Raw genomic sequence first — 57,671 nt, 5'->3', positions numbered from 1 at the left:
TTTTGTCCTGGCGCGCATTATATCTACACCACGTGGCGGGTCCAATACAAACGTTTGTTTGAAATTGCCGCAGGCCAGTAAAATCACAGGAAGGCGGCTGGAGGGTGACCGATTTGCCGTATTGACCGGATGGGGTGTTACGGTCAAGATACGAGCGGTTTTACGCTCGCCGTAGGCTGATCGTCGGGCGCAGGTGTACCCCTAAAGACCAGGCGTGGAGCAGGCTGTCTGGGCCAGAACGTGTTTTGTAGTGGAGTCTACACGCCACGACAGAAAATGACCCGCGGGTTTTTGCCGCGGCGGTCGAACAGAGACTGTTCGGTCACGTGAAGGTCGCTCCGTCCGGTTCGTTTTTAGAGGTGCCCTTGTACCCACGCGCATCGCCAGGGCATGGCCCCAGGCGACATTCTATTCACCGGAGAGTAACGAGGAATCCATGAAGGTTCTTGTAGCTGTCAAACGAGTGGTCGACTACAACGTCAAGGTTCGCGTCAAGGCGGATAACTCCGGCGTCGACCTTGCAAACGTCAAGATGTCCATGAACCCCTTCTGCGAAATCGCCGTGGAAGAAGCCGTACGCCTGAAAGAGAAGGGCGTGGCCAGCGAGATCGTCGTCGTTACCATCGGCCCGACCGCTGCCCAGGAGCAACTGCGTACCGCCCTGGCTCTGGGTGCTGACCGGGCCATTCTGGTCGAAGCTGCCGAAGAGCTGAATTCCCTGGCCGTGGCCAAGGCACTGAAAGCCGTTGTCGACAAGGAACAGCCGCAGTTGGTGATCCTCGGCAAGCAGGCCATCGACAGTGACAACAACCAGACCGGCCAGATGCTGGCTGCGCTGACCGGCTTCGCCCAGGGCACTTTCGCCTCCAAGGTGGAAGTGGCTGGCGACAAGCTCAATGTCACCCGTGAAATCGATGGCGGCCTGCAGACCGTTGCACTGAACCTGCCAGCCATCGTCACCACCGACCTGCGCCTGAACGAGCCACGCTACGCGTCGCTGCCGAACATCATGAAGGCCAAGAAGAAGCCGCTGGAGACCGTGACTCCAGACGCGCTGGGCGTATCGCTGACCTCCACCAACAAGACCGTGAAGGTTGAAGCCCCGGCTGCCCGCAGCGCTGGCATCAAGGTCAAATCGGTGGCCGAACTGGTCGAGAAGCTGAAGAACGAAGCGAAGGTAATCTAAATGACTATCCTGGTTGTCGCTGAATACGAAGCCGGTGCCGTAGCCCCGGCCACCCTGAACACTGTCGCCGCTGCCGCCAAGATCGGTGGTGATATCCACGTTCTGGTCGCTGGCCAGAACGTGGGCGGCGTCGCCGAATCCGCGGCCAAGATCGCTGGCGTGGCCAAGGTGTTGGTCGCTGATAACGCGGCCTACGCCCATGTGCTGCCGGAAAACGTCGCGCCGCTCATCAAAGAGCTGGCCAGCGGTTACAGCCACGTGCTGGCCCCGGCCACCACCAATGGCAAGAACATCCTGCCGCGCGTTGCTGCGCTGCTGGACGTCGACCAGATCTCCGAGATCATCTCGGTCGAGTCCGCCGACACCTTCAAGCGCCCGATCTACGCCGGTAACGCCATTGCCACCGTGCAATCGAGCGCTGCGATCAAGGTCATCACCGTGCGTACCACCGGCTTCGACGCCGTGGCCGCCGAAGGTGGTTCGGCTGCCGTCGAGGCCGTCGGTGCCGCCCATGACGCCGGTATCTCGAGCTTTGTCGGCGAAGAGCTGGCCAAGTCCGATCGCCCAGAGCTGACCGCTGCCAAGATCGTCGTCTCCGGCGGTCGCGGCATGGGCAATGGTGACAACTTCAGCCACCTGTACAGCCTGGCCGACAAGCTCGGCGCTGCTGTCGGTGCCTCGCGCGCCGCGGTCGACGCGGGCTTCGTGCCCAACGACATGCAGGTCGGCCAGACCGGCAAGATCGTCGCCCCGCAGCTGTACATCGCCGTCGGTATCTCCGGCGCGATCCAGCACCTGGCAGGCATGAAGGACTCCAAGGTGATCGTGGCGATCAACAAGGACGAAGAGGCGCCGATCTTCCAGGTGGCCGACTACGGGCTGGTCGCCGACCTGTTCGAAGCCGTTCCGGAGCTGGAAAAGCTGGTCTGATCCGGCTGCTTCACTTATAAAGAAGCCCGGCCCTCGTCATGAGGGCCGGGTTTTTTTTGCGGTATCGGCACGGGCCTCATCGCCGATGAATACGAACGAGGAGTGAAGGATGGTGTTATCCAAAGCGGGCAGGGTGCTGGCATGCATGACTGCGCTGCTGTCTCCCCTGGCGCTGGCGGCAGGCAAGTGCGAGCGCCTGGTGGTCACCGGCAGCCCGGATGCGCCGCCGTACTCCTGGCAGGACCCGAAGGACCCGCGCCATCTGATCGGGGCCAATGTCGACCTGTTGCGCCAGGTGGCCAGCGAGCTCGGTATCAAGGTCGAGGTGCTGCACGCCGGCAAGCGCGACCAGGCCCTGGAGGAAGTGCGCAGCGGGCGCATCGATCTGTTGCTCGATACGCCCATGCAGGTCGAGCAACTCACCGCGCTCGACTACATTCATCCACCGTTGCTGCTCAACGAATACCTGGTATGGACCCGCCATGATGGGCAGGTGGTGTTCGACGGTCCTGCAGACCTGGCCCGTTACCAGGGCAGCCTCTCCGAACGGGCGCGGTTGACGCCGGCGTTCGACGCGTTCGCCAAGGCCCAGCTGCATCTGGTGGTCGCGCAGAACCTGACCCAGGCGTTCCAGAAGCTGGTGTTGGGACAGGTCGATTATGTGCTGGCTGGTCGCTATGCGGGCATGGCGATGACCCAGGGCCTCGGTATGAGCAATGACCTGATCGCCCGTGGTCTACCGGTGGACCGTCCAGGCTTGTATCTGGCGGTTTCGCATAATTCGGCCTGCAACGACAGCTGGCTGCGTGGGCAGTTGGCGAAAAAACTGACAGAATTGCCGATCTCCGGTACGTCCGACGCCGTGTTGCAGCGCAACGTCGAGCGCTGGAAAGCGCAGATGCAGCTTTCCCCGGACGCCCCCAAACAGTAGGAAGTGTGTGTGAGAACCCAATCACTGATCCTTGCCGCGGCCATGTTCGGCCTGGCCGGCTGCGCCAACGACCCGGCGCCCAACGAACAGATGCGCATTGCCGAGCAGGCGCTGGAGCAGGCCAAGGCGGTCGGCGCCACCGAGGACAACCCGGCATTCAAGATGGCCAGCGACAAGCTCGATCGGGCCAGGAGCAACATGCTCGGAGAAAGCTATCGCGACGCACGCATGCGTGCCGAGCAAGCCGAACTGGACGCTCGCCTGGCCGAGGCCCAGGTCCTCAATCAGAAGAGCGATGAGCAGCTCGCAGTGTTGCAGTCGCGGATCAAGCGTTTGCGCAAGCAGTTGGAGGTGCAGCCATGATGGGTGCCAAACCAATGGCCGCGCTGGCCCTTGTGGTGCTGACGGCGGGCTTGCAAGGCTGTGCCAGTCAGCGCAGCGAGGCGGCTCTGGACGAGGCTGCGGCCAGCTTCCAGAAGGTCAAGGACGATGCCGATGTGCTGCGCAGTGCGCCGCGTGACGTCATCCGCGCGGGTGAGTCGTTGTCCCGCGCCGAGCGCTTGTCGAGCTATGTGGGCACGGGCAGTGATGTGCGCCACTACGCCTATCTGAGCCAGCGCTACAGCGAGATCGCCAGCGAGCATGCCAAGTTGGCCCTGAATCAGGAGCGCCGGGCCAAGCTCGACCTTGAGCGTCAGCGCCTGCAGTTGGCGCTGCGCGAGGCCAAGCTGGCCAGCGTGCAACAGCAGGGTAAATGGGTCGAGTCGCAAATCGCCGCACTGGCTTCCGAGCAGGCTGATCGTGGTCTGGTCATGACCCTGAGCGATGTGCTGTTCGACACCGGGCGTGCCGATCTGAAGAACTCGGCCAGCCGTACCGTGCTCAAGCTGGTTCAGTTCCTTCAATTGAACCCGCGTCGTGTGGTGCGTATCGAGGGCTACACCGACAGCACCGGTGCGCCGGAGGACAATCTCAAGCTGTCCCGTGACCGCGCCCAGGCCGTGGCCGACATGCTGGTGGATCTGGGTATAGACGAGAAGCGCCTGCAGGTCGAAGGCTACGGCGACCAATATCCTATCGAGGCCAACGCTTCGGAGCGGGGCAGAGCACAGAACCGTCGTGTGGAAATCGTCTTCTCCGATGACAAAGGTAGACTCGCGCCGGCGCGCTGAAGTCGTCAGGGTGTCTCGGCGTGTCATTCGTCTCGTTCGTTAGTGGTTGACTGTACGGTTGGCTATTCTGCAATCTGTGCCAGTACACTTTGCAACTGTTACGGTATCCTCTACCGTCAGTGAGCCACACAAGAACAACGAGCCTGTCTGCGCGCCGAGATCTCGCCATGACCAACCTGCTGCTCTACCAGCGTATTGCCCAGCAACTTGCCGATGATATCCGTCGGGGTGTCTATCAGCCCGGCGAGCGAGTGCCTTCGGTACGCAAGATGAGTGCCCAGCTCAACGTCAGCCACGCCACGGTCTTGCAGGCTTACGCCAATCTGGAAGATCAGGGGCTGATCCGGGCACGCCCGCAGTCGGGCTACTACGTGCACCAGACGCCGGCCCTGACCGCGCAGACGCCCGACATCGCGCGCGTCGAGCGGCCCGGCCTGGTCACCCGTGCCAGTATCATCCAGCAGGTGCTCACCGAAGCTCGTCGAGATGGCGTGTTCCCGTTCGGCGCGGCGGTGCCCCACGTCGACTATCTGCCGGTGCGTGCCCTGCACCAGCAGATCGCCAAGGTCACTCGTTTCCACAGTCCGCGCGCGTTCAGCTATATGTTCAGCCCGGGATTCGAGCCGTTGCGCCGGCAGATCGCGATCCGCATGCGCGATGCTGGCGTGTTGGTCGATCCGCGGGAAGTAGTGGTCACCCATGGTTGCGTCGATGCCTTGCAGATGTCGTTGCGTGTGCTCACCCGGCCTGGCGATCTGATCGCTGCCGAATCGCCAACCTACTATGGCTTGCTGCAGTTGGCTGACCTGCTCGGCCTCAAAGTGATCGAGATTCCCAGCGACCCGTCCACGGGCATCAGTCTGGAGGCGCTGCAACTGGCGGCCAACCAGTGGTCGATCAAGGCGTTGGTGCTGACCACGCGCTTGAGTAACCCGCTGGGCGGCACCATGCCGGAGGAACGACAGAAACAGTTGTTGCGGCTGGCCTCGGACTACGACATCCAGGTGGTCGAGGACGATATCTACGGCGAGCTGATGTTCGAGCAGGGCAAGACCAAGGCGCTCAAGGCCTTCGACCGGCTGGATCGGGTCATCTACTGCTCGAGCTTCTCCAAGACCTTGTCGCCCGGCGTGCGGGTGGGTTGGATGATTGCCGGGCGCTATCAGGAAGAGATCCAGCGCCTGCAGACCTTCACCACTCACTCGGCGTGCAGCGTGACGCAAATGGGTGTAGCGGCTTACCTGGAGAACGGCGGCTACGACCGGCATCTGCGCTACATCCGCCAGGAATACCGCAAGAACCTCAGTGCCTATCAGTTGGCAGTGCAACAACATTTCCCTGAAGGCACGCAGATGACCCGGCCCACGGGCGGCTTCATCCTTTGGGTGAGCCTGCCGGGGCGGGTCAACACTCAGGAGTTGCATGTGCGTGCGTTGGAACAGGGCATCAGCATCGCGCCGGGGCTGATCTTCAGCAATACCGAGCAGTTCAACCACTGTATCCGCCTCAATTGCGGGATTCCCTGGAATAAGGAGGCCGAGCGTGCGGTGATCACCTTGGGCCTGTTGGCTCAGCAATTGTGCAGGGAGTCGACAGGTTCGCCGTTGTAGGCTTGCCAGCGGGCCGCGGAACGGAGAGCATACGCACTTTTCCAGTCTGCCCATCGGTAACCATGAATCTGTTGCGCGCTTTTGCTTTTGCCGTATGCCTCGTGCCAGTCTGCCTGTCGGGTGGTATGGCGGTGGCTGCGCAACCAGCGGCGCAGGCGGCTCCATCCAAGGTCAAGCCTGCGCAGAAAACGGTGCAGAAGAAGAGCCAGGCGGTGCCCAGAAAAGCGGCGAAACCTGCCAGCGCCAAGCGCAAGACTGCCAAGCCCGTCAGCAAGGCGGTCGCCAAGCCGCTGCCCAAGCCCAAGCTCGACCTCAGTCTGCCGGTGGAAATGGTCAATGATCTCGAGCCCAGCCTCGGCAGCAAGACCGGGCGTCGCAAACCTTTGCTGCCATCGATGTTTCCCAGTAAGCCGGTAGAAGACGACAGCCCCTTCCAGCTCAATGGCCGGCTCATCAGCAACGAAATGCAGCTTCAACTGCGCAACGACAGCCGCCGTGATGTGGAAGGGGCGGCGATCGAGTTCGAGTACCGCCAATAGTCTGGGGCAACTGACTGCCGGGTCATGGCAGATTTCATCCGTGTGGCAATTTCAAACGTATGTTTGAGCGGTTACTATCCAGGGACGTTCGTCCCGTTCTGTTCCAGGGAGTCCTGATCTTGGTGAATCACCATGAATTGCCGTGAAGGTTGCGGCGCCTGCTGCATCGCGCCGTCCATCACCTCTGCCATGCCCCGTATGCCCCAGGGCAAGCCGGCGGGTATGCGCTGCCTGCATCTGACGGCGACAAACCTCTGCGACCTGTTCGGTAAGCCTGAGCGCCCGGCGGTATGCGGTGGTTTCAAGGCAGATGTCGAGGTGTGTGGCAGCGACCGCGACGAGGCGATCAGGATTCTTGGTTGGCTGGAGCAAGTGACGGCGGCGTAACGGTTGGCTCTTCGACAACAAGGATAAAGATGATGAGATCGATCAAGCGTATTGCACTGCTGTGTGGCATCGGCGTTCTTCTGGCGCCGGTGGCCTGGGCCGAGGACTGGCAGGTGGCCAAGGACGAGGAGGGTATCAAGGTGTCCCTCAGTGAAGTGGCAGGCTCCAAGTACAAAGCTTATCGCGGCGTGACGCTGATCAAGGCGCCGCTGGCCAAGGTCCTGGCGCTGCAGGAAGACGTGGTGGGGGCCTGTGCCTGGATTCACGAGTGCAAGTCGCAGAAGCTGCTCAAGCACGAGGGTGATCAGAGCTGGACCTACACCCAGTTCAATACACCATGGCCGGTGACCCCGCGTGACTCGGTGCTGCAGGTGAGTACGGTCAAAGAGGCTGATGGCAGCGTGGTGCGCAATCTCAAGGAGCTGCCGACCTATATCCCGGAAGAGAAAGGATTCGTGCGCGTGGCCCAGGTCGAAGGTTTCTGGAAGCTGGTACCCAGGGGCGATAGCACCGAGGTGACCTACCAGGTCCACACCGAACCGGGAGGGAGTGTGCCGTCGTGGTTGGCCAACAAGTTCGTCGTCGATGCGCCGTTCAATACCCTCAAGGCGTTGCGCGAGCGGGCCGAGAAGAACTGAGATTCATTGGGGGCTTTGCTGGCTTCTTCGCGGGCTTGCCCGCGAAGAGGTCCGTATAGGCAAATAAACAAGGTTCTTCCCGGATTGGTTTAGCGGCAGCTCGGTGGGAGGCACTAGGTGCTTGTCTTGGGTGCTGAGGTGGCGCTCGATCTCAAAGGCGCCAAATACCTTACAGGCATTAAAAAGGCTGCCCGAGGGCAGCCTTTTTGCTTTCGGCGTCAAGCGCTTACTTGCGGTCTTTCAGTTCGACGATGTCGCGATGCAGTTCGCCGGTGTACAGCTGGCGCGGGCGGCCAATCTTGTACGGACTGGAGAGCATTTCTTTCCAGTGCGAGATCCAGCCGACGGTACGCGCCAGGGCGAAGATCACGGTGAACATGCTGGTCGGAATGCCGATCGCCTTGAGGATGATCCCCGAGTAGAAGTCGACGTTCGGGTACAGCGAGCGCTCGATGAAGTAAGGATCGGTGAGGGCGATCTCTTCCAGGCGCATGGCCAGTTCCAGCTGCGGATCGTTCTTGATGCCCAGCTCGCCCAGGACTTCGTCGCAGGTCTGCTTCATCACGGTGGCGCGCGGGTCGCGGTTCTTGTACACGCGGTGACCGAAGCCCATCAGCTTGAACGGGTCGTTCTTGTCCTTGGCCTTGGCGATGTACTTGTCGATGTTCGAGACATCGCCAATTTCATCGAGCATGGTCAGCACGGCTTCGTTCGCGCCGCCGTGGGCCGGGCCCCACAGTGCAGCGATGCCGGCAGCGATACAGGCGAACGGGTTGGCGCCCGAGGAGCCTGCCAGGCGCACGGTGGAGGTGGAGGCGTTCTGCTCGTGGTCGGCGTGGAGGATGAAGATCCGGTCCATTGCCTTGGCCAGCACCGGGCTGATCGGTTTGATCTCGCACGGGGTGTTGAACATCATGTGCAGGAAGTTTTCCGCGTACGACAGGTCGTTGCGCGGATACATCATCGGCTGGCCCATGGAGTACTTGTAGACCATCGCGGCCAGGGTCGGCATCTTGGCGACCAGGCGCACCGCGGAGATTTCGCGGTGTTGCGGGTTATTGATGTCCAGGGAGTCGTGATAGAACGCCGACAGGGCGCCGACCACGCCGCACATCACCGCCATCGGGTGAGCGTCGCGACGGAAGCCGTTGAAGAAGGACTTCAGCTGCTCGTGAACCATGGTGTGGTTCTTCACGGTGCTGACGAACTGGGCCTTCTGCTCGGCATTCGGCAGTTCGCCGTTGAGCAGCAGGTAGCAGGTTTCGAGGTAGTCCGATTTCTCGGCGAGTTGTTCGATCGGGTAGCCGCGGTGCAGCAGCACGCCCTTGTCGCCGTCGATGTAGGTGATCTTCGACTCGCACGAGGCGGTCGCCATGAAACCTGGGTCGAAGGTGAAGTGACCAGTGGCCCCCAACCCGCGGACGTCGATTACATCAGGACCAACGGTGCCGGTTAAAATGGGCAGCTCGACGGGGGCAGCGCCCTCGATGACCAACTGCGCTTTTTTGTCAGCCATGTGGCCTCCTATTAATGCTTGAAATCATCAGACAGACCCCCCACGCAGGGCCCGCACCACTATAGAGGGATAAATTCGAATGTCAATTTGCCTAAAGGCTGGTTGAAACCGCCTCGCAGCCTTGATTTTTCGCGAATTTCTCGCCCGTTTACGCCTTTTGTTCATTAAAGGCAATGCGCTATTTGGGCTAGCCCCTCACGTTGTCATGAGCAGCCTAACTGTCTATACTCGGCAGCCGACCGCCAAGGGCTTGCAAGCCCGAACTGCTGGGGGTCGCCGTTCTCTGGGTGGTGGGTACCTGACCAGTACACTTACCAACAACTTTGCCCTGATTCGCTAGGGGCTCTTCAGTGTGAAAAAAGCCGTGAAAAGCCAACGACCTGTAAACCTAGACCTAAGGACCATCAAGCTTCCTGTCACTGCGTACACGTCCATTCTGCACCGTATCTCCGGCGTCATCCTGTTCCTGGGCCTTGCCATCATGCTTTATGCATTGGGCAAGTCGCTGGGTTCCGAGGAAGGCTTCGGTGAGGTGAAGGCGTGTCTGACCAGCCCGCTGGCCAAGTTCGTGACCTGGGGCCTGCTGTCCGCCCTGCTTTATCACCTCGTGGCAGGTGTACGCCACCTGATCATGGACATGGGTATCGGTGAGACGCTGGAAGGCGGCAAGCTGGGCTCGAAAATCGTGATCGTCATCTCCGTGGTGCTGATCGTTCTGGTGGGAGTTTGGGTATGGTAACCAATGTCACGAACCTGTCGCGTTCGGGCCTCTATGACTGGATGGCGCAGCGCGTATCGGCGGTCGTTCTCGCGGCTTACTTCATTTTCCTGATCGGCTACGTGGTCTGCCACCCAGGCATCGACTACACCCAGTGGCATGGTCTGTTCTCCAACAACGCGATGCGGATCTTCAGTCTGCTGGCCCTCGTTGCCCTGGGCGCTCACGCCTGGGTCGGCATGTGGACCATCGCCACCGACTACCTGACGCCGATGTCGTTCGGCAAGTCGGCGACTGCGATTCGTTTCCTGTTCCAGGCGGTATGCGGCGTTGCGATGTTCGCTTACTTCGTCTGGGGTGTGCAGATTCTCTGGGGTATCTGATCCATGGCTAGCATTCCTACTATTTCCTTCGACGCCATCATCATCGGTGGCGGCGGTGCCGGCATGCGCGCAGCGCTGCAGCTGGCTCAAGGCGGTCACAAGACAGCCGTTGTCACCAAGGTCTTCCCGACCCGTTCGCACACCGTATCCGCCCAGGGCGGCATCACCTGCGCCATCGCTTCGGCCGACCCGAACGACGATTGGCGCTGGCACATGTACGATACCGTCAAGGGTTCCGACTACATCGGTGACCAGGACGCTATCGAATACATGTGTCAGGAAGGCCCGGCTGCGGTCTTCGAGCTGGACCACATGGGTCTGCCGTTCTCGCGTACCGAAACCGGTCGTATCTACCAGCGTCCGTTCGGTGGCCAGTCCAAGGACTTCGGCAAGGGTGGCCAGGCTGCCCGTACCTGCGCAGCCTCCGACCGTACCGGTCACGCGCTCCTGCACACCCTGTACCAGGGCAACCTGAAGGCCGGCACCACCTTCCTCAACGAGTACTACGCCGTTGACCTGGTGAAGAACCAGGACGGCGCGTTCGTCGGTGTGATCGCGATCTGCATCGAAACCGGCGAAACCCTGTACATCAAGTCCAAGGCCACCGTGCTGGCCACCGGCGGTGCGGGCCGTATCTACGCCTCGACCACCAACGCTCTTATCAACACCGGTGACGGTATCGGCATGGCCCTGCGTGCAGGCGTCCCGGTCCAGGACATCGAGATGTGGCAGTTCCACCCGACCGGTATCGCCGGCGCCGGCGTTCTCGTGACCGAGGGCTGCCGTGGTGAGGGTGGCTACCTGATCAACGCCCACGGCGAGCGCTTCATGGAGCGTTACGCGCCGAACGCGAAAGACCTGGCTGGCCGCGACGTGGTCGCCCGTTCCATGGTCAAGGAAATCATCGCCGGCAACGGTGTGGGCCCGAACAAGGACCACGTACTGCTGAAGCTGGACCACCTGGGCGAGGAGGTGCTGCACAGCCGCCTGCCAGGTATCTGCGAGCTGTCCAAGACCTTTGCCCACGTCGACCCGGTGGTCGCACCGGTACCGGTCGTACCGACCTGCCACTACATGATGGGCGGCGTTGCCACCAACATTCATGGCCAGGCCATCACCATGGACGCCGAAGGCAAGGATCAGATCATCCCAGGCCTGTTCGCCGTAGGTGAAGTGGCGTGCGTATCGGTTCACGGTGCCAACCGCCTGGGCGGCAACTCGCTGCTCGACCTGGTGGTCTTCGGTCGTGCTGCCGGTCTGCATCTGGAAAAAGCGCTGAGCGAAGGCGTGGAGTACCGCGATGCCAGCGACACCGACGTCGACGTTGCCCTGAACCGCCTGAACAAGCTCAACGAGCGTACCACTGGCGAAGACGTCGCCAGCCTCAAGCGTGAACTGCAGAGCTGCATGCAGAACTACTTCGGTGTATTCCGTACCGGCGCATACATGCAGAAGGGTATCGAGCAGCTGGCTGGCCTGCGCGAGCGCATCGCCAACGTCAAGATCAACGACAAGTCCCAGGCCTTCAACACCGCGCGTATCGAAGCGCTGGAGCTGCAGAACCTGCTGGAAGTCGCCGAAGCTACCGCCATCGCGGCCGAAGCCCGTAAAGAGTCCCGCGGCGCGCACGCCCGTGAAGACTACGAAGACCGTGACGACGAAAACTGGCTGTGCCACACCCTGTACTACCCGGGTGAGAAGCGCGTGGCCAAGCGTGGCGTCAACTTTGCGCCGAAGACTGTTCCAGCCTTCGAACCAAAAGTCCGGACTTACTAAGGGTGGCTGCTATGTTGAAAGTCGAAGTTTATCGTTACAACCCGGACACCGACGCGGCGCCCAAGATGGAGTCGTTCGACGTCGATACCGGCGGCAAGGACCTGATGGTGCTGGACGTACTGGCACTGATCAAAGAAAAGGACGAAGGTTTCTCGTACCGTCGCTCCTGCCGTGAAGGCGTTTGCGGTTCCGACGGCATGAACATGAACGGCAAGAACGGCCTGGCCTGCATCACCCCGCTGTCGGGCGTGGTCAAGGGCAACAAGCTGGTTCTGCGTCCGCTGCCAGGCCTGCCGGTCATTCGTGACCTGGTGGTCGACATGAGCATCTTCTACAAGCAGTACGAGAAGGTGAAGCCGTTCCTGCAGAATGACACGCCGGCCCCGGCCATCGAGCGCCTGCAGTCGCCTGAAGATCGCGACAAGCTGGACGGTCTGTACGAGTGCATCCTGTGCGCCTGCTGCTCGACTTCCTGCCCATCGTTCTGGTGGAACCCGGACAAGTTCCTGGGCCCCGCCGCACTGCTGCAGGCCTATCGCTTCCTGGCCGACAGCCGTGACACCAAGACCCAGGAGCGCCTGGCGTCCCTGGATGACCCGTTCAGCGTATTCCGCTGCCGCGGGATCATGAACTGCGTGAACGTTTGCCCGAAGGGTCTGAACCCGACCAAGGCGATCGGCCACGTACGTAACATGCTGCTGCAGAGCGGCACCTGATTCAAAGCGTTGTACCTGCAAGATGCCAAGGTGCGGGTGGTGAGCCCGCACTGAGGTAAAACCCGAGCAAGGGCCCACAAAGCCCGCGCTCATTACCTATGAAGATGAGACCAGCAGGGGCTTCCGGGCTGGTACCCGGAAAATCAGCAGGATCCAGGTGGCGTGGTTCAGTCGCTTTGCTCGGACTTATCCAGGTTTGCTGTGGCTCTCGCCGATCAGTCCCCTAACCGAGGGTGACCAAGCATGCAAGAAAGCGTGATGCAGCGCATGTGGGATAGCGCCCACCTTTCAGGTGGTAACGCTGCATATGTGGAAGAACTCTACGAGCTCTACCTGCACGACCCTAACGCTGTGCCAGAAGAGTGGCGCACCTACTTCCAGAAGTTGCCCGCCGACGGCAGCACCGCTACCGATGTATCGCACTCGACAATCCGCGACCATTTCGTACTGCTGGCAAAGAACCAGCGCCGCGCCCAACCGGTATCTGCCGGGAGCGTGAGCAGTGAACACGAGAAGAAGCAGGTTGAAGTTCTGCGACTGATCCAGGCCTATCGTATGCGCGGCCATCAGGCTGCCAAGCTCGACCCGTTGGGGTTGTGGCAGCGCCCTGCGCCCGTAGACCTGTCGATCAATCACTACGGCTTGACCAATGCCGATCTTGATTCGACTTTCCGTGCCGGCGACCTGTTCATCGGCAAAGAGGAAGCGAGCCTACGTGAGATTTTCGAGGCGCTCCAGAAGACATATTGTCGCACCATTGGCGCCGAGTTCACCCACATCACCGATTCCGAGCAGCGCAGCTGGTTCCAGCAGCGCCTGGAAAGCGTGCGCGGTCGTCCGGAGTTTTCCGCCGACGTGCAGACCCACCTGCTCGAGCGCGTGACCGCTGGCGAAGGCCTTGAGAAATACCTGGGCACCAAGTACCCAGGCACCAAGCGTTTCGGCCTCGAGGGTGGCGAAAGCCTGATCCCGATGCTGGACGAAATGATCCAGCGCTCCGGTTCGTATGGCACCAAGGAAGTTGTGATCGGCATGGCCCACCGTGGCCGTCTCAACGTCCTGGTCAACACCTTCGGCAAGAACCCGCGCGAGCTGTTCGACGAGTTCGAAGGCAAGAAGATGAACGAGCTGGGCTCCGGTGACGTGAAGTATCACCAGGGCTTCTCCTCCAACGTGATGACCCCAGGCGGCGAAGTCCACCTGGCCATGGCGTTCAACCCGTCCCACCTGGAAATCGTTTCGCCAGTGGTGGAGGGTTCGGTACGTGCTCGCCAGGACCGTCGCAACGACACCGTCGGCGACAAGGTGCTGCCGATCTCGATCCACGGCGATGCTGCATTCGCCGGCCAGGGCGTGGTCATGGAAACCTTCCAGATGTCGCAGACCCGCGGTTTCAAGACCGGCGGTACCGTGCACATCGTGATCAACAACCAGGTTGGTTTCACCATCAGCAACCCGCTGGACTCGCGTTCCACCGAGTACGCCACCGACGTTGCCAAGATGATCCAGGCGCCGATCCTGCACGTGAACGGCGATGACCCGGAAGCGGTCCTGTTCGTGACCCAGCTGGCCATCGACTACCGCATGCAGTTCAAGCGTGACGTGGTCATCGACCTGGTCTGCTACCGCCGTCGCGGCCACAACGAGGCCGACGAGCCGAACGGCACCCAGCCGTTGATGTACCAGCAGATCAGCAAGCAGCGCACCACCCGTGAGCTGTACGCCGAGGCACTGATCCAGGCCGGCCGCATCGACGCCGAGCGCGCCCAGGCGAAGATCGACGAGTACCGCAACGCCTTGGACAACGGTTTGCACGTGGTCAAGAGCCTGGTCAAGGAGCCGAACCGTGAGCTGTTCGTGGACTGGCGTCCGTACCTGGGCCACGCCTGGACCGCGCGCCACGACACGCGTTTCGACCTCAAGACCCTGCAGGAGCTGTCGGCCAAGCTGCTCGAGCTGCCGGAAGGCTTCGTCGTCCAGCGTCAGGTCGCCAAGATCTACGAAGACCGTCAGAAGATGCAGGCCGGTGGCTTGCCGATCAACTGGGGTTACGCCGAGACCATGGCGTACGCCACGCTGCAGTTCGAAGGGCACCCGATCCGCATGACCGGCCAGGACATCGGTCGTGGCACCTTCTCGCACCGTCACGCGGTGCTGCACAACCAGAAGGACGCCAGCACCTACGTGCCGCTGCAGAACCTGTTCCCGGGCCAGCCGAAGTTCGAGCTGTACGACTCCTTCCTTTCGGAAGAAGCCGTTCTGGCATTCGAATACGGTTACTCGACCACCACGCCGAACGCGCTGGTGATCTGGGAAGCCCAGTTCGGCGACTTCGCCAACGGTGCCCAGGTGGTGATCGACCAGTTCATCACCAGCGGCGAGCACAAGTGGGGCCGTCTGTGCGGTCTGACCATGCTGCTGCCTCACGGCTATGAAGGCCAGGGTCCGGAGCACTCCTCCGCGCGTCTGGAGCGTTACCTGCAGCTGTGCGCCGAGCACAACATCCAGGTCTGCGTACCGACCACGCCGGCACAGATCTACCACCTGCTGCGTCGCCAAGTCATCCGTCCGCTGCGCAAGCCGCTGATCGTACTGACGCCGAAGTCGCTGCTGCGCCACAAGCTGGCCATCTCGACCTTGGAAGAATTGGCCGAAGGCTCGTTCCAGACCGTCATTCCGGAAATCGACGCGATCGATCCGGCCAAGGTCGAACGCCTGGTCATGTGCAGTGGCAAGGTGTACTACGACCTGTTGGAAAAACGCCGTGCCGAAGGCCGCGAAGACATCGCGATCCTGCGTATCGAGCAGCTGTATCCGTTCCCTGAGGACGATCTGGTCGAAATCCTGGCGCAGTACACCAACCTCAAGCATGCGGTCTGGTGCCAGGAAGAACCGATGAACCAGGGTGCCTGGTACAGCAGCCAGCACCACATGCGCCGAATCCTGGGCCGCCACGACAAGGCGCTGGTCCTGGAATACGCCGGCCGCGACGCTTCTGCCGCGCCTGCATGTGGTTACGCATCGAAGAGCGCCGAACAGCAGGAAAAACTGCTGCAAGACGCCTTTACTGTCTAACGCCTTCGCGCACCTGAAACCGAATTTAAGGAAACACTGATAATGGCTATCGAGATCAAAGCCCCAACCTTCCCGGAATCGGTTGCCGACGGCACCGTTGCCACCTGGCACAAGCAGCCGGGCGATGCCGTCAAGCGTGACGAGCTGATCGTCGACATCGAGACCGACAAAGTCGTCCTGGAAGTGCTGGCCACCGCCGATGGCGTGCTGGGCGCAATCGTCAAGGGCGAGGGCGACACCGTCCTGTCCGACGAAGTGCTGGGTTCGATCGTTGAAGGCGGCGCCGCTGCCGCCGCTCCTGCTGCTGCCCCGGCCGCTGCTGCCCCGGCTGCCGCTGCTGCTGCCGACGCGGGTGAAGACGACCCGGTCGCCGCTCCAGCTGCGCGCAAGCTGGCTGAAGAGAACGGCATCGACCTGGCTACCGTTGCCGGTACCGGCAAAGGCGGTCGTGTGACCAAGGAAGACGTGGTGGCTGCCGTCGCCAACAAGAAAGCCGCGCCGGCCCCGGCTGCCAAGCCAGCTGCCGCTCCTGCCGCTGCAGTCGTCGCCGCTGCCGGCGATCGCACCGAGAAGCGTGTGCCGATGACCCGCCTGCGTGCCAAGATCGCCGAGCGTCTGGTCGAAGCCCAGTCGAGCATGGCCATGCTGACTACCTTCAACGAAGTCGACATGACCGAAGTCATGGCCCTGCGTTCGAAGTACAAGGACCTGTTCGAGAAGACCCACAACGGCGTACGCCTGGGCTTCATGTCGTTCTTCGTCAAGGCCGCCACCGAAGCACTGAAGCGCTTCCCGGCTGTCAACGCCTCGATCGACGGCAACGACATCGTCTACCACGGTTATGCCGACGTCGGCGTTGCCGTGTCCAGCGATCGTGGCCTGGTGGTACCGGTCCTGCGTAACGCCGAGTCGATGAGCCTGGCCGAAATCGAGAACGGCATCGCCACCTTCGGCAAGAAGGCCCGTGACGGCAAGCTGGCCATCGAAGAAATGACGGGTGGTACCTTCACCATCACCAACGGTGGTACATTCGGCTCGATGATGTCGACCCCGATCGTCAACCCGCCACAGGCTGCCATCCTGGGTATGCACAACATCATCCAGCGCCCGATGGCGATCAATGGCCAAGTGGTCATTCGCCCGATGATGTACCTGGCGCTGTCCTACGACCACCGTCTGATCGATGGCAAGGAAGCCGTGACCTTCCTCGTCACCATCAAGAACCTGCTGGAAGATCCGTCCCGCCTGCTGCTGGACATCTAAACGCGCAGCTGCAAGCTGCAAGCGGCACGCTTCGAGTGAAGGCGTGCCGGCCTTGCGGCTTGCAGCTTGCCGCTTGAAGCTAAAAAGGAATCTTTTATGACCCAGAAATTCGATGTAGTGGTGATTGGTGCAGGTCCCGGCGGCTATGTTGCCGCTATCAAGGCCGCACAACTTGGTCTGAAGACTGCCTGTATCGAGAAGTACACCGACGCCGAGGGCAAGCTGGCCCTGGGCGGTACCTGCCTGAACGTGGGTTGCATTCCTTCCAAGGCGCTGCTGGACAGCTCCTGGAAATACAAGGAAGCCAAAGAGAGCTTCAACGTCCACGGCATCTCCACTGGTGAAGTGAAGATGGACGTCGCCGCGATGGTGGGCCGCAAGGCCGGCATCGTGAAGAACCTGACCGGTGGCGTCGCCACTCTGTTCAAGGCCAACGGCGTCACCTCGATCCAGGGCCACGGCAAACTGCTGGCTGGCAAGAAAGTCGAAGTCACCAAGGCTGACGGCACCACCGAAGTCATCGAAGCCGAGAACGTGATCCTGGCTTCGGGCTCGCGTCCGATCGACATTCCACCGGCTCCGGTCGACCAGAACGTCATCGTCGACTCCACCGGCGCTCTGGAATTCCAATCGGTACCCAAGCGCCTGGGCGTGATCGGTGCTGGCGTCATCGGTCTGGAGCTGGGTTCGGTCTGGTCCCGCCTGGGTGCCGAAGTGACCGTTCTGGAAGCCCTGGACACCTTCCTGATGGCCGCCGACACCGCGGTCTCCAAGGAAGCCCAGAAGACCCTGACCAAGCAGGGCCTGGACATCAAACTGGGCGCTCGTGTGACCGGTTCCAAGGTCAACGGTGAAGAAGTCGAAGTCACCTACACCGACGCCAATGGCGAGCAGAAGATCGTCTTCGACAAGCTGATCGTCGCGGTCGGCCGTCGTCCGGTCACCACTGACCTGCTGGCTGCCGACAGCGGTGTGAACATCGACGAGCGTGGCTACATCTACGTCGACGATCACTGCGCCACCAGCGTTCCAGGCGTCTATGCCATCGGCGACGTGGTCCGTGGTCTGATGCTGGCACACAAGGCCTCGGAAGAGGGCATCATGGTCGTCGAGCGCATCAAGGGCCATAAAGCCCAGATGAACTACGATCTGATCCCATCGGTCATCTACACCCACCCGGAAATCGCGTGGGTCGGCAAGACCGAACAGGCCTTGAAGGCAGAGGGCGTTGAGGTTAACGTGGGCACCTTCCCGTTCGCGGCCAGCGGCCGTGCGATGGCAGCCAACGACACCGGTGGTTTCGTCAAGGTCATCGCCGATGCCAAGACCGACCGCGTCCTGGGTGTTCACGTGATTGGCCCATCGGCTGCCGAACTGGTGCAGCAGGGTGCGATCGCGATGGAATTCGGCACCAGTGCCGAGGATCTGGGCATGATGGTCTTCAGCCATCCGACCCTGTCCGAAGCGCTGCACGAAGCAGCGCTGGCTGTGAATGGCGGCGCCATTCACGTAGCCAACCGTAAGAAGCGTTAATTATAAAAACCACGGCGGATCGCCCGTCGTGAGTCTTGCGTGCATGGCTCACCGCGGAACGTCCGCCGGACCGGATCACAAGGGATAACCCAGGGTCAACGGTCACAGGTGGTGCGGCGCCAAACTTGGCGCAGCACCGAAGCGCAGTACCTAACGAAGACGGTAAAAAGCATGAATCTTCACGAGTATCAGGGTAAGCAGCTGTTCGCTGAGTACGGCCTGCCAGTTTCCAAGGGTTTCGCTGTCGACACCCCTGAGCAAGCGGCAGAAGCCTGCGACAAGATCGGCGGTTCGGAGTGGGTGGTAAAAGCCCAGGTCCACGCCGGTGGTCGCGGTAAAGCGGGCGGCGTCAAGCTGGTTCGCAGCAAAGAAGACGCCAAGGCGTTCGCTGCGCAGTGGTTGGGCAAGAATCTGGTCACCTACCAGACCGATGCCAACGGTCAACCAGTTTCCAAGATCCTGGTCGAGTCCTGCACTGACATCGCCAAAGAGCTGTACCTGGGCGCTGTAGTGGATCGTTCGAGCCGCCGTATCGTGTTCATGGCCTCCACCGAAGGTGGCGTGGACATCGAGAAAGTCGCTCACGAAACCCCCGAGAAGATCCTCAAGGCTACCATCGACCCGCTGGTCGGCGCTCAGCCGTTCCAAGGTCGTGAGCTGGCGTTCCAGCTGGGTCTGGAAGGCAAGCAAGTTCAACAGTTCGCCAAGATCTTCGTCGGTCTGGCCAAGCTGTTCAAGGATCACGATCTGGCCCTGCTGGAAGTGAACCCGCTGGTGATCAAGGCCGATGGCGACCTGCACTGCCTCGATGCCAAGATCAACATCGACGCCAACGCCATGTACCGTCAGCCTAAGCTGAAGACCTTCCACGATCCGTCGCAGGACGACGCCCGTGAAGCCCACGCTGCCAAGTTCGAACTGAACTACGTTGCCCTCGAAGGCAACATCGGCTGCATGGTCAACGGTGCCGGCCTGGCCATGGGTACCATGGACATCGTCAACCTGCACGGCGGCAAGCCAGCCAACTTCCTCGACGTTGGCGGCGGCGCTACCAAAGAACGCGTTACCGAAGCGTTCAAGATCATTCTGTCCGACAGCAATGTCGCGGCCGTACTGGTCAACATCTTCGGCGGCATCGTTCGCTGCGACATGATTGCCGAAGGCATCATCGGTGCAGTGAAAGAAGTCGGCGTCAAGGTTCCGGTGGTCGTTCGCCTCGAAGGCAACAACGCCGAACTGGGCGCTAAAGTACTGGCAGAAAGCGGTTTGAACATCATTGCGGCCACCAGCCTGACCGACGCTGCTCAACAAGTTGTCAAAGCTGCGGAGGGCAAGTAATGAGCGTCCTGATCAATAAAGACACCAAAGTCATCTGCCAGGGCTTCACCGGCTCGCAGGGTACTTTCCACTCCGAACAAGCCATCGCCTACGGCACCAAGATGGTTGGCGGCGTGACTCCGGGCAAGGGCGGCACCACTCACCTGGGTCTGCCAGTGTTCAACACCGTGAAAGAAGCGGTAGAAGCCACCGGCGCCGACGCTTCGGTCATCTACGTTCCGGCTCCTTTCTGCAAGGACTCGATCCTGGAAGCGGCCTTCGGCGGCATCAAGCTGATCGTCTGCATCACTGAAGGCATTCCTACCCTGGACATGCTGGATGCCAAGGTCAAGTGCGACGAACTGGGCGTGACCCTGATCGGCCCGAACTGCCCCGGCGTGATCACCCCAGGCGAGTGCAAGATCGGCATCATGCCAGGTCACATTCACCTGCCAGGCAAGGTCGGTATCGTCTCGCGTTCCGGCACCCTGACCTATGAAGCAGTCAAGCAGACCACCGACGCCGGCTTCGGCCAGTCGACCTGCGTCGGTATCGGTGGCGACCCGATCCCAGGCTCGAACTTCATCGACATCCTGAAGCTGTTCCAGGAAGATCCGAAGACCGAAGCGATCGTCATGATCGGTGAGATCGGCGGTTCGGCCGAGGAAGAAGCTGCAGCCTACATCAAGGCCAATGTCACCAAGCCTGTCGTTTCGTACATCGCCGGTGTTACGGCACCTGCGGGCAAGCGCATGGGCCACGCTGGCGCCATCATCTCCGGCGGCAAGGGCACTGCGGACGAGAAATTCGCCGCCCTGCAGGACGCTGGTGTGAAGACCGTGCGTTCCCTGGCTGACATCGGCAAGGCTCTGGCTGAGCTGACTGGCTGGGAAGTCAAGAAGTAACACTGCAATACCCCCCACGCGCACAGAGGCCACCTTCGGGTGGCCTTTGTCGTTTCTGGGGGGGGAGGTTGGCCTAGCTTTTTTCGATGGGCTTAATAGGAATTTTCTGAGAGACGGAGCTGCTGAGTCCTTCAATAATGACGCTCGTCTTCGGTTGCACAGACGACAAACATAGTCATACATCGGACAAGCGGGTCCGTTGCAGTGCGTTTGTCCAGTAAAACGGTTAATCTACGCGTTCACTCTGTGCCCGTGCCCCAAAAGGGAACGACACGCTAAACGGGTCTGGCTCACCAAGCCGGGCAGCATTTCCCCCACCCATGGGGAAATCCCCTCTCGAATCCCGATTTCAGCAGTGTGGTACTACCCTAAATGAAAGTTCTGAAAGGCCAGGATATCCTGGCGCTTGGCTTTATGACGTTTGCGCTTTTCGTCGGTGCAGGCAATATCATCTTTCCGCCCATCGTCGGCCTGCAGTCCGGTCCCCACGTGTGGATGGCCGCACTCGGCTTCCTGGTGACCGCGGTCGGCTTGCCGGTCATCACAGTGGTCGCCCTGGCCAAGGTCGGTGGCGGTATGGATGCCTTGAGCAGCCCGATTGGCAAGTTCTTCGGTGGCTTGCTGGCAGCAGTGTGCTACCTGTCGGTCGGTCCGCTGTTCGCTACCCCGCGCACCGCGACCGTGTCCTTCGAGGTGGGTGTCGCGCCGTTGACCGGCGAAAGCCCGACCGCGCTGTTCATCTACAGCCTGGTGTACTTCGCCGTGGTACTGGCGGTGTCCATGTATCCTGGCAAGTTGCTCGACACCGTGGGGCGCTTCCTCGCGCCATTGAAGATCATCGCCCTGGCGGTGCTCGGCATCGCGGCCTTCATGCTGCCGGCTGGGACCGTCGGCGAGGCGCAGCCGGCCTATGCCGCCGCCGCGTTCTCCAAGGGCTTCGCCGATGGTTACCTGACCATGGATACCTTGGGTGCCCTGGTATTCGGTATCGTCATCGTCAACGCCATCCGTTCGCGGGGCGTGGAGTCGCCGAAGCTGATCACCCGCTATGCCATCATCGCCGGCCTGATCGCCGGTGTCGGCCTGGCGCTGGTGTACATCAGCCTGTTCCGCCTGGGGTCGAGCAGCCATGAAATCGCAGCCGGTGCCACCAACGGCGCGGCGGTATTGCATGCCTACGTGCAGCACACCTTCGGCTCGCTGGGCAGCGGCTTCCTGGCCGTGTTGATCGCTCTGGCCTGCCTGGTGACGGCCGTTGGCCTGACCTGTGCCTGCGCCGAATATTTCAGCCAGATGCTGCCGCTGTCGTACCGGACACTGGTGGTGATTCTGGCCGGCTTCTCGCTGTTGATCTCCAACCTGGGTCTGACCAAGCTGATCATGTTCTCGATTCCGGTCCTCACCGCGATCTATCCGCCGTGCATCGTGGTCGTCGGGCTGAGTTTCGTCAAAGACCTGTGGAACTCACCATCGCGCATCCTTGCACCGGTGATGCTGGTCTCCTTGCTGTTCGGTATCGTCGATGCCATCAAGGGCAGCGACATCGCCCACGTGCTGCCGGACTTCATGGCGCACTTGCCGCTGAGTGACCAAGGCCTGGCCTGGCTGGTGCCTTCGGTGGTGACCCTGGTTGGCGCTGTGGCGTGCGACCGTATGCTTGGCAAGCCACGCGAAGCGTTGGCCTGATGTGTTGAAGCCAACGCTAGCTGTCGGCCACAAGCCGTAGGGCAGCTAGCGAGGGTCTCGATGCGAAAAACCCCGTATCCGCAAGGATACGGGGTTTTTTTTGGTTCTTCACGGATGAGCGGAGGGGCTGTGGGGACATCCGAGGCGCCCTTGGAAATTTCTCGCCAGGTCTGTGCCTTTTGCTTTCATCAAACGTCGAAAGGCGGTCACTCGTCGATATGTGCGCCTGACCCTCGAGGATCCTGCATGAACTTCATCCAAAGCAACCTCCACAATTTCCTGGCCGTCTGCTGGTTCGCCCTGTGTTGGGGCGGGTATACCCGTTACGCCATCTGGAAAGGCCGCGACACGGCATGCCTGGCCAGCGTCCTGCATCTGTATCGAGAGGACTGGATGCGCCGCATGCTGCTGCGTGACAACCGTATCGCCGACGCCAGCGTGATAGGCAACCTCGAACGTAACGCTTCGTTCTTCGCCTCCAGCACCCTGATCATCCTGGCGGGTATCCTTACGGTGCTGGGCGCATCCGACCGGGCGCTGTCGTTGCTGGCGGACCTGCCTTTGGTGCAGCAGGCTTCGCAGGGTATGTCGGAGATCAAGTTGCTGTGCCTGGCCATGGTATTCGTCTATGCCTTCTTCACCTTCAGCTGGTGTATGCGTCAATACAATTTCGCTGCAGTGCTGGTGGGGTCTGCACCGATGATTGGCGAGCGTTTGGTCAATGAGCTGGAGCGCAAGGCATTCGCCTCGCGGGCGGCGCGAGTATTGTCGCTGGCGGCTAACCAGTTCAACTTCGGTTTGCGCTCTTACTACTTCGGCATGGCCATGTTGACCTGGTTCATCAGCCCATGGTTGTTCATGGTGGTGAGTGTTGGGGTAGTGCTGATCCTGTATCGCCGTGAGTTTCATTCCGATGTGCTGGAAGTGATGGTATTCACGCCGACGGAACATGTATCGGATGTACCGCGCGATACCGCGGGTAGCAATGCCTGAAACGTTTAACCGAAATACCCGAGGCATAAAAAAACCCGACCTGAGTCGGGTTTTTTGTGCGGCGCTCTGTTACTGCTTGGCAGGCTCGGCCGGGGCAGTTTCTGGAGCTGGCGTTGCCGGAGCAGCTTCCTCGGCAGCTTTTTGCTCAGCTTCAGCCTGATCTTTGGCGGCTTCGGCGTTTTCCTTGGCAGCGTCGTTCATTTTATCCTGAGCTTCACCCATCTTCTCCTGGGCCTGCTCGGCGTGTTCCTGTGCGTCCTGGGCTTTGTCTTCGCTCGCTTTATCGCAAGCGGCCAGACCCATGGCAGCGGCCAGCATCAGAGCAAAAGCAAAAGGTTTACGCATGGGGTGTTTCTCCTTGGTGGAATAATTGACTTGATCCTTGGAGCTATAGGATACGGCATTAGTTCCGGAAAAATTACAAATATATAACGTCCTATCCTATATAGACTTTTTTCAGGTTTTATGCAGCTTCGTAAGCAGGGTCCGATGCAACCAGGGAAGTGTCCGCATGAATACAACAAGTTTGATGGCCATGGCCGAGCGATTTCTCGGTGCACTGAAACATTGTCAGTTACTGCGCATGCGCGTAGCCCACGCCGATGCCGACGGCATGACCCTGGTGCTGCCATGGTCGCCGCATATCGTTGGCAATCCGCAGACCGGCGCTGTGCATGGCGGCGCCCTGAGCACCCTGATGGATACCACCTGCGGCATGGCCACACTGTGTGCGCTGCCACGTTTCGAGGTCTGCCCGACCCTCGACCTGCGTATCGATTTCATGCACCCCGCGCAGCAGGGCAAGGATATCTTCGCCCATGCCCATTGCTATCGGGTGACCCGAGATGTGATCTTCACGCGCGGCAGTGCCTACCAGGATGACCCGGCGCGCCCAGTCTGCCAGGTGGTCGGCACCTTCATGCGCCTGGGCCAGGACGTGCGCGGCGGACTCGGCTTTGGCGCGCGGCTCAAGGAGGATGACGCATGATGGACGCAGCGTTACGCCAACAGCTCAACCAGGCCCATGCCAAGGGTGACTACCGGCCACTGCTGGCGTTGATCCCCTATGCGGGTCTGATCGGTATCGAATGCCAGCGCCAGGGCGACGACCTGCTGTTCCGCCTGCCAGCCAGTCCGGACAACGTCGGCAACCCGTTGCTGCCGGCCCTGCACGGAGGCGTGATCGCGGGGTTCATGGAGCTTGCCGCCGAACTGTATCTGTTGATCTACAGCGACAGTGTGAGCATTCCCAAGATCATCGATTTCTCCATCGACTACCTGCGCGCCGGCCACCTGAGAGACACCTACGCCCAGTGCCAGTTGTGGCGCCAAGGCCGGCGCGTGACCAATGTCGCCGTCACCGCCTGGCAGGGCGAATCCCAGGAGCCGATCGCCACGGCACGGGCGCATTTCAAGATCGAGCCGCAAAAGCCCTTGAAATCGTCGGGGCAGCCCCCATCTGCATGACATCCCGCCGTTAAAGCAGGCCGCTGCGGCCGCAGGCGATCACTGCCATCAGATTGGAGTTTTGAAGACCATGAGTGTGGAGACTCAAAAAGAAACCCTGGGCTTCCAGACCGAGGTGAAGCAACTGCTTCACCTCATGATCCATTCCCTGTATTCGAACAAGGAGATCTTCCTTCGCGAGCTGATCTCCAACGCTTCCGACGCCGCCGACAAGCTGCGCTTCGAGGCCCTGGCCAAGCCCGAGCTGTTTGAGGGCGACACCGATCTGAAGATCCGCCTGAGCTTCGACAAGGACGCCGGTACCGTGACCCTCGAGGACAACGGCATCGGCATGAGCCGCGAAGACGTCATCACCCATCTGGGCACCATCGCCAAGTCCGGCACCGCCGACTTCATGAAGAACCTGACCGGTGACCAGAAAAAGGACTCGCACCTGATCGGTCAGTTCGGCGTGGGCTTCTATTCGGCGTTCATCGTCGCCGACAAGGTCGACGTATACAGCCGCCGTGCCGGTCAGCCGGCTGCCGAGGGCGTGCACTGGTCGTCCAAGGGCGAAGGTGAATTCGAAGTCGCCACTATCGACAAGGCGCAACGCGGCACCCGCATCGTCCTGCACCTGAAAAAGGATGAGCAGGAGTTCGCCGATGGCTGGCGCCTGCGCAACGTGGTCAAGAAATACTCCGACCACATCGCCCTGCCGATCCAGCTGCCCAAAGAGCAGGCGGCCGCCGAAGGCGAAGAGCAACCGGCCGAAGAGTGGGAAACCGTCAACCGCGCCAGTGCGCTGTGGACCCGTCCGCGTACCGAAATCAAGGACGAGGAATACCAGGAGTTCTACAAGCACATCGGTCATGACTTCGAAAACCCGCTGGCCTGGAGCCACAACAAGGTCGAAGGCAAGCTCGAATACAACTCGCTGCTCTACGTCCCCGCCCGCGCGCCGTTCGACCTGTACCAGCGCGAAGCGCCACGTGGCCTGAAATTGTACGTGCAGCGCGTGTTCATCATGGACCAGGCCGAGTCGTTCCTGCCCCTGTACCTGCGCTTCATCAAGGGCGTGGTCGACTCCAACGACCTGTCGCTGAACGTATCTCGCGAGATCCTGCAGAAGGATCCGATCATCGATTCGATGAAATCGGCGCTGACCAAGCGCGTACTGGACATGCTGGAGAAGCTGGCGAAGAACGAACCTGAACAGTACAAGGGCTTCTGGAAGAACTTCGGCCAAGTATTGAAGGAAGGTCCGGCCGAAGACTTCGCCAACAAGGAAAAGATCGCCGGGCTGCTGCGCTTTGCCTCCACTCAGGACGACAGCGGCGAGCAGGTCGTCGCGCTGGCCGATTACCTGGCGCGCGCCAAGGAAGGCCAGGACAAGATCTACTACCTCACCGGCGAATCGTACGCTCAAGTCAAGAACAGCCCGCACCTGGAGGTCTTCCGCAAGAAAGGCATCGAGGTCCTGCTGCTGACCGATCGCATCGACGAGTGGCTGATGAGCTACCTGAGCGAGTTCGACGGCAAGCAGTTCGTCGACGTCGCCCGCGGCGACCTGGACCTGGGCAACCTGGACTCCGAAGAAGACAAGAAGGCCCAGGAAGAAGTCGCCAAGGAAAAAGAAGGCCTGGTCGAGCGCCTCAAGGGTGCGCTGGGTGAGGCTGTCGCCGAAGTGCGTGTTTCCCATCGTCTGACCGACTCCCCGGCGATTCTGGCGATCGGCGAACAGGACCTGGGCGTGCAGATGCGCCAGATCCTCGAGGCGAGCGGTCAGAAAGTGCCGGACTCCAAGCCGATCTTCGAATTCAACCCGACCCATCCGCTGATCGAGAAGCTGGACAACGAGCAGAGCGAAGACCGATTCGCCGAGCTGTCGCACATCCTCTTCGACCAGGCGGCGCTGGCGGCCGGTGATAGCTTGAAAGACCCGGCGGCTTACGTTCGTCGCCTGAACAAGCTGTTGGTCGAACTGTCTGCTTGAGTAGAAATGGAAAGCCCGCTTCGGCGGGCTTTTTTCATGGCTGCCTGTTGAAAGAACCGCGCCTAAGGAGTGCTTGATGAGCAAGGTAATCGTCGAATCGTTGATCTATCACCTGTCCGGCAAGACCTACGAGAGTCGCCTGGTCTATACCCCCGGCTCGATGCCGCAGCCGGGCCTGGTGATGGCTCCGAACTGGATGGGTATCAGTGAAGGTGCCGAGCGCATTGCCAAGGAAGTGGCGGAAAAGGGCTATGTGGTACTGATTGCCGATCTATATGGGCAATCGGTGCGTCCGTCCAATGCCGATGAAGCCGGTGCGGCGATGATGCCGTTGAAGAATGACCGTGGTGAACTGCGCAAGCGCATGCAGGAGGCCCTCGCGCAGTTGCTGGGGCAGTCCAAGGCATTGCTCGAGCCGGGCAAGGTCGCTGCGTTCGGCTTCTGCTTCGGCGGCTGCTGTGCCCTGGAGCTGGCACGTGACGGTGCTGATCTGAAGGCGGCGGTGTCGTTCCATGGCACCCTGGATACGCCGAACCCTGAGGACGCCAAGCGCATCAAAGGCTCGGTGTTGGTGCTGCATGGTGCGTCCGACCCGTTGGTGCCCAAGGAGCAACTGCCGGCGTTCGAGGACGAGATGAATGCTGCCAAGGTCGACTGGCAGCTGCTCAGCTATGGCGGTGCGGTGCATTCGTTCACCGATCCGAACGCCAATGTGCCGGGCAAGATGCAGTATGACCGCCGCACGTCGGAGCGAGCGTTCCGCTCGATGCACAACCTGCTGACTGAAGTGTTCCAGCGCTGATGCAACCAGGGGCCGCAAAGCGGCCCCTGTTCAGCGAGGCAACTCGATTCTCGAAGACTCTCCTGGAACGCCAGGCCAATCCCCCGCAGCCCACCTCGCCCTGGCCTGTTCGATCAACTCCGGATCGCTGGCTACGAAGTTCCAGTTCATCCTCCGCGGCCCATCCAGCGGCGCGCCGCCGATCAACACCAACTGACATTCCCCCTCGGCATACAGGCTGACTGGCTCGCCTTCAGGCAGCACGATCAGGCTACAGGCTTCGATCTCCTCGTCATTGAGCACCAGTTCGCCGTCGAGCAGGTACAGTGCCCGCTGTGGATGTTCGCAAGGCACCAGGAGCGTAGTGGCAGGTTGCATCTGCACATGGGCGTACAGGGTAGGGGAGAGCACCGGTACGGGCGACTCCAGGCAGAAACCATTGCCGGCGATCATGCAGATGCGTACCCCCAGGTTCTCGCTGACCGGCAAGCTCGCCGCCGGATGATGGCTGTAGCTGGGCTCGCCTTGTTCGAATTCCCGTGGCGACGCCAGCCATACCTGCAGGCCATGCAGGCGAGAGCCGTGGGTCAGGGCGTCGGTTGGGGTGCGCTCGACGTGCGCGACCCCCTTGCCGGCTGTCATCCAGCTCACATCCCCGGGTAACACATGTTGCGCCGAGCCCAAGCTGTCCTTGTGCAGGATCGTCCCTTCGAACAGGTAGGTCAGGGTCGACAGGCCGATATGGGGGTGTTGGCGGATGTCCATCCCATGGCCGGGTGCGTAATCGGTTTCGAGCATGTGATCGAAGAACACGAATGGGCCGACACTCCGGCACTGGGCCGAAGGCAGCGGGCGCAGGATCGGTTGGCCCTCGACCGATTCGACACGAGGGTGGATGACCAGTGGGCTGCTCATGGTGGGCTCCAACAGGGAGGAAATGCACCCAGCATAGCGGGTTGCCAGGCAATGCTGAACCGTTGCGCTTGGGCTTGGGTCTACCTTGTTCAAAGCCACCACAAGGAACGCTCCGATGATCGTCAAAGCACTGGCTGGCATGCTGTTGTGCGGTTGGATGTGCCAAGCCGCACAGGCCCGCGAGTACCGCTACAGTGACGCCCACCTGCACTACGTGGACTTCTTCCAGGAAACCGAAGGCATGCCTGCGCTGATTCAGGCCATGGATGAGGCTGGCGTGGAACAGTCGATGATTTCCGGTATCCCGGTGGCCAAGAAGTGGCACGAGGACGAACCCAAGCGCCCACGCTATTACGCCGGAGACGATGCCGATGCATATTGGTACAGCGCCACCGATGTCTATGTGGCGGCCGCACTGGAAAAGCTGCCTGAGCAACAGCGCCGGCGCTTTCACCCGTTTCTGAGTGGTTTCAATCCGGTGGACAAGAACGCTGTCAGCCATATCGAGCGGATGCTCGATTTGTACCCTGGCCTTTGGCAGGGCATCGGCGAGGTGTTCACCCGCCATGATGACCTGACCGCCCTCACCAGTGGTGATACACCGCGCGCCAACAATGAGGCCATGACCCGCATCTACCACCTGGCCGCTGAACGTGACCTGCCGGTATTGCTGCACTCCAACATCACCTCCAAGCGTGAGCGCAATCCGTTGTACCTGGCCGAGATCGAGGAGCCTCTACGTAACCATCCGCATACTCGCTTCATCTGGGCTCATGCCGGGAGCAGCCTGGAGATCCATCGGCACCAGACGCAGATGGATTTCCTGCTGCCGGTGTTGACTCGCTTGCTGGAGGATTATCCAAATCTGTATATCGATTTGTCCTGGAGCGTGCTCCAGCCCTACCTGCTGGATAAGCAAGGTGAGCCGCGCAAAGAGTGGCTGGCGCTGGTCGAGAAGTACCCCGAGCGTTTCATGCTGGGTTCCGACGTGGTGGGGCGTTTCGCTAGCGTGGGCGAGCAGATGCGCGGGTTCGAGCCGTTTCTGGACGCGTTGCCGGAAGACGTGGCGATCAAGGTCGCGCGGGAGAATTTCCTGGCGGTGCTGCCCGGCAACAAATGATGGTGGTCTGTGCCGGTGCTTTCGCGGGGCACTGACCCATACAAACGAAAACGCCCCGAACCAGTCGGGGCGTTTTCGATTACCGCATCAGCGTCTTACTTGCCTTCCCAGCGCTTGAGCACCAGGGTGGCGTTGGTGCCGCCGAAGCCGAAGCTGTTGCTCATGACCGTGTCGATCTTGGCGTTTTCTTCGGTCTTGCGCAGGATCGGCAGGTCGGCGACCTCTGGATCCAGCTCGTCGATGTTGGCGGAGCCGGCGATGAAGTTGTTTTCCATCATCAGCAGGCAGTAGATCGCCTCGTGCACGCCGGCGGCGCCCAGGGAGTGGCCCGACAGGCTCTTGGTCGAACTGATCTTGGGCGCCTTGTCGCCGAACACTTCGCGAACACCCTTGATCTCCGCGACGTCACCGACCGGAGTCGAGGTGCCGTGGGTGTTCAGGTAGTCGATCGGGGTGTCGACGGTGGACAGCGCCTGCTGCATGCAGCGGATGGCGCCTTCGCCGCTCGGTGCGACCATGTCGTAGCCATCGGAAGTCGCGCCGTAGCCGACGATCTCGGCGTAGATCTTGGCGCCACGGGCCAGGGCGTGTTCCAGCTCCTCGACCACCACCATGCCGCCGCCGCCAGCGATGACGAAGCCATCACGGTCAGCGTCGTAGGCGCGCGAGGCCAGTTCCGGGGTGTCGTTGCGCTTGGTCGACAGGGCGCCCATGGCATCGAACAGGAACGACTGGCTCCAGTGCTCTTCTTCGCCGCCGCCGGCGAAGACGATGTCCTGCTTGCCCCACTGGATCTGCTCCAGGGCGGTACCGATGCAGTGTGCCGAGGTGGCGCAGGCCGACGAGATCGAGTAGTTGATGCCCTTGATCTTGAACGGGGTGGCCAGGCACGCCGATACGGTGCTGCCCATGGTGCGGGTCACACGGTAGGGGCCGACGCGCTTGACGCCTTTTTCACGCAGGGTGTCCAGCGCTTCCATCTGGTTCAGGGTCGAGGCGCCGCCGGAACCGGCCACCAGACCGGTACGGGGGTTGGAAACCTGTTCTTCGGTCAGGCCGGCGTCCTTGATCGCATCCTGCATCGCCAGGTAGGCGTAAGCCGCGGCGTGACCGACGAAGCGGTAGACCTTGCGGTCGATCAGTTCTTCGAGGTTGAGGTCGATGGAGCCGGAAACCTGGCTACGCAGCCCCTGTTCCTTGTATTCCGGGTTGTAACGGATACCCGGACGGCTGTTGCGCAGGTTTTCGGTGACGGTAGCTTTGTCATTGCCCAGGCACGAAACGATGCCCAGACCAGTGATAACGACGCGGCGCATGCGAATAACCCTTAGAAATTGTCAGTGGAGGTGAACACGCCGACCCGCAGGCCTTCGGCAGTGTAGATCTCGCGGCCGTCGACGCTGACCGAGCCATCGGCGATGGCCATGTTCAGCTTGCCCTTCAGGACGCGCTTGATGTGGATGTTGTAGGTGACTTTCTTGGCGGTGGGCAGTACCTGGCCAAAGAATTTCACTTCGCCCGAACCCAGCGCTCGGCCACGGCCTGGCAGGCCTTGCCAGCCGAGGAAGAAACCGACCAGTTGCCACATGGCGTCGAGGCCCAGGCAGCCTGGCATCACCGGGTCACCCTCGAAGTGGCAGGCGAAGAACCACAGGTCCGGGGTGATATCCAGCTCGGCGACCAATTCACCTTTGCCGTACTTGCCGCCTTCTTCGCTGATGTGGGTGATGCGATCGACCATCAGCATGTTCGGGGCGGGCAGTTGCGCATTACCTGGGCCGAACAGCTCACCGCGACTGCAGCGCAGCAGGTCTTCCCGAGTAAAGGCGTGTTGTTTGGTCATGCGAGCTCCTCAATAACCCCCTGTGGCAGGGGATGAATCTTCCCGGCCGGCCCGGCGTACAGATGAGCCCGGGGCGGCAGCCTACAGGTAGACTATTGCGTTGTGGTGAAAGTCACAGCGCACCTGCCAAAAGAAGTACAGGTGTGCACTGAAACGTCTATTTTCAGGGCCGAAATAGGTCCTGTCCAGTCTTTAAGACTGCCGCACTTTATCATTTATCGCCAGTCGCCGCTGCCTGGCCGGGAAGCCAGCGCTGCAGTATCCGCTGCAATTCGCTACGGCGAAAGGGTTTGCTCAGGTAATCGCTCATGCCGGCGGCCATGCAGCGCTCCCGATCGCCCTGCAGCGCATTGGCGGTCAGCGCGATGATCGGTAGTGCCTGGCAGCCGGGCAATTGGCGAATCCGCCGGGTGGCTTCGTAGCCATCCAGATGTGGCAGGCGGCAGTCCATCAAGACCGCGGCAAAGTGTTGTTGACCGACCCGCTCCAGCGCTTCGAGACCATCCTGGGCCACCTGTACCTGCAAACCGAGGCTGCGCAGCATGGCTTCGATCACGCTCTGATTGACCGGATTGTCTTCTACCAGCAATACCGGGCCATGCTCGGCCATGGCCGGCGCACCAGAGATGGCCATGGGCAGCGCAGTAGGGCCGGGGTTGGCCAAAGCCAGTGGGATTTCCAGGGTAAAGGTCGAGCCCAGGCCCTCTCGGCTTTCGCCACGCAGCTTGCCGCCCATGCGCTCGGCCAGTGTCCTGGCGATCGACAAGCCCAGGCCGGTACCCCCGTAGCGGCGCGAGATCGAGCTGTCGGCTTGCTGGAAGGCAACGAACATCATCTCCAGGCGTTCGCTATCGATGCCGATGCCGGTATCGCACACACTGCAGGTGAACCACAGCGACTGGGGCTCGAGCCGTTGCCAGTGAGCTTTCACCTCGACCTGGCCATGCTCGGTGAACTTCAAGGCATTGCCGATCAGGTTCAGCAGGATCTGGCGTATCCGCGTCGGGTCACCGACCACTGCCGGTTGCTCCGCCTCGGTCGGCAGTTGCAGGTGCAGTGCCAGCCCCCGCTGCTGGGCGCTGTGCTGGAACGACTGCACGCAGCTGGCGATCAGTTCGACGAGATCGAAGTCGATCCGTTCGAGCTCCAGGGTCGTGCGCTCGATGCGCGAGAAGTCGAGGATGTCGTTGATCACTTTGAGCAGGTGCCCGGTCGACTCGCTGGCCACGGCCGCGTAATCGGCTTGCTCGCTGGTCAGCTGGGTCGTCTCGAGCAATTGCAGCATACCCAGGACACCGTTCATCGGCGTGCGCAGTTCGTGGCTCATCATGGCCAGGAATTCGGACTTGGCACGGTTGGCCTGTTCGGCCTCCTCGCGTGCCTGGGTCAGTTGAGCGATGGCCTGTTTCTGTTCGGCACTGGCCTGTTCCAGGGCGGCGGCCAGATTGTTGATGTGGCGTGCCAGGTGGCCTAACTCACTGTCGTCGACCACCGGTAGCGGGGTGTCGTATTCACCCTGCTGGATGGCCTTGACCGCATGCCCCATGTCGCTGATCGGTTTGGCCAGGCTCAAGGCCAGGCGGCGGGCGAGAAGGAACGTGAAGAGCAGGGCGAACAAGGCGAGGATGCCGGCCTTGATGACGATTTCCTGCTGCCGCTGGCTGAACGCATCGTCGGACATGCCAACGATCACCCGGCCGAGGTAGTCGTCGCCGATGGCCGGCGTCGATACCTTGCCCGGCTGCAGGAAGTCGCTGTCCAGGCGGATCTGCTGCAGGCGGATCGGCGCCTGGAACACTTCCACGCGTTGGGCGCGGTTCGCGCTCTCGTTCGACTGTTCGACATACACGAGGATATGGTTGCGGCTGTCCTGTACCTCGAGGAAGCGCACATGGGGGATGCTCAAGGTGGCACGCATCAACCCCTCGAGGACCTCGTTGTTGCCCGAAATCACCCCGTATTCGGACGCCGGCGCCAGTTGGTTGGCGATCAGTTGCCCGGTGTGGTTGAGCTCCTGGCGTAAGTCCTGGATGCGTACGAAGGTGAAAAAACTGATCAGCAGCAGGGTCAGCAGCAGCGCAGGCCCCAGGCTGATGATCTGGGTGCGGGTGTGGATGTCCCAGCTAAGGCGTTTGCTCATGGCAGGGGGGCTCCATCGGCCAGGGCCTTGGCGGCGGCATTCGAATCGATCGGCTCCAGGCCCAGGGCTCGGGCGACTTGTTGATTGCCACTGACGCCGAAGCGCGTCGGGTAGAGGCTGCGCGGCCAGCGTGCGGGGGGCTGATCGAGCAATCGGTCGAGTACTGCCAGCCAGTCGTCCTGATCGCTGTAGGTGCTGGCCAGGGCGCCAGCGCGGACGAATCCGACGTTGGGGCCGATCAGGGCCATCTGCCGGCTATAGCTGCTGAGCAAGAGGTTCTTCGCCGTCTTCGAGTTGTACAGGTCCGGGTCGTCGAGCCCCAACAGCACGTCGCTGTTCGCCAGCAGGTCATGCAGCGGACGGCTGTCGCGCAGGTCGGGCCAGTCCTGGGCGACGATTTCCAGGCCCAGTGGCCGGGCGGCCTGGCGCAGTTCGTCGAGCAGGAACTGGCTGTGTTGACCGTACAGCACACCGATGCGCTGGGCCTGCGGGAGCAGATAGCGAGTCAGGCGCAGTTGCCGTGCCAGGGGTGGGTCGCTCCACAGCAGCGTCAAGTGCCCGGGACGCGACTTTCCCAGGCGTTGCTGCGCCTGTACCCGGCTGATGCGCATGGCCAGGGCGGGTGGCCCGGCGGTTTCGCCCAAGCGCCAGTCCAGCGCGGCATTGTCGAGCAGTACCAGGCGAGTGTCGGCCTTGAGCTGACTGGGTCGCGGCAGCTCCGCCAGAGGCATGAAACGCACCTGGTCGTGCTGACGCCGGTCGGCCAGGGCGGTGACGAAGCTGCGGATGCCCGCCTGGTCCTCTGCTCCGACCAGCAGGATTTCGCTGGCCGACAGCGTGCCCAGTGGCCATAGACAGAACAGCAGCAGGTGCAGCAGGCGCAGCATCAGAATTCCAGCTCCGCACTGATGCTCAGGCGGTGGCGGCTGTCGTAGCGATTCTGTACCAGTGTGGTCGGCTCGTCGTCCAGGCGCTGTTGCCACAGTGCGGCCAGCTCCAGATTGCTGCCCTGGATCCGGAAGCGCTTGGCCACGCGCAGGTCGACGCGCTCGTAGCGGTAGCCATTGAGGGCATCGCTGCCGTAATAGAACAGTGCACTCGACCAGTTATCGTCCCATTCGCGCATCCACCCGGCCGAGCCGCTGTTGCGCGCGGTGAGGCGACTGTCGTCGGCGTTACTGGCCCAGGCATCGACGTAGGCGTAGGTCAGGCGCAGGCGGTCGCGCCGCGTCGCCCGCCAATCCAGTTGGGCTTCGCTGCCGCTGAAACGGGCCTTGTTGCTGTTGCTGGCTATGTACTGGTTGTTCTTCAGGGGCTCGCTGATCATTCCTGTGATCTCGTCGTAGAACAGCTTTACATCCATGTTCAGGTCGATGTCGCTGAACGAGCCGTTGTAACCCAGCTCGCGCGAGCGCATGCGTTCCTGATCGAGGTCGCCCGGCCCACGGGTCTTGACGAAGTATTGACCATCGTGGAGACCATACAGGTTGGGCGTGAGGTTCTTGACCGTGTAACTCCAGTTGACGTTGTTCTCGAACATGTCCGGCGAGCGGATGGCTTCGGAATACACCGCGCGCAAGCCATGGCGCGGGGTTATCAGGTAGTTCACCGCCATGCGCGGGGTGAGTGAGCTGCCGGACAGGCGCGAATCCTCGAACATGGCGCCGCCCTGGACGATCCAGTGCTCGTCGGCACGCCACTCCAGTTGACCGAACAGGCGCCAGGTCTGATCGTCGATACTGCCGTTGAAGTAGGTCTGCGAATCGGCGCGATCATAGCGATAATTCATGCCACTGAGCAGCCGCAGACTATCGGTCAGGCTGAGCGTATCCTGGATTTCCAGGTCGTAGCGGGTCTCGCGGGTGCTCTGGTCGACGTCGCCGCAGATGGTCTGCTTGCCATTGAGGTCGCTACCCGGGTTGTTCCACTGTTGGCTGATCGCGTCGATCAGCCCTTGCTCGACCGGGTTGCTGCCGGCAGGTGGCGCGCCGGCATTGCGGGCAACCTTTTCGGCGAGGTTCGGGTTCATTTGCCACAGCCGGGTCAGTTCGGGGCTGAACGCCAGCGCGGCATCGCAGGCGCGCCAGACCTGCTGGCGGTCGAAGTGCTGCGCCGAGCCTTGCACATAAAGGCTGTGTTCGGGATTGAAGTCGATGTTCCAGCGTACCGAACCGGCGTAGTCCTTGGCGTTGACGTCGGCGTCGTTGCCGGCCTGATAGTTGCCGAACACCGGTTGGTAGGTGTAGGGCCGCTGGTTGCTGCCTTCCTTGGCCGCCAGCTGCCATTCCAGGGTCTGGTCTGGGGCCAGGTTATGGCTGACACTCAGGTTGACGCGGTTCAGGCGGCGGCTGTCGCGGTAGTCGTTACCGAACTGATCCTGGTCGAAACCGTCGTCCTGTTGGCCCGACACCGAGAGGCGCAGGTCGCCGCCGTCCCAGCCGAAGCCGTGGCTGAGGTAATAGTCGTTGATGCCATCCTCGCCCCGGGTGAGCTTCATGCGCGTGCCATGGCTGTCGGCCGGATTGCGGGTCAGGATGTTGACCACCGCCATCAGGGCGTTGGCGCCGTAACTGACGGTGTTGGGGCCGCGGAAGACCTCGATGCGCTCGATGTCCTCCATGGCGACCGGAATGTCGCTCCAGTCCACCGTGGCCAGGCCGGCGCGATACACGGAACGGCCGTCGATCAGCACCTGCATGCGTCGGGCTTCGCTGACGTTGCTGCCGTGGTAGTTCACTGTCGCCTGGTTGCCGGCCCCGTAGCCGATCATCATGCCCGGTACCAGGCGCAACAGCTCCGGGATGTCACGCGCGCCGCTGGCGCGGATCAGTTGGCTGTCGAGCACGGTCATGCTCCCCGGCACCGCCGCCGGGGATTGTTTGAGCCGCGTGGCGGTCAGAACCTGGGGCAGGTCGGTGTTGTCGATGAACAAATCATCGGCCATGACCGGGCCGCCGAGCAGCGCGGTCAGTAACAGCAGACGAGGATACGGGGGCGTGCCAGGAAACACGGTACGGCCTTGTTTCGGTTGTGAGTCAGGCATGTTAACCGACCCGACGGCTTTTGCCAGTGATCGCTGTTGTCGGCTTGGCGCAGGGCGGGCGACCCGTATAATGGAGCGGTCGCCACTTAACTTTTGGCTTTAACGGACTGGATATGACTGAACAGCAACCTGTTGCGGTTCTGGGAGGCGGCAGCTTCGGCACCGCCGTGGCGAACCTGTTGGCCGAGAACGGCGTACCGGTGCGCCAATGGATGCGAGACCCCGAGCAGGCCGAGGCGATGCGTGTCAATCGCGAGAACCCGCGCTACCTCAAGGGCATTCGCCTGCTCGACGGTGTCGAACCGGTCACCGATCTGCTGGCCACGCTGCAGGCCAGCGATCTGATTTTCGTCGCCTTGCCTTCCAGTGCTCTGCGCAGCGTACTGGCCCCGCATGCCGAGCTGCTGCGCGGTAAGTGCCTGGTCAGCCTGACCAAGGGCATCGAGGCCCACAGCTTCAAGCTGATGAGCCAGATTCTCGAAGAGATCGCCCCCCAGGCGCGCATCGGCGTGCTATCCGGGCCCAACCTGGCCCGCGAGATCGCCGAGCACGCTCTGACCGCCACGGTGGTCGCCAGTGAGGACGAAGACCTCTGCCAACGGGTGCAGGCCGTGCTACACGGGCGCACCTTCCGGGTCTACGCCAGCAGCGACCGATTCGGTGTCGAGCTGGGCGGGGCGCTGAAGAACGTCTACGCGATCATCGCCGGCATGGCCGTGGCCCTGGGCATGGGCGAGAATACCAAGAGCATGCTGATCACCCGTGCGCTGGCGGAAATGACCCGTTTCGCCGTCAGCCTGGGCGCCAACCCCATGACTTTCCTGGGTCTGGCCGGAGTCGGTGACCTGATCGTCACCTGCTCCTCGCCCAAGAGCCGCAACTACCAGGTCGGTCATGCCCTGGGCCAGGGCCTTAGCCTGGACGAGGCGGTCAACCGCCTGGGCGAAGTCGCCGAAGGGGTCAATACGCTGAAGGTGCTCAAGGCCAAGGCCGAAGAGGTTCAGGTCTACATGCCGCTGGTGGCCGGCCTGCATGCCATCCTGTTCGAAGGTCGTACGTTGAACCAGGTGATCGAGCGCCTGATGCGCGCAGAGCCCAAGACCGACGTCGATTTCATTTCAACCAGTGGTTTCAATTGAGCCGCGAGCGGCTCTGAACCGAGCAAGGAGCGATACATGAACGATTCTCCGGAGCGCGCCCAGCGCGAGTCCATCATCCTGCGGGTACTGTGGATGGTGGTCTTCGTGGTGGTCTGGCAGCTGGCCGAGTTATTGCTCGGTGGCCTGGTGCTGGTGCAACTGATCTACCGCCTGGTCTATGGCGCGCCGAGTGCCGGACTGATGAACTTTGGCGACAGTCTCAGCCAGTACCTGGCGCAGATCGGCCGCTTCGGCAGTTTCCACAGCGACCAGAAGCCCTGGCCGTTCGCCGACTGGCCGGCGCCGCGCGCCCCTGAAGGCGAAGCGCCGCACGCCGTGGCGCCAGCGCCGCATCCGGCGCATGACGAGGAGCCCAAACTATGAAGCTGTGGATCCTGCGTCACGGCGAGGCCGAGCCGCGGGCCAACAGCGATGCCGAAAGACGGCTGACCGGCCACGGTCGCGAACAAGTGCTGCACAGTGCCGCACAGTTACTTGGACAACCCTTGCTGGCGATCATCGCCAGTCCCTATGTGCGGGCGCAGCAGACCGCGGCACTGGTACATGAAACCCTGGGTTTCGCCGAGCCGGTCCTCACCGTCGCCTGGTTGACGCCGGAGAGCGATCCCCGGCAGGTGATCGCTGAGGTCGAGCGCTTGGGCCTGGAACAGGTGCTGCTGGTCAGTCATCAGCCATTGGTCGGCGGCCTGGTCGGCCTGCTCGAGCATGGTCACCTGCAGCAACCGGCGGCGATGAGCACAGCCAGCCTGGCTGAATTGGAGGGCGATTGGCCCCTGGCTGGGCTGATGACCTTGCGAGCATTGCACCATGCCCCGTGAGGCAACCGCCGGCGGATGACCTGATAGCCCTTGGCGATGACCTTTCCGGACGTTGCCTGGGGCTTGATGACTACCGACAATGGGCCATCATTCCAGTCGCGGACCCGGTGCCATGTCGCAGCAGATCTTCTTCGCTCACGCCAACGGCTTCCCCTCGGCCACCTATGGCAAGCTGTTCGCTGCCCTGGCACCGGACTATCAGGTGCTCCACCTGGCGCAACACGCCCATGACCCGCGTTTCCCGGTCGATGACAATTGGCAGAATCTGGTCGATGAATTACTCCACCACCTGAGCCAGCAGGATGCGCCTGTGTGGGGGGTGGGCCATTCCCTGGGCGGCGTGCTGCACCTGCACGCCGCGCTACGCCGACCGGAGTTGTACCGGGGCGTGGTGATGCTCGACTCCCCGCTGCTGACGCGGGCCGATCAATGGTTCATCCGTACCGCCAAGCGCTTTGGTTTCATCGACCGTATCACCCCTGCCGGGCGCACCTTGGGACGCCGCGAAGCCTTCGTCGATCGCGACAGCGCGCGCGACTATTTTCTCGGCAAGACCTTGTTCCGTCACTTTGACCGCGATTGTCTGGAAGCCTACCTGGAACACGGCTTGGAACCGACCGATGACGGCTTGCGCCTGCGCTTCGATGCGGCCACGGAAATCAGCATCTACCGCAGCATTCCCCATGCCAGCCCGGCGCCCGCCAGGCAACTCCAGGTGCCCCTGGCGATGGTCCGAGGCGAGCGCAGCCGAGTCATCCGTCGCCACCATGCGCTGGCGGTGCGTGGCATGGCCAGGGGTGAGTATCACAGCGTACCGGGCGGGCACATGTTTCCCTTGGAACGCCCCGTGGACACCGCCAGCCTGATCAAGGGCCTGTTCGACCGTTGGAGCCAGGCATGAGCGCCCATGTCGAGGAAATCCGCCTGAGCCTCGGGCATATCGAACTGGCCGCGCATCTGTTCGGGCCGCCCGACGGCCTGCCGGTGATCGCGCTGCATGGCTGGTTGGACAACGCCAACAGCTTCGTGCACCTGGCTCCCCGCCTGAGCGGCTTGCGCATCGTCGCCCTCGACCTGGCCGGGCATGGCTATTCGGCCCATCGCCCGGCGGGGGCGGGGTACACCCTTGCCGACTATGCCCACGACGTCCTGCGGGTCGCCGAACAACTGGGCTGGCAACGTTTCGCGCTGCTCGGCCATTCCCTTGGCGCGATCATCTCGGTGCAACTGGCCGGCGCCCTGCCCGAGCGGGTCAGCCATCTGGCGTTGATCGATGGGGTGGTGCCACCGACCGGTAGCGAGACCGATGCGGCCGAGCGCCTGGGGATGGCTCTGCAGGCTCAGCTTCGCCTGGATGGCAAGCGCAAGTCGGTGTACCGCTCGGAAGAGGAGGGGGTGCAGGCGCGCATGAAAGGCATGGTGGCGGTGTCCCATGACGCCGCACAATGGCTGGCCCAGCGAGGCCTGATGCCGGTCCCCGGTGGCTACAGCTGGCGTAGCGACAGTCGCCTGACCTTGCCGTCGCCAATGCGCCTCAGCCAGGCCCAGGCAATGGCCTTCGTGCACCGGGTGCAATGCCCGACCTGCCTGGTGGTGGCGGCCGAGGGCATGCTTGCACGCAACACCGAGCTGCTCGAGCAGCTACCCTTTGAGCAGGTGACTCTTCCTGGTGGTCACCACTTGCACCTCAACGATGAGCACGGCGCGGCCCTTGTCGCAGACTGTTTCAATCGCTTCTTTGGCTTTGCTTGACTTGCGCCGGACAAGTGTCGAGGCTTGCTGGGTTGAACAGGGAGACAACCATGCACATTCCAGACCTCCTGGAGCTAGATCTCGGCGCTGACCGCCGCACGGGTGGCCGATGAGCGCACCCGTTTACAGCCGCACCCTCCTGACTACCTGCCTGATGTTCGCCGCTATTTCGGCGTGGGCCGGCAACCTGCCGGTTCCGGTCGATGCAAAAGTGGTCGACCAGCGCCCTGCCGTGGAGCAGGAACGGGTGTACCCGATGGGGGCATTGCGCAAGATCAGTGGCCGTCTACGTGTCGACGACAAGGTCGAGAGCCGTGGCCAAGTCAGTTCGGTCACTTACGAGCTGCCAGTCGAGCGCACCGCCCGTGAAGCGTTCCACAGTGCCCGCGAGGCACTCCAGCGCGAAGGCGGCTATCCGCTGTTCTGGTGCCAGGGCCGCGATTGCGGCGAGGCCAGCCTGTGGGCCAACGAGGTGTTCGGCAATGCCCGACTCAATGGTGGCGACGAGCAACAGGCGTTCATCCTGCTGCGCCGTTCGGCTGAGCAACCGGACACCCTCGTGGCGCTGTACAGCGTCACCCGTGGAAATCGCCGTGCCTATCTGCATGTCGAAGAGTTCGTCTCCGACAGCCCCCTGGGGGAGATCATGCCCACCGCGGCGACGGTGCTACGTGAAATGCGCGATACCGGCAAGCTCGACTACCCTGACCTGAAGGCGCCGCAGGCAGCCTGGGTGAACCTGCTCGGGCGCAGCCTCAACCTCGACAGCACCCTGCGCGCCAGCCTCAGCGGCGCCGAAGCCGGTGCCTGGCTCGAGGCACTGGTGAAGGCCGGGGTACGCAGCACCAGGCTCGAGGTGGGAGACGCCAAGACCGAAGGTTTGCACCTGGAGTTGATTCGTTGAGCGGGCACTGACATGGTCAATAACGATCGGCTGTTGATCCAGATTCTCCTGCTGACCCTGCTGGGTGCGGCACTGTGGGTGATGGCACCGTTCATGTCGGCACTGCTGTGGGGGGCGATCCTGGCCTTCGCCAGTTGGCCACTGATGCGCTTGCTCACCCGTGCATTGGGGGGGCGTGAGACATTGGCGGCGGGTTTGCTGACCACCGCCTGGATCCTCATCGTGGCGCTGCCGCTGGTGTGGCTCGGCTTCAATCTGGCCGACCATATTCGCGACGCCACCGCCTTCGTGCGCGATATCCAGGTCGATGGCCTGCCCGATGCACCGGCCTGGCTGGCCAACATGCCGTTCATCGGCGAGCGGCTGGTGCAGGGGTGGGAGTCGCTGGACCAGCAGGGCGCGGCCTTGATCGCCTCGATCAAGCCGCACCTTGGACAGGTCGGTAACTGGTTACTGGCGCGTAGCGCACAGATCGGCAGCGGTGTGCTGGAGCTGACCCTGAGTCTGGTGTTCGTGTTCTTCTTCTACCGCGATGGCCCACGCCTGTCGGCGTTCGTGCTGCGCTTGCTGCATCGTCTGGTGGGAGAGCGCGCCGATTATTACCTGGACCTGGTGGCCGGCACCGTGCAGCGGGTGGTCAACGGTGTGATCGGGACAGCGGCTGCCCAAGCGTTGTTGGCGATGATCGGTTTCCTCATCGCCGGCGTGCCGGGGGCCATCGTGCTGGGCCTGGTGACCTTCATGCTCAGCCTGATTCCCATGGGCCCACCGCTGGCGTGGATTCCCGCGACTGGGTGGCTGGTCTGGAAAGGGGATTATGGCATGGCGGTGTTTCTCGGCATCTGGGGCACATTCGTCATCAGTGGCGTGGACAACGTGCTCAAGCCCTACCTGATCAGCCGTGGTGGCAACCTGCCGCTAGTGATCGTTCTGCTCGGCGTGTTCGGTGGGTTGCTGGCTTTCGGATTCATCGGTCTGTTCATCGGGCCGACCTTGTTGGCGGTGGGCTACAGCCTGTTGCTGGATTGGAGTCGTAACGCGCAACAGGAACCGCCCCGCGTCTGAATCGGGCATGGCCTCATCCCTGGCGTGCCGGTGATGGGGCCACCGCAGATCGTTCACTCTCGTCAGAGGTCTGGACGCCCGGTCAGCGTTCAACAATAGGGTCCGATCTTTACGCGTTCTTTATTCCCACCCGGGTTTCGCGATCTCGTCCCTTTACGCCCCTGTCCTCGACAATTTCCCTAAAGCGGCCAACGCCGTACCCAAGGGAATTTGTTCATGCACAGTTACGACTACGCACTGTTATTGGCGTTCTTCGCCATCGTGCTGCTACCGGCCCCGTGGCTTGGGCGTTTCTACTACAAGGTCATGGAAGGCCAGCGTACCTGGCTGACCCCATTGCTCGGCCCAGTGGAGCGCGGTTGCTACCGCCTGGCCGGCGTGCATGCCGACCGGGAACAGAATTGGAAGCAATACGCCCTGGCCTTGCTGGCCTTCAATCTGGCCGGGTTCACGGTCTTGTTCGGCGTGCTCATGTTGCAGGGCGAACTGCCGCTCAACCCTCAGCATCTATCGGGCCTGACCTGGTCGTTGGCCTTCAATACCGCGGTCAGCTACGTCACCAACACCAACTGGCAGGCCTACAGCGGCGAGGCCTCGGTCAGCTACCTGAGCCAGATGCTGGGCCTGGCCGTGCAGAATTTCGTCAGCGCGGCAACCGGCCTGGCGGTACTGGTCGCGCTGTGCCGGGGCATCGCCCGTCGTAGCGCGGCCACCCTTGGCAACTTCTGGGTCGACATGACCCGCGCCACGCTCTACGGTTTACTGCCGCTGTGCCTGCTGCTGGCGCTGTTGCTGGTGTGGCAGGGCGTGCCGCAGACCTTCGCCGACTATACCCATGCCGTGACCCTGCAAGGCGCCGAGCAAGTCCTTCCGTTGGGACCGGCCGCCAGTCAGATCGCCATCAAGCAACTGGGCACCAATGGCGGCGGCTTCTTTGGCGTCAACTCGGCGCACCCGTTCGAAAACCCCACGGCCTGGAGCAACCTGTTCGAGGTGGCGGCGATCATCCTGATCCCGGTGGCCCTGGTCTTCACCTTCGGCCACTACGTCAAGGATCTGCGCCAGAGCCGGGCGATTCTTGCCTGCATGTTCGGCCTGTTCCTGCTCGGTGGAGCAACTGCGTTGTGGTCGGAGTACCAGCCCAATCCCGCGCTGGCCAGCGTCCAGGTCGAACAAAGTGCGCCGCTGGAGGGCAAGGAAAGTCGCTTCGGCACCACCGGTTCGGTGTTATGGACGGTGGCCACCACCGCCGCGTCCAATGGCTCGGTCAACGCCATGCACGACAGCCTCAACCCGCTCACCGGTATGGTCGCGATGGTCAACATGATGGTCGGCGAAGTGATCTTCGGCGGGGTCGGCGCCGGGCTGTACGGGATGTTGCTGTTCGTGCTGGTCGCGGTGTTTCTGGCGGGCTTGATGATCGGTCGCACGCCCGAATACCTCGGCAAGAAGCTCCAGGCGCGGGAGGTGCAACTGTTGGTGGCGACCTTGCTGGTGATGCCGGTTGGCGTGCTGCTGCTCGGCGCCGTCGCCGCCAGTCTGCCTGGCCCGGCGAGCGCCGTGAGCAACCCTGGCGCCCATGGCTTCAGCCAATTGCTGTACGCCTACACCTCGGGCGCGGCCAACAACGGCTCGGCCTTCGCCGGTTTCGCTGCCAACAGCGAGTTTCACAACGTGATGATCGGTCTGGCCATGCTGATCGGGCGTTTCGGCTACATCCTGCCGGTGCTTGCCCTGGCCGGCAGCCTCGCGACGAAACAGCGCGTGCCCCAAGGGCTGAACAGCTTCCCCACCCATGGTCCGCTGTTCACCACATTGCTGCTGGTGACCATCTTGCTGGTAGGTGGCCTGACCTTTCTGCCGGCACTGGCCCTTGGGCCGGTCGCCGAACACTTGAGCCTGGGTTTCTGAGGAGCCGATCATGAACATGCCCATCCCCGATGCCAACGTCACGCACGGGGCCAAGGACCAGACCGCTTTTTCCGCGCTGTGGCGCGCGGCCCTGGTGCAGGCTTTCGTCAAGCTCGACCCCCGCCAGCTCAAGCGCTCGCCGGTGATGCTGGTGGTGGCCCTGACCGCCGTGGCGACCACCGTATTGTGCCTGGTCCCCGGCCATGAGGTGAGCACCGGCGTCGCTGTGCAGATCACCTTGTGGCTGTGGTTCACCGTGTTGTTCGCCAACTTTGCCGAAGCCTTGGCCGAGGGCCGTGGCAAGGCCCGCGCCGATAGCCTCAAGGCCGGCAGCCAGGGGTTGCTGGCCCAGCGCCGTCAGCACGACGGCAGCTTCCAGAGCGTGGCTGCCAGTCAGTTGCGCAAGGACGATGTGGTACGAGTGGTAGCCGGCGAGTTGATCCCTGGCGATGGCGAGGTGCTCGAAGGCATTGCCGCCGTCAACGAAGCTGCCATCACCGGTGAATCGGCACCGGTCATCCGCGAGTCCGGAGGCGATCGCTCGGCGGTCACCGGCAATACCCGCCTGGTCTCCGACTGGTTGCTGATCCGTATCACCAGCAACCCCGGCGAATCGACCCTGGACCGCATGATCGCTCTGGTCGAAGGCGCCAAGCGGCAGAAGACTCCGAACGAGGTCGCCCTGGACATCCTGTTGGTCGGCTTGACCTTGATCTTCCTGATCGTGGTGGCCACCTTGCAGCCGTTCGCCCACTTCGTCGGCGCCAGCTTGCCGTTGATCTTCCTCGCTGCGCTGCTGGTGACGCTGATTCCGACCACCATCGGCGGCCTGCTCTCGGCCATCGGCATCGCCGGCATGGACCGCCTGGTCCGGCTCAATGTCATCGCCCGCTCCGGTCGGGCAGTGGAGGCTGCCGGCGATGTGCATACGCTGCTGCTCGACAAGACCGGTACCATCACCTTCGGTAACCGACGCTGCAGCGCGGTCTACCCGGCACCGGGAGTCGCCGTCCGGGAGCTGGGGGAGGGCGCCTTGCTCGCCTCTCTGGCCGATGACACGGCCGAGGGCAAGTCGATTGTGGATTACCTGCGTCAGCAACAGCATTTCGTCGAGCCCTCGGCGGAGCAGTTCGAAGCGGTGGCCTTCAGCGCCGAAACGCGGCTCTCGGGCATCGACATGCAAGCGCATCGTTACCGTAAGGGCGCCGTCGACGCCGTGCTCGGGTTCATCGGGCTGTCCCGCACGCAGATGCCAAGTGCCCTGGCGCGCGAGGTGGAACGCATCGCCCAGGATGGCGGCACGCCGTTGCTGGTCTGCATCGATCAGCGCCTGCTCGGCGTGATCCACCTCAAGGATGTGGTCAAGCCGGGCATCCGCGAGCGCTTTGCCGAGCTGCGCAAACTGGGCATTCGCACGGTGATGGTCACCGGTGACAACCCGCTGACCGCCGCTGCGATTGCCGCCGAGGCGGGCGTGGATGACGTGCTGGCCGAAGCCACTCCGGAGAAGAAGCTGGCGCGCATCCGTCAGGAGCAGAGCGAGGGGCGCCTGGTGGCGATGTGTGGTGATGGCGCCAACGATGCACCGGCGCTGGCCCAGGCCGATGTGGGGATGGCCATGAACGATGGCACCCAGGCGGCTCGAGAGGCGGCCAACATGGTCGACCTGGACAGCGACCCGACCAAGTTGCTGGATGTGGTGCAGGTCGGCAAGGAACTGTTGGTGACACGCGGTGCGCTGACCACCTTCTCGATCGCCAATGACGTGGCCAAGTACTTCGCCATCCTGCCGGCCTTGTTCACCGCCATCTACCCGCAACTGGGCGTGCTCAACCTGATGCACCTGAGCAGCCCGCAGAGCGCCATTCTCTCGGCGATCGTCTTCAACGCGCTGATCATCATCGCGCTGATACCCCTGGCGCTGCGTGGTGTGCGGGTACATGCGGCGAGCGCTGCGCACTTGCTGCGGCGCAATTTGCTGATCTACGGCGTCGGCGGCCTGCTGGTGCCGTTCGCTGGAATCAAGCTGATCGACCTGCTGCTCACTGCCTTGCACCTGGTCTGAGGAGGCCAACATGATGACTTTGCTACGTCCGGCGCTGAGCCTGCTGGTACTGATGACCCTGATCACTGGCGTGGTGTATCCCTTGGCGGTGACCGCGCTCGCCCAGGTCGCCTTCCCCGGGCAGGCCAATGGCAGCCTGGTTCGCGATGCCCAGGGCCAGGTGCGCGGTTCGGCGCTGATCGCCCAGGATTTCCAGGGCGATGGTTGGTTCCATGTCCGACCTTCGGCGGGCAACTATGCGACCGTGGCCAGCAGTGCCAGCAACCTGGCGCCGAGTAACCCGGCCTTGGCCGAGCGGATCAAGGGCGAGGCCGCGATGTTGTACCAGGCCTCCCTGGGGCCGGTACCCCTGGCGTTGCTCACCACTTCGGGCAGCGGGCTGGATCCGCATTTGCCACCAGAGGCGGTGGCCTACCAGATTCCGCGGGTCGCAGCGGCCCGGCAGATGTCGGTGGCACGCTTGCAAGCCATGCTGGAAGAGGCCACCCTCCACCCATTGATCGGGCCGCCGGTGGTCAACGTACTGGTGTTGAACCAGGCCTTGGACAACTTGAGCCATTGATGTCGGGGCCCCTGATTGCCGGTCTTCGCAAAGGATGAATCATGAGTGACTCCACCCGCGCCGATGCGCTGTTGGCCACCTTGCCGCGCAGCGGTCGCGGCAGGCTGAAGGTCTTTCTCGGTGCAGCGCCTGGGGTCGGCAAGACCTACGCCATGCTCCAGGCTGCGCACGCCCAGCAACGGCAGGGCGTGCAGGTCCGGGTCGGGGTGGTCGAGACCCACGGCCGCGCCGAAACCGAAGCCCTGCTCGCCGGACTGCTCCAGCAACCGCTGCTGCGCAGCGAGTACCGCGGCGTCACCCTCGAGGAAATGGACCTGGACGGCTTGCTCAATTCGGCCCCGGCGCTGGCCCTGGTCGATGAGCTGGCCCACACCAACGCCCCTGGCAGCCGCCATGCCAAGCGCTGGCAGGACGTGCAGGAACTGCTCGCTGCCGGCATCGACGTATACACCACGGTCAACGTCCAGCACCTGGAAAGCCTCAATGACAAGGTGCGTGACATCACCGGGGTGCAGGTACGCGAAACACTGCCGGACTGGATCCTGCAGGAAGCCTATGAGCTGGTGCTGATCGACCTGCCGCCGCGTGAGCTGCTCGAGCGCCTGCGCGAGGGCAAGGTCTACGTCCCGGAGCAGGCGCGGGCGGCGATCGACGCGTTCTTCTCGCAGACCAATCTTACCGCCCTGCGCGAACTGGCCATGCAGACCGCGGCGGCCCAGGTCGATGCCGACCTAGCCCATGGCTACCGTCAGCGTGGCGAGGCGGCGCCGGCCCTGCGTGGGCGCCTGCTGGTGGGGGTGGATGGCGACGAGCAGGCCGAACGCCTGGTGCGTCATGCCAGCCGTGTCGCACAGCGTCGGCACCTCCCCTGGAGCCTGGTGCATGTCGACAATGGCCGGCTGCGTGACGAGAGCGCCCGCCAGCGCCTGCAGGCTGCCCAGCAATTGGCCGAACGGCTGGGCGGTGAAGTGGTGGTGCTGCGTGCCGGCGAAGCGGCACATGGGTTGCTGCAGCATGCCGCCGAGCGCCGCGCCAGCTTGGTGCTGGTCGGCCAGTCGCGTGACCGCCTGCATCGCCGCCTGTTCGACACGGGGGTCGCGGCGCGGTTGCTGCGCGAGCGCCATGGCCTTGAGATCAACGTGCTCGACCGCGACGCCCAGGTGCCGGTTGTGCGCGCTTCGGTCAGCCGGATCTGGGAGTGGCGTCACTACCTGCTGGCATTGCTCGCCACCGCACTGGCTGCCGGCCTGGCTTGGGCGGTTGCCAGCGTACTGGCGCTGCCCAACATCTCGCTGGTATTTCTCGCCGCGGTGCTGCTGGTGGCAGTGCGCAGCAGTCTCGGCCCGGCGCTCGCCTGTGCGGCGATGTCGTTCCTGGCCTATGACTTCCTGTTCATCCCGCCGCATTTTTCGTTCACCATCCAGCGAGAAGAGGACGTGCTGACCCTGTTGTTCTTTCTGCTCGTGGCCACCTTGACCGGCAACCTGGCCGCTCGCCAGCGCCGCCAGTTGCAAGCCCTGGGCGAGACCCAGGCGCAGACCAGTCAGCTACTGGACCTGTCGCGTCGGCTGACGGTGGCTACCGATCGCCAGGCGGTGTTCAACGCCGCCGGCCAACACCTCGGTGGCTGGCCGGATGTCTACGCCAGCCTGTTCGAGCGCGATCGCGAAGGCCAGTTGCAGTTGGCCAGCGGCGACGCCCAGGCGCTGAGCGATAACGAACGCGCTGCCGCTGAATGGGCCTGGCAGCATGGCCAGGCCGCAGGCCTCGGCAGCGATACCTTGCCCAATGGCCGCTGGTGGTGGTGGCCGCTGGCGGTCGACGATCAGCCGCTGGCCCTGCTTGGCGTGCGGCCGCGATCCGGCGAGCAGTTGGGCGCGCAGCGTCGGCGTCTGCTCATGGCCCTCGGCCAACCTCTGGCCCAGGCCTTGGCTCGTGCGCGTCTGGCCGAGCAGTTGGAGGCCGCCCGTCTGCACGGCGAGACCGAACAGCTGCGCAGCGCCTTGCTGGCGTCGGTGTCCCATGACCTGCGTACGCCGCTGACCGCCATGCGCGGCAGTATCGACAGCCTGCTGGCGCTGGGCGAGGCGATCCCTGTCCACGACCGCCGTGAGCTGCTCGAAGGCACGCGCAACGAAGCCGAACGCCTCGACCGCTACATCCAGAATCTGCTCGACATGACCCGGCTTGGCCATGGCGGACTCAAGCTCGCCCGCGACTGGGTGGCCCCCGCCGACATCGTCGGCAGTGCCCTGAATCGTCTACGCGTGGTGCTGGCACCGCTGCGCGTGCACAGCGAGGTGCCGACCGAGCTGCCTCTGCTGTTCGTGCATGCCGCGCTGATCGAGCAGGCCTTGGTCAACGTGCTGGAAAACGCCGCACGCTTCTCGCCGACCCAAGGCCGCCTGCGCTTGCAGGTGTCGGTGCAGGGCGAGCAATTGCACATCGCCGTCTGCGACGAGGGGCCGGGCATTCCCGTTGCCGAACGAGAAAAGATCTTCGACATGTTCTATACCGCCGCCCGCGGCGATCGGGGCGGGCAGGGCACAGGCCTTGGCCTGGCGATCTGCCAGGGTATGATCGGTGCCCATGGCGGGCAGATTCTGGTGGGCGATGGCATCGATGGCCACGGCACCTGCATCACTCTATGCTTGCCGCTGCCTATGCAACCCGACGCCGAAAGCGAAAGCCCATGAATCCATCCGCCACCCTCCTGGTCATCGATGACGAACCGCAGATCCGCAAGTTCCTGCGTATCAGCCTGAGCTCACAAGGCTACAAGGTGATCGAGGCCGCCACTGGCGGCGAAGGCTTGGCCCAGGCCGCATTGGCCAAACCCGATCTGGTCGTGCTCGACCTCGGTTTGCCAGACATGGATGGCCAGCAGGTATTGCGCGAGCTGCGTGAGTGGAGCGCGGTACCGGTGATGGTGCTGTCGGTGCGTGCCAGCGAAGTGCAGAAGGTAGATGCGCTGGACGGCGGCGCCAACGACTACGTGACCAAGCCGTTCGGTATCCAGGAGTTCCTCGCCCGGGTGCGAGCATTGCTGCGCCAGGTGCCTCAGGCAGGCGGCAGCGACGTGGCGGCGAGCTTCGGGCCGCTGCGGGTGGACTTCGCCTTCCGCCGAGTGACCCTCGATGGTGTCGAGGTGGCGCTCACACGCAAGGAGTATGCACTGCTGGCACAACTGGCGGGGCATCCAGGGCGGGTGATCACCCAGCAGCAGCTGCTCAAGGACATTTGGGGGCCGACCCATGTCGACGACACCCACTACCTGCGCATCGTGATCGGCCATCTGCGGCAAAAGCTGGGGGATGACCCGACTGCGCCACGGTTCATCATTACCGAGGTGGGGGTGGGGTATCGATTGGTGGCGCCGGGGGGGTGAGCGCTCGGTGAAGTCGCTGCCCGTCGAGATTGGCGCAGATGTGCGACATCTGTGCGGTTGACAACTGTGCGATAAACAATTTGTTACGTATTAGATAGCCTGCTACCATTTCTAGTCCGTGAGATACGATGTCATTCATCTGAATGACTGCATGAGAGCTGTCGGAACAGAGCAGGACGCGTATACCTGCCACCAGCAGCGCTTCACGGTCTAAGTGATTAGTCATAGGTAGACCTGCATGTTGTTAGCCAAACAAACCTCGCGAAGGAAGTTCCTGCTTTCTTCGTTGATTGCCTTGCCCGCCATGGGCATCACCGTCAAAGGTCTGAGCGCGGCGATGGCTGCGCAGATGGTGGCGCCGAGCCTGGACACCTATACCCCCACCTTCTTCACCCCGGCCGAGTGGACCTTCGTCATGGCCGCCTGCGACCGGCTGATTCCCGCCGATGGCCGTGGCCCAGGCGCGCTGGAAACCAACGTGCCGATCTTCATCGATCAGCAATTGGCCGGGGACCTGGGCAGCGAGATCTACCTCGAAGGGCCGTTCGACCTGAACGCGCCAGCCACCTTGGGTTATCAGTTGCCGTACACCCCGCAGCAGATCTACCGCAAGGGCATCGCCGCACTCGAGCACTGGTGCCAGGCCACCCACGGCCAGCACTTTGCCCTGCTGCCGTTGGACAAACGCGACGACGTGCTGAAGAAGCTGCAAGGCGGCCAAGTCGATTTTGCCGCCCACGGCGAAGACGTGCTCAAGGCCAAGCTGTTCTTCAACGAGTTGCTCAATCACAGCCGTCAGGGCTGGCTGGCCGACCCCATCTACGGCGGCAACAAGGGCATGAAGGCGTGGATCGCCATCGGCTTCCCTGGTGCCCGTGCCAGCTACCTGGAATGGGTGGCCCAGCACAACGTCCCGTACCCACTCGGCCCGGTCAGCCTGACCGGCCAACGCGGTTGATTTCTCGCCCCGATACAGCATTCAAGGTTTTTTATGGCACACATTACCAATGACGAAGTCGACGTCGCGGTCGTCGGCCTGGGCTGGGCCGGCTCGCTGATGAGCATCGAGCTCGCCCAGGCGGGCTTGAAGGTACGCGCCTTCGAGCGCGGTGAAGACCGCACCAATGCCGACTTCGCCTACCCCAAGCCGGCCGATCAATACGCCTATGGCGTGCGCAACAAGATCATGGTCGCGCCCAAGGACGGTGCACTCACCGTGCGCCACAACATGCACAGCACCGCCTTGCCGACCCGCCAGTGGGGCGCGTTCGTACCGGGCACCGGTGTCGGTGGTTCCGGCCTGCACTGGACCGGCGTGTTGATCCGCCCGACGCCGACCGATATCAAGCTCAAGACCTATGCCGAACAGGCCTATGCGCCGGGCATCCTGCAGAGCGACATGACCCTGGGCGATTACCCGTTCACCTGGGACGAGATCGAGCCATTCCTGGACAAGTTCGACAAGATCTGCGGTCTGTCGGGCAACACCGGCAACCTGCGCGGTCAGATCATCGAAGGCGGCGACCCCTTCGAGGGGCCACGTTCCAATCCCTTCCCGCTGCCGGCGCTCGAAGACACGCTGAACAACAAGCTGTTCGCAGATGCCGCGCGCAAGCTCGGCTACCACCCGTTCCCCAACCCGTCGGCCAACGTCTCGCGGGCCTGGAAGAACCCCTACGGCAATCAGATCGCACCGTGCAACTACTGCGGCTACTGCAGCAAGTACCCGTGCCTGAACTACTCGAAGGCCTCGCCGCAGACGGCAGTGATGGACGCGCTCAAGCGCATGGACAACTTCGACTACCGGGTCAACGCCAATGTCCTGCGCGTCGAGTTGCACCCCGACGGCAAGACTGCCAAGGGCATCACCTACGCCGACGCCCAGGGCAACGAAGTGTTCCAGCCAGCGAAGATCGTGGTGCTGGCGGCCTTCCAGTTCGTCAACGTGCGCCTGATGCTGCTGTCGGGCATCGGCCAGCCGTACAATCCGATCACCCGCAAAGGCACGGTCGGGCGCAACTACGCGTTCCTCAGCAATGGTGGCGCCACGCTGTTCTTCAAGGACAAGCACTTCAACCCGTTCGCCACCGCCGGTGCTACCGGGCAGATGTTCAACGACGTCTCGCCGGGCAACTACGATGGCCCATCCCTGGGCTTCATCGGCGGCGCCAAGATCCACAGCTCGCAGGCCACCGGCACGCCGATCGGCACCGCGCTGCCAGCCGGTACCCCGGAGTGGGGCCAGGGCTGGAAGGAGGGCATGCAGGACTGGTACGGGCATTCGATGAAGATCAGCATCTCCACCGGTTGCATGTCGTACCGCGACCACTACGTCGACCTTGACCCGACCTACAAGGATCCCTGGGGTCAGCCGCTGCTGCGCATCACCTTCGACTGGAAGGAAAACGAGCTCAAGTTGCAGCAGCACCTGCGCAAGATCGTTCTGGACATCACCAAGGAACTGAACCCCGACAGCTACAGCGAGAGCTTCTTGAGCATGGACTCGCACTGGGACATCACCAAGTACGTGTCCACCCACAACGTCGGTGGCGCGATCATGGGTGACTCGCCGGAAACCAGCGCACTGAACCGCTACCTGCAGAGCTGGGACGTGCACAACGTGTTCGTGCCAGGCGGCAACGCCTTCCCACAGAACTTCCAGGCCAACCCCACCGCCCTGATCGGCGCGCTGACGCTGTTTTCGGCCCAGGCCATCAAGGATCAGTACCTGAAGAACCCTGGCCCGCTGGTGCAGGCGTGAGGAGCGAGACGATGAAAGCCAAATCCCGTTCCGTATTGCTGATCCTGCTGGCGGTCGCCGTGATCGCAGCCGTGCTGGCATGGATCGTTGCCGGCCTGCTCAACCGCTCGGGCGATCCTGAGGCCAAGATGACCCAGGCCGTGACCCCGGCCTTGATCGAGAAGGGCGCTTACCTGGCGCGTGCCGGTGACTGCGTGGCCTGCCACACCAGCCATGACGGCGGCAAGCCGTTCGCTGGTGGGTTGGGCATCGCCTCGCCGATCGGCACGATCTATTCGACCAACATCACGCCGGACAAGAAAACCGGCATCGGCGCCTGGACCTACGGCGAGTTCGAGCGTGCGGTACGCCGCGGCATCGGCCACGACGGCAGCGCGCTGTACCCGGCCATGCCGTTCCCGTCCTATGCCAAGGTCAGTGATCAGGACACCGAAGCGCTGTATGCCTACTTCATGCAAGGCGTAGCTGCGGTCGAGCAGCCGAACAAGGCCAACGACATTCCCTGGCCGCTGTCGATCCGCATGCCGCTGGCTTACTGGCGCGCAATGTTCTCGCCAGCGCCGCAGCCCTTCGTGGCCGGTACCAGCGATGCTCAGCTGGCCCGTGGCGCGTACCTGGTGCAGGGACTCGGTCACTGCGGCTCGTGCCACACCCCACGCGCCCTGACCTTGCAGGAAAAAGGCCTGGACGAGACTACCGGCAGCTACCTGACCGGCGCCGAACTCAACGGCTGGAACGTTCCGGCACTGCGCGGCATGCCGCACTGGAGCGAGCAAGAGCTGGTCGAGTACCTGGGGAGTGGGCGTAACGCCAAGGCCTCGGTGGCCGGTGAGATGACCGACGTGATTGCCAACAGCACCTCACATATGAGCGATGCCGACTTGCAAGCGATCGCGGCGTACCTGAAGGCACTTTCTCCCGCCAAAGGCCCGGCCTACCAGCATCAGGCCGAGCGCAGCGCGGCGACCACGGCCAAGCTGACCGCGGCGAAAGACCTCACCTTGGGCGAGCGACTGTACCTCGACAACTGTGGAGCCTGCCACTTCGTCTCCGGTGAAGGTGCGCAGCGGGTGTTCCCACGCCTGGATGGCGCGTCGGTGGTCAATGCCGGCAATGCCGATGCTTTGCTGCACGTGATCCTGGCCGGTGCGGCGACGCCGTCGACCGAGCGAGCACCGTCGGTACTGCCGATGCCGGGCTTCGCCGAGCGCATGGATGATGCCGAAGTGGCCGAGCTGGCGACCTTCCTGCGTCAGGGCTGGTCGAACCAGGCTTCGGCGGTGACCGAGCAGCAGGTCCGAGCGGTGCGCAGCGCATTGCACCCCTGATGACGGCCTGATACCCAAGGTCCGGCGCCGTTGCAGGTGACGCTGCCGGAGCCTTGGGCAGATATCGTGGTCAGGCGCTGACAGAGGCCTGCGGCGCCGGTCGTTGCCTGGCCGATGGGTGTGCCAGGCCAGCGTCGTCGAGCTGACCCTGCAACTGGCGAAACTGCTCGACGATGGCATCGATCAGCTGCTCATCCTTGACCGGGTCCAACCCCTGGTACGGCTTGCCGTTGTAATCGCCGGCATAGGTCAGCACCGCTTCCACACGCTCCGCATTCTCCTCATAGACCTGCCTGATCACCTGGGCCTCCCGGTCCTTGCCATCGACGCAACCGAGTGCATAGTGGATGGCCAAGGCAGCTCCGAATGCGAGCGCTGGCGTCGGGATGCCATGTTTCTCGGCAAGGTCGATGCTGCTGAAGATGCGTTCGTTACGCTGTAACTTGCGCAACGGATCGCGTCCGACCCGCGCACAGGGGTCACGGAACGACGTCTTGCAGCGCTCCAGGAAGGCATTGGCGAAATCGCCGACGGCCTCGGCCATCTCGGCGTTCTCTGCCACCAACGCCGGACCCACTTCCTCGCGGACCAGGCGCTCGGCCAACTCGCTCACGCGGGAGTCGCCCATGGCCTGGCCGACCCAGGCATAGCCCAGCTGGCTGGCGTACCAGGCGACGATGGCATGCGGGCCGTTCCACAGGCGGTTCTTGATGACCTGGATCTGGGCGATATCGCTCACCGTCTTGACCTGGCGCAAGCGCTCCAGCAGATCGCTGCCGCGCTCGACATACAAAGGCATGTCCGGCTCGCTGTTGAACAGGATCAGGTGCAATTGGCTCAGGGCGCTGCTCGACTGGGCAAAGGGCCGGAAGCGGCCGATCAGACGCTCGTATTCCGGTAGTGGCTTGGAGGGCGGCGTCGTGGCTGTCGGCTCTTCCTCGAGGCTGTTCTGGAACATCTGCGACTTGATGCGCAGCTGGCGTACCAGGGCGTCGTTGCTGAGCTTGGAGACGATGCGGCTGACGACGGTTTCAGCGAAGTGGGTCTTGTGCAGGATCTGTTCGCCGATCTCCGGCGTGCACAGTAGCGCCAACTCCGCTTGCACGTGCCGGCGCACGAATGAAGCGCCGCCGATCTTGTTCAGTACGATCAGGATGGTCAGCTCGCGGCCACGGCGCTCGAAGCGCTGCAGCAGCCCCTTGGCAATGACCTGTGCCTGGCTGCGTATGGCTTGCTCGGGCAGGCTCAAGCCGATGATTTCAGCCGCGGTATACATGTCGATGACCGCATCGTCGTCGTCCATGTCGATCATCCGGACATTGTCGATGGTCTGGTCGAACGAGGTGGCGCCATAACGTACGCTGTAGCTACCGAACGCCGAGACGGTTTCCCGCAGCATGCGCGAGCGGCTCGCTGCGATGATCTCGCAAGGACGGGTATAGCCATCCCAGTGGGAGAACACCTGGGTCAGGTAACCGCCGCCGATGGCGCCGAAACCATGGATGCCGACGCGAAACTGGTTGAGCGACTGCGGGAATGGTTCGTTCAGCGCCGGCATGCCCAGGTGTGGCACGCACTCGCTCAGGTCGGCCAGGAACTCGGTCATGCTGTGATACGCCTTGAGCGCGCCAGCCTTGACTTCGGCTGCAGGCGGCTTGATGTCCTCGATCAGGATCGCTTGCCCTTCGGCGCGCAGGGCCGACAGCATGCCGTTTTCCGAGTCTTCGACCATGAAGCACTGGTCCGGCTCGCAGTTCAGTGCACGGGCGGCGCGCAAGAAGATTTCCGGATGAGGTTTGCCTTGGCTCACTTCGTCTCCGCAGACGGTGATGTCGAAGTACTTGAGCACATTGGCGTTGATCAGGTACTCCTCGGCGATGGCGCGGCGGCTGGAGGTGGCCACGGCCAGGGTCAGGCCGGACTTGCGCAGGCGTTCGAGTACTTCCAACAGGCCCGGCTTGATCGGCACACCGTGATTGCGCACGTATTCCAGTTCGAGCTCGTCGGCGCGTTTGCGCACTTGCGCGTAAGGGAAGTCGTCGCCGTTGTGCGCCTTGGCCAGGGCTTCAGCCCTTTTTGCGCTAAGGCCCAGCGAGCCGATCAAGGTGTGCTCGCCCAAGGCCTTGCCGGCGATTTCCAGGGACGCTTGTTTCAGCGTCCTGAAGCGCAGACGCTCGGTGTCGAACATGGTGCCATCCATATCGAAGATGGCGCTGAAAATACGTTTGCCTTGAAAAAAGATCATGTGTGGTTGCCCCTTGTGTTGCGAGAAATGAGGCTCGCCTTCAGATATGCGAATGGCGAGGACGGCACGAGCAATGCAGCAAGGCAGTCAAGTGGGGGGCAGTCGATCCAGAGGCGCACGCTTGGGCGTGACGCAAAAGTAAGGCGGGGCGGAGCGGGGGGTGCAGAGGAGGTTTGCAAGCTTCGCGGCGATGCGGGCGCCACGTTTGCCTTTGAGGTCACGCCCACTGGCTGCAGCTTGGTTTGCAGACAGTGGGCGAAAATAGCGATGGATACGTGTGATTCCAAGCATGAGGTGCTTTTTTTCCTGTTTCGTTACCGATTCCTTTTTACCCTTGCACGTATGCGCAACGGATTGCAAGGCGCTGGAGCGGGGTCAGTGACTGTCGCAAGGCGCGCCATAGAGCTGTAGCCCAAGGGTGCTGGGCGCTGCCGAAGAATGCCTTGGCTGTGATAATTCTTCGTTTTTTTGGCTCTTCGCGGATTGGTGGGGGCAGGGTTTTGGTTTTGGGCTCTCTGGGTTCTCTGGGGGCTCCGGGGGTGGGGCTTTGGGGTTGTGTGGCTGATCCGAGGGATGTAGCGGCGCTACTGGCCCCTTCCGCCTTTACGGCGGGCAACTTTTTTCTTGGAAAAAGTTGCACAAAACCGCTTGCTCCCACATACGGCCCCTACGCTGCGCTTCGGGGTCCCCTCGCTCCGGCGGCTTGCGGGCCCGCGCGGCCTACGACTTGCTGCGCAAGTCTACATCTCGCGCCTCCGGCTAACGCCGGAGGGTGCTACGCACCTGACCCTCCAGCCACCTCCACTCGGCCTCCTGAGGTCGCGGGTAGATCAAAAGCAAGATCAAGATCAAGATCAAGATCAAGATCAAGATCAAGATCAAAAGCCAGGGCAATGGCAGGCGAATCGCTGCGCTCTCGCTTTTCCCTTTACCTTCGTTTTGTGGTGCAGCGGATAGTGCGATCTGTCCTTCGAAGATAACGCCCGTGCAGGCGCCGCCCCTAACTTTGCGACGTCAGGAGGCCGAGCGTAGGCGTCTGTAGGGCCAGGTGCGCAGCACCCTTCGGCGTAGCCGAAGGCGCGAGATGTAGACTTGCGCAGCAAGTCGTAGGCCGCGCGGGCCCGGAAGGCGCCGTAGCGAGGGGACCCGTAGCG

49 protein-coding genes are annotated in these 57,671 nt (G+C 62.5%); 40 read left to right on the top strand and 9 right to left on the bottom strand.

The genetic code is table 11. The annotated features are described in order from the left end of the window. Window positions 1-436 precede the first annotated feature (436 nt). From E2H86_RS21375 to E2H86_RS21335, 9 genes are all read left to right on the top strand, one after another. Window positions 437-1,186 (top strand): electron transfer flavoprotein subunit beta/FixA family protein, encoded by a 750-nt coding sequence (locus E2H86_RS21375; protein WP_133331467.1) that lies wholly within the window; start codon window positions 437-439, stop codon window positions 1,184-1,186. Continuing rightward, window positions 1,187-2,116: an electron transfer flavoprotein subunit alpha/FixB family protein gene (locus E2H86_RS21370; RefSeq protein ID WP_133331465.1), complete on the top strand. Its 930-nt coding sequence runs from the start codon at window positions 1,187-1,189 to the stop codon at window positions 2,114-2,116. Window positions 2,117-2,225: 109 nt separating this feature from the next. Then, complete coding sequence (locus E2H86_RS21365; protein WP_133331463.1) at window positions 2,226-3,047, top strand: substrate-binding periplasmic protein; 822 nt, start codon at window positions 2,226-2,228, stop codon at window positions 3,045-3,047. A 9-nt stretch (window positions 3,048-3,056) separates the two neighbouring features. Continuing rightward, on the top strand, window positions 3,057-3,410 hold the full coding sequence (locus E2H86_RS21360; protein WP_133331461.1) for a DUF4398 domain-containing protein: 354 nt from the start codon (window positions 3,057-3,059) through the stop codon (window positions 3,408-3,410). Continuing rightward, entirely contained in the window at window positions 3,407-4,219 is an 813-nt protein-coding gene (locus E2H86_RS21355) for an OmpA family protein (RefSeq protein WP_133331459.1), read from the top strand. The genes E2H86_RS21360 and E2H86_RS21355 overlap by 4 nt, the downstream gene beginning before the upstream one ends. Window positions 4,220-4,386: 167 nt before the next feature. Next, window positions 4,387-5,829 (top strand): aminotransferase-like domain-containing protein, encoded by a 1,443-nt coding sequence (locus E2H86_RS21350; RefSeq protein ID WP_133331456.1) that lies wholly within the window; start codon window positions 4,387-4,389, stop codon window positions 5,827-5,829. Window positions 5,830-5,891: 62 nt separating this feature from the next. Next, window positions 5,892-6,368, top strand: a complete 477-nt coding sequence (locus E2H86_RS21345; protein ID WP_133331454.1) for a hypothetical protein — start codon at window positions 5,892-5,894, stop codon at window positions 6,366-6,368. A gap of 132 nt (window positions 6,369-6,500) precedes the next feature. Beyond that, window positions 6,501-6,755 carry a YkgJ family cysteine cluster protein gene (locus E2H86_RS21340; protein ID WP_133331452.1) on the top strand — a complete coding sequence of 85 codons (255 nt, stop codon included), beginning with the start codon at window positions 6,501-6,503 and terminating at the stop codon, window positions 6,753-6,755. A gap of 32 nt (window positions 6,756-6,787) precedes the next feature. Next, window positions 6,788-7,393, top strand: coding sequence for an START domain-containing protein (locus E2H86_RS21335; protein WP_133331450.1), 606 nt, complete (start codon window positions 6,788-6,790; stop codon window positions 7,391-7,393). Between the two features lie 226 nt (window positions 7,394-7,619). On the opposite strand, the gene gltA is transcribed toward E2H86_RS21335, so the two are convergent. Further along, a complete protein-coding gene (gene gltA / locus E2H86_RS21330; RefSeq protein WP_133331448.1) occupies window positions 7,620-8,909 on the bottom strand; it encodes a citrate synthase in 1,290 nt (429 codons plus the stop codon). A gap of 352 nt (window positions 8,910-9,261) precedes the next feature. On the opposite strand from gltA, the gene sdhC reads away from it, so the two are divergent. The 11 genes from sdhC (at window position 9,262) to E2H86_RS21275 (ending at window position 23,274) form a co-directional block, all read left to right on the top strand. After that, the gene (sdhC, locus tag E2H86_RS21325; protein ID WP_012315350.1) at window positions 9,262-9,648 is read left to right on the top strand and encodes a succinate dehydrogenase, cytochrome b556 subunit; all 387 of its coding nucleotides are present in this window, start codon (window positions 9,262-9,264) and stop codon (window positions 9,646-9,648) included. Beyond that, window positions 9,642-10,010 carry a succinate dehydrogenase, hydrophobic membrane anchor protein gene (gene sdhD / locus E2H86_RS21320; protein WP_027921320.1) on the top strand — a complete coding sequence of 123 codons (369 nt, stop codon included), beginning with the start codon at window positions 9,642-9,644 and terminating at the stop codon, window positions 10,008-10,010. The genes sdhC and sdhD overlap by 7 nt, the downstream gene beginning before the upstream one ends. A 3-nt stretch (window positions 10,011-10,013) precedes the next feature. Next, on the top strand, window positions 10,014-11,786 hold the full coding sequence (gene sdhA, locus E2H86_RS21315; protein ID WP_133331446.1) for a succinate dehydrogenase flavoprotein subunit: 1,773 nt from the start codon (window positions 10,014-10,016) through the stop codon (window positions 11,784-11,786). Window positions 11,787-11,797: 11 nt separating this feature from the next. Further along, entirely contained in the window at window positions 11,798-12,502 is a 705-nt protein-coding gene (locus tag E2H86_RS21310; RefSeq protein WP_133331444.1) for a succinate dehydrogenase iron-sulfur subunit, read from the top strand. 243 nt (window positions 12,503-12,745) lie between these two features. Continuing rightward, window positions 12,746-15,577, top strand: a complete 2,832-nt coding sequence (locus E2H86_RS21305) for a 2-oxoglutarate dehydrogenase E1 component (RefSeq protein ID WP_133331442.1) — start codon at window positions 12,746-12,748, stop codon at window positions 15,575-15,577. Between the two features lie 42 nt (window positions 15,578-15,619). Continuing rightward, the gene (odhB, locus tag E2H86_RS21300) at window positions 15,620-16,840 is read left to right on the top strand and encodes a 2-oxoglutarate dehydrogenase complex dihydrolipoyllysine-residue succinyltransferase (protein ID WP_133331440.1); all 1,221 of its coding nucleotides are present in this window, start codon (window positions 15,620-15,622) and stop codon (window positions 16,838-16,840) included. 96 nt (window positions 16,841-16,936) lie between these two features. Beyond that, window positions 16,937-18,373, top strand: coding sequence for a dihydrolipoyl dehydrogenase (gene lpdA, locus E2H86_RS21295; protein WP_133331437.1), 1,437 nt, complete (start codon window positions 16,937-16,939; stop codon window positions 18,371-18,373). Window positions 18,374-18,544: 171 nt separating this feature from the next. Then, window positions 18,545-19,711: an ADP-forming succinate--CoA ligase subunit beta gene (gene sucC, locus E2H86_RS21290; RefSeq protein WP_011534748.1), complete on the top strand. Its 1,167-nt coding sequence runs from the start codon at window positions 18,545-18,547 to the stop codon at window positions 19,709-19,711. Further along, window positions 19,711-20,595: a succinate--CoA ligase subunit alpha gene (gene sucD / locus E2H86_RS21285; RefSeq protein WP_004376004.1), complete on the top strand. Its 885-nt coding sequence runs from the start codon at window positions 19,711-19,713 to the stop codon at window positions 20,593-20,595. The genes sucC and sucD overlap by 1 nt, the downstream gene beginning before the upstream one ends. Window positions 20,596-20,967: 372 nt before the next feature. Beyond that, complete coding sequence (gene brnQ / locus E2H86_RS21280) at window positions 20,968-22,281, top strand: branched-chain amino acid transport system II carrier protein (protein ID WP_133331435.1); 1,314 nt, start codon at window positions 20,968-20,970, stop codon at window positions 22,279-22,281. Window positions 22,282-22,527: 246 nt separating this feature from the next. Next, complete coding sequence (locus E2H86_RS21275) at window positions 22,528-23,274, top strand: DUF599 domain-containing protein (RefSeq protein ID WP_133331433.1); 747 nt, start codon at window positions 22,528-22,530, stop codon at window positions 23,272-23,274. A gap of 69 nt (window positions 23,275-23,343) precedes the next feature. Here E2H86_RS21275 and E2H86_RS21270 read toward each other — a convergent pair whose 3' ends face one another. Then, window positions 23,344-23,619: a hypothetical protein gene (locus E2H86_RS21270; protein ID WP_133331431.1), complete on the bottom strand. Its 276-nt coding sequence runs from the start codon at window positions 23,617-23,619 to the stop codon at window positions 23,344-23,346. Window positions 23,620-23,785: 166 nt separating this feature from the next. Here E2H86_RS21270 and E2H86_RS21265 point away from each other — a divergent pair, with 166 nt between their 5' ends. From E2H86_RS21265 to E2H86_RS21250, 4 genes are all read left to right on the top strand, one after another. Then, on the top strand, window positions 23,786-24,262 hold the full coding sequence (locus E2H86_RS21265; protein ID WP_133331429.1) for a PaaI family thioesterase: 477 nt from the start codon (window positions 23,786-23,788) through the stop codon (window positions 24,260-24,262). Beyond that, window positions 24,259-24,741 (top strand): PaaI family thioesterase, encoded by a 483-nt coding sequence (locus E2H86_RS21260; protein ID WP_133331427.1) that lies wholly within the window; start codon window positions 24,259-24,261, stop codon window positions 24,739-24,741. The genes E2H86_RS21265 and E2H86_RS21260 overlap by 4 nt, the downstream gene beginning before the upstream one ends. A gap of 70 nt (window positions 24,742-24,811) precedes the next feature. Further along, window positions 24,812-26,716 carry a molecular chaperone HtpG gene (gene htpG / locus E2H86_RS21255; RefSeq protein ID WP_133331425.1) on the top strand — a complete coding sequence of 635 codons (1,905 nt, stop codon included), beginning with the start codon at window positions 24,812-24,814 and terminating at the stop codon, window positions 26,714-26,716. Between the two features lie 76 nt (window positions 26,717-26,792). Then, on the top strand, window positions 26,793-27,518 hold the full coding sequence (locus E2H86_RS21250; RefSeq protein ID WP_133331423.1) for a dienelactone hydrolase family protein: 726 nt from the start codon (window positions 26,793-26,795) through the stop codon (window positions 27,516-27,518). Window positions 27,519-27,548: 30 nt separating this feature from the next. Here the strand turns inward: E2H86_RS21250 and E2H86_RS21245 are convergent, their stop codons facing one another. Next, window positions 27,549-28,412, bottom strand: a complete 864-nt coding sequence (locus tag E2H86_RS21245; protein ID WP_133331421.1) for a pirin family protein — start codon at window positions 28,410-28,412, stop codon at window positions 27,549-27,551. Window positions 28,413-28,527: 115 nt separating this feature from the next. Between E2H86_RS21245 and E2H86_RS21240 the strand changes: the two genes are divergently transcribed. Continuing rightward, window positions 28,528-29,532, top strand: coding sequence for an amidohydrolase family protein (locus tag E2H86_RS21240; protein ID WP_133331419.1), 1,005 nt, complete (start codon window positions 28,528-28,530; stop codon window positions 29,530-29,532). A gap of 95 nt (window positions 29,533-29,627) precedes the next feature. Here the strand turns inward: E2H86_RS21240 and fabB are convergent, their stop codons facing one another. From fabB to E2H86_RS21215, 5 genes are all read right to left on the bottom strand, one after another. Continuing rightward, window positions 29,628-30,848, bottom strand: coding sequence for a beta-ketoacyl-ACP synthase I (fabB, locus tag E2H86_RS21235; protein WP_133331417.1), 1,221 nt, complete (start codon window positions 30,846-30,848; stop codon window positions 29,628-29,630). 11 nt (window positions 30,849-30,859) lie between these two features. Then, entirely contained in the window at window positions 30,860-31,375 is a 516-nt protein-coding gene (fabA, locus tag E2H86_RS21230) for a 3-hydroxyacyl-[acyl-carrier-protein] dehydratase FabA (protein WP_008089108.1), read from the bottom strand. A gap of 211 nt (window positions 31,376-31,586) precedes the next feature. Beyond that, a complete protein-coding gene (locus tag E2H86_RS21225; protein WP_133331415.1) occupies window positions 31,587-33,515 on the bottom strand; it encodes a response regulator in 1,929 nt (642 codons plus the stop codon). Then, entirely contained in the window at window positions 33,512-34,402 is an 891-nt protein-coding gene (locus tag E2H86_RS21220; protein ID WP_133331413.1) for an ABC transporter substrate-binding protein, read from the bottom strand. Before E2H86_RS21220 ends, E2H86_RS21225 begins: the two co-directional genes overlap by 4 nt. Beyond that, window positions 34,402-36,558, bottom strand: a complete 2,157-nt coding sequence (locus E2H86_RS21215) for a TonB-dependent receptor plug domain-containing protein (protein WP_196172646.1) — start codon at window positions 36,556-36,558, stop codon at window positions 34,402-34,404. Before E2H86_RS21215 ends, E2H86_RS21220 begins: the two co-directional genes overlap by 1 nt. Window positions 36,559-36,671: 113 nt before the next feature. On the opposite strand from E2H86_RS21215, the gene E2H86_RS21210 reads away from it, so the two are divergent. The 15 genes from E2H86_RS21210 (at window position 36,672) to E2H86_RS21140 (ending at window position 54,272) form a co-directional block, all read left to right on the top strand. After that, a complete protein-coding gene (locus E2H86_RS21210; protein WP_133331411.1) occupies window positions 36,672-37,697 on the top strand; it encodes an NAD(P)H-dependent glycerol-3-phosphate dehydrogenase in 1,026 nt (341 codons plus the stop codon). 36 nt (window positions 37,698-37,733) lie between these two features. Then, window positions 37,734-38,081, top strand: coding sequence for a DUF4389 domain-containing protein (locus E2H86_RS21205; protein ID WP_133331409.1), 348 nt, complete (start codon window positions 37,734-37,736; stop codon window positions 38,079-38,081). Then, the gene (gene sixA / locus E2H86_RS21200; RefSeq protein ID WP_133331407.1) at window positions 38,078-38,536 is read left to right on the top strand and encodes a phosphohistidine phosphatase SixA; all 459 of its coding nucleotides are present in this window, start codon (window positions 38,078-38,080) and stop codon (window positions 38,534-38,536) included. The genes E2H86_RS21205 and sixA overlap by 4 nt, the downstream gene beginning before the upstream one ends. A gap of 112 nt (window positions 38,537-38,648) precedes the next feature. Further along, window positions 38,649-39,437: an alpha/beta fold hydrolase gene (locus tag E2H86_RS21195; RefSeq protein ID WP_133331405.1), complete on the top strand. Its 789-nt coding sequence runs from the start codon at window positions 38,649-38,651 to the stop codon at window positions 39,435-39,437. Next, on the top strand, window positions 39,434-40,288 hold the full coding sequence (locus tag E2H86_RS21190; RefSeq protein WP_133331403.1) for an alpha/beta hydrolase: 855 nt from the start codon (window positions 39,434-39,436) through the stop codon (window positions 40,286-40,288). Before E2H86_RS21195 ends, E2H86_RS21190 begins: the two co-directional genes overlap by 4 nt. 109 nt (window positions 40,289-40,397) lie before the next feature. Continuing rightward, window positions 40,398-41,192 carry a DUF4892 domain-containing protein gene (locus E2H86_RS21185; RefSeq protein WP_133331401.1) on the top strand — a complete coding sequence of 265 codons (795 nt, stop codon included), beginning with the start codon at window positions 40,398-40,400 and terminating at the stop codon, window positions 41,190-41,192. 12 nt (window positions 41,193-41,204) lie between these two features. Beyond that, the gene (locus tag E2H86_RS21180) at window positions 41,205-42,257 is read left to right on the top strand and encodes an AI-2E family transporter (protein WP_133331399.1); all 1,053 of its coding nucleotides are present in this window, start codon (window positions 41,205-41,207) and stop codon (window positions 42,255-42,257) included. Window positions 42,258-42,473: 216 nt separating this feature from the next. Beyond that, a complete protein-coding gene (gene kdpA / locus E2H86_RS21175) occupies window positions 42,474-44,168 on the top strand; it encodes a potassium-transporting ATPase subunit KdpA (RefSeq protein WP_133331397.1) in 1,695 nt (564 codons plus the stop codon). Window positions 44,169-44,178: 10 nt separating this feature from the next. Continuing rightward, complete coding sequence (kdpB, locus tag E2H86_RS21170) at window positions 44,179-46,233, top strand: potassium-transporting ATPase subunit KdpB (RefSeq protein WP_133331395.1); 2,055 nt, start codon at window positions 44,179-44,181, stop codon at window positions 46,231-46,233. Window positions 46,234-46,243: 10 nt separating this feature from the next. Further along, complete coding sequence (kdpC, locus tag E2H86_RS21165) at window positions 46,244-46,795, top strand: potassium-transporting ATPase subunit KdpC (protein WP_133331393.1); 552 nt, start codon at window positions 46,244-46,246, stop codon at window positions 46,793-46,795. Window positions 46,796-46,836: 41 nt separating this feature from the next. Further along, on the top strand, window positions 46,837-49,491 hold the full coding sequence (locus E2H86_RS21160) for a sensor histidine kinase (protein ID WP_133331391.1): 2,655 nt from the start codon (window positions 46,837-46,839) through the stop codon (window positions 49,489-49,491). Beyond that, the gene (locus E2H86_RS21155; protein WP_133331389.1) at window positions 49,488-50,183 is read left to right on the top strand and encodes a response regulator; all 696 of its coding nucleotides are present in this window, start codon (window positions 49,488-49,490) and stop codon (window positions 50,181-50,183) included. Before E2H86_RS21160 ends, E2H86_RS21155 begins: the two co-directional genes overlap by 4 nt. A 238-nt stretch (window positions 50,184-50,421) precedes the next feature. Then, window positions 50,422-51,141, top strand: coding sequence for a gluconate 2-dehydrogenase subunit 3 family protein (locus E2H86_RS21150; protein WP_133331387.1), 720 nt, complete (start codon window positions 50,422-50,424; stop codon window positions 51,139-51,141). Between the two features lie 33 nt (window positions 51,142-51,174). After that, window positions 51,175-52,944, top strand: coding sequence for a GMC family oxidoreductase (locus E2H86_RS21145; RefSeq protein WP_133331385.1), 1,770 nt, complete (start codon window positions 51,175-51,177; stop codon window positions 52,942-52,944). Window positions 52,945-53,072: 128 nt separating this feature from the next. After that, window positions 53,073-54,272 (top strand): c-type cytochrome, encoded by a 1,200-nt coding sequence (locus E2H86_RS21140; protein WP_397466920.1) that lies wholly within the window; start codon window positions 53,073-53,075, stop codon window positions 54,270-54,272. Window positions 54,273-54,342: 70 nt separating this feature from the next. On the opposite strand, the gene mtlD is transcribed toward E2H86_RS21140, so the two are convergent. Then, entirely contained in the window at window positions 54,343-56,517 is a 2,175-nt protein-coding gene (gene mtlD / locus E2H86_RS21135; RefSeq protein WP_133331381.1) for a bifunctional mannitol-1-phosphate dehydrogenase/phosphatase, read from the bottom strand. Window positions 56,518-57,671: the final 1,154 nt, after the last annotated feature.

Source organism: Pseudomonas putida (assembly GCF_004357765.1).
Classification (GTDB): domain Bacteria; phylum Pseudomonadota; class Gammaproteobacteria; order Pseudomonadales; family Pseudomonadaceae; genus Aquipseudomonas; species Aquipseudomonas putida_U.
This window is presented reverse-complemented; position numbering and strand designations above follow the sequence as displayed.

Coding starts and splice junctions, on each gene's coding strand:
- E2H86_RS21195 (WP_133331405.1), top strand. CDS start 38,649: ATGTCGCAGCAGATCTTCTTCGCTCACGCCAACGGCTTCCCCTCGGCC.
- odhB (WP_133331440.1), top strand. CDS start 15,620: ATGGCTATCGAGATCAAAGCCCCAACCTTCCCGGAATCGGTTGCCGAC.
- gltA (WP_133331448.1), bottom strand. CDS start 8,909: ATGGCTGACAAAAAAGCGCAGTTGGTCATCGAGGGCGCTGCCCCCGTC.
- fabB (WP_133331417.1), bottom strand. CDS start 30,848: ATGCGCCGCGTCGTTATCACTGGTCTGGGCATCGTTTCGTGCCTGGGC.
- E2H86_RS21150 (WP_133331387.1), top strand. CDS start 50,422: ATGTTGTTAGCCAAACAAACCTCGCGAAGGAAGTTCCTGCTTTCTTCG.
- E2H86_RS21155 (WP_133331389.1), top strand. CDS start 49,488: ATGAATCCATCCGCCACCCTCCTGGTCATCGATGACGAACCGCAGATC.
- htpG (WP_133331425.1), top strand. CDS start 24,812: ATGAGTGTGGAGACTCAAAAAGAAACCCTGGGCTTCCAGACCGAGGTG.
- E2H86_RS21225 (WP_133331415.1), bottom strand. CDS start 33,515: ATGAGCAAACGCCTTAGCTGGGACATCCACACCCGCACCCAGATCATC.
- E2H86_RS21180 (WP_133331399.1), top strand. CDS start 41,205: ATGGTCAATAACGATCGGCTGTTGATCCAGATTCTCCTGCTGACCCTG.
- E2H86_RS21245 (WP_133331421.1), bottom strand. CDS start 28,412: ATGAGCAGCCCACTGGTCATCCACCCTCGTGTCGAATCGGTCGAGGGC.
- E2H86_RS21205 (WP_133331409.1), top strand. CDS start 37,734: ATGAACGATTCTCCGGAGCGCGCCCAGCGCGAGTCCATCATCCTGCGG.
- sucD (WP_004376004.1), top strand. CDS start 19,711: ATGAGCGTCCTGATCAATAAAGACACCAAAGTCATCTGCCAGGGCTTC.
- E2H86_RS21160 (WP_133331391.1), top strand. CDS start 46,837: ATGAGTGACTCCACCCGCGCCGATGCGCTGTTGGCCACCTTGCCGCGC.
- sixA (WP_133331407.1), top strand. CDS start 38,078: ATGAAGCTGTGGATCCTGCGTCACGGCGAGGCCGAGCCGCGGGCCAAC.
- kdpC (WP_133331393.1), top strand. CDS start 46,244: ATGATGACTTTGCTACGTCCGGCGCTGAGCCTGCTGGTACTGATGACC.
- fabA (WP_008089108.1), bottom strand. CDS start 31,375: ATGACCAAACAACACGCCTTTACTCGGGAAGACCTGCTGCGCTGCAGT.
- E2H86_RS21220 (WP_133331413.1), bottom strand. CDS start 34,402: ATGCTGCGCCTGCTGCACCTGCTGCTGTTCTGTCTATGGCCACTGGGC.
- lpdA (WP_133331437.1), top strand. CDS start 16,937: ATGACCCAGAAATTCGATGTAGTGGTGATTGGTGCAGGTCCCGGCGGC.
- E2H86_RS21140 (WP_397466920.1), top strand. CDS start 53,073: ATGACCCAGGCCGTGACCCCGGCCTTGATCGAGAAGGGCGCTTACCTG.
- sdhA (WP_133331446.1), top strand. CDS start 10,014: ATGGCTAGCATTCCTACTATTTCCTTCGACGCCATCATCATCGGTGGC.
- sdhD (WP_027921320.1), top strand. CDS start 9,642: ATGGTAACCAATGTCACGAACCTGTCGCGTTCGGGCCTCTATGACTGG.
- E2H86_RS21260 (WP_133331427.1), top strand. CDS start 24,259: ATGATGGACGCAGCGTTACGCCAACAGCTCAACCAGGCCCATGCCAAG.
- E2H86_RS21335 (WP_133331450.1), top strand. CDS start 6,788: ATGAGATCGATCAAGCGTATTGCACTGCTGTGTGGCATCGGCGTTCTT.
- E2H86_RS21370 (WP_133331465.1), top strand. CDS start 1,187: ATGACTATCCTGGTTGTCGCTGAATACGAAGCCGGTGCCGTAGCCCCG.
- E2H86_RS21250 (WP_133331423.1), top strand. CDS start 26,793: ATGAGCAAGGTAATCGTCGAATCGTTGATCTATCACCTGTCCGGCAAG.
- E2H86_RS21275 (WP_133331433.1), top strand. CDS start 22,528: ATGAACTTCATCCAAAGCAACCTCCACAATTTCCTGGCCGTCTGCTGG.
- E2H86_RS21215 (WP_196172646.1), bottom strand. CDS start 36,558: ATGCCTGACTCACAACCGAAACAAGGCCGTACCGTGTTTCCTGGCACG.
- sucC (WP_011534748.1), top strand. CDS start 18,545: ATGAATCTTCACGAGTATCAGGGTAAGCAGCTGTTCGCTGAGTACGGC.
- E2H86_RS21240 (WP_133331419.1), top strand. CDS start 28,528: ATGATCGTCAAAGCACTGGCTGGCATGCTGTTGTGCGGTTGGATGTGC.
- mtlD (WP_133331381.1), bottom strand. CDS start 56,517: ATGATCTTTTTTCAAGGCAAACGTATTTTCAGCGCCATCTTCGATATG.
- E2H86_RS21145 (WP_133331385.1), top strand. CDS start 51,175: ATGGCACACATTACCAATGACGAAGTCGACGTCGCGGTCGTCGGCCTG.
- E2H86_RS21355 (WP_133331459.1), top strand. CDS start 3,407: ATGATGGGTGCCAAACCAATGGCCGCGCTGGCCCTTGTGGTGCTGACG.
- E2H86_RS21350 (WP_133331456.1), top strand. CDS start 4,387: ATGACCAACCTGCTGCTCTACCAGCGTATTGCCCAGCAACTTGCCGAT.
- E2H86_RS21375 (WP_133331467.1), top strand. CDS start 437: ATGAAGGTTCTTGTAGCTGTCAAACGAGTGGTCGACTACAACGTCAAG.
- E2H86_RS21190 (WP_133331403.1), top strand. CDS start 39,434: ATGAGCGCCCATGTCGAGGAAATCCGCCTGAGCCTCGGGCATATCGAA.
- E2H86_RS21365 (WP_133331463.1), top strand. CDS start 2,226: ATGGTGTTATCCAAAGCGGGCAGGGTGCTGGCATGCATGACTGCGCTG.
- E2H86_RS21345 (WP_133331454.1), top strand. CDS start 5,892: ATGAATCTGTTGCGCGCTTTTGCTTTTGCCGTATGCCTCGTGCCAGTC.
- E2H86_RS21210 (WP_133331411.1), top strand. CDS start 36,672: ATGACTGAACAGCAACCTGTTGCGGTTCTGGGAGGCGGCAGCTTCGGC.
- E2H86_RS21270 (WP_133331431.1), bottom strand. CDS start 23,619: ATGCGTAAACCTTTTGCTTTTGCTCTGATGCTGGCCGCTGCCATGGGT.
- kdpA (WP_133331397.1), top strand. CDS start 42,474: ATGCACAGTTACGACTACGCACTGTTATTGGCGTTCTTCGCCATCGTG.
- E2H86_RS21310 (WP_133331444.1), top strand. CDS start 11,798: ATGTTGAAAGTCGAAGTTTATCGTTACAACCCGGACACCGACGCGGCG.
- brnQ (WP_133331435.1), top strand. CDS start 20,968: ATGAAAGTTCTGAAAGGCCAGGATATCCTGGCGCTTGGCTTTATGACG.
- E2H86_RS21340 (WP_133331452.1), top strand. CDS start 6,501: ATGAATTGCCGTGAAGGTTGCGGCGCCTGCTGCATCGCGCCGTCCATC.
- E2H86_RS21185 (WP_133331401.1), top strand. CDS start 40,398: ATGAGCGCACCCGTTTACAGCCGCACCCTCCTGACTACCTGCCTGATG.
- kdpB (WP_133331395.1), top strand. CDS start 44,179: ATGAACATGCCCATCCCCGATGCCAACGTCACGCACGGGGCCAAGGAC.
- E2H86_RS21265 (WP_133331429.1), top strand. CDS start 23,786: ATGAATACAACAAGTTTGATGGCCATGGCCGAGCGATTTCTCGGTGCA.
- E2H86_RS21305 (WP_133331442.1), top strand. CDS start 12,746: ATGCAAGAAAGCGTGATGCAGCGCATGTGGGATAGCGCCCACCTTTCA.